At 56.0% G+C, this 49,734-nt stretch carries 57 protein-coding genes, 4 tRNA genes and 1 rRNA gene; 52 read left to right on the plus strand and 10 right to left on the minus strand.

Annotation, left to right across the window (positions count from 1 at the left end; genetic code table 11):
* The 50 genes from rrf to bfr form a co-directional block, all read left to right on the plus strand.
* Positions 1-111, plus strand: a 5S ribosomal RNA gene (gene rrf / locus KGB27_RS17820); the annotation flags it as partial.
* A gap of 134 nt (positions 112-245) precedes the next feature.
* Positions 246-1,205, plus strand: a complete 960-nt coding sequence (gene birA, locus KGB27_RS17825; RefSeq protein WP_223555560.1) for a bifunctional biotin--[acetyl-CoA-carboxylase] ligase/biotin operon repressor BirA — start codon at positions 246-248, stop codon at positions 1,203-1,205.
* Positions 1,195-1,944: a pantothenate kinase gene (locus KGB27_RS17830; RefSeq protein WP_223555562.1), complete on the plus strand. Its 750-nt coding sequence runs from the start codon at positions 1,195-1,197 to the stop codon at positions 1,942-1,944. Before birA ends, KGB27_RS17830 begins: the two co-directional genes overlap by 11 nt.
* A 7-nt stretch (positions 1,945-1,951) precedes the next feature.
* Entirely contained in the window at positions 1,952-2,392 is a 441-nt protein-coding gene (locus KGB27_RS17835) for a hypothetical protein (protein WP_008041291.1), read from the plus strand.
* A gap of 142 nt (positions 2,393-2,534) precedes the next feature.
* Positions 2,535-2,619: transfer RNA gene (locus KGB27_RS17840), tRNA-Tyr, on the plus strand.
* Between the two features lie 24 nt (positions 2,620-2,643).
* Positions 2,644-2,717 (plus strand) — tRNA-Gly (locus KGB27_RS17845).
* A gap of 26 nt (positions 2,718-2,743) precedes the next feature.
* A tRNA-Thr gene (locus KGB27_RS17850) sits at positions 2,744-2,819 on the plus strand.
* A gap of 174 nt (positions 2,820-2,993) precedes the next feature.
* Positions 2,994-3,069 (plus strand) — tRNA-Trp (locus KGB27_RS17855).
* Between the two features lie 45 nt (positions 3,070-3,114).
* Entirely contained in the window at positions 3,115-3,483 is a 369-nt protein-coding gene (secE, locus tag KGB27_RS17860) for a preprotein translocase subunit SecE (protein WP_007896620.1), read from the plus strand.
* 9 nt (positions 3,484-3,492) lie between these two features.
* Complete coding sequence (nusG, locus tag KGB27_RS17865) at positions 3,493-4,026, plus strand: transcription termination/antitermination protein NusG (protein ID WP_007896622.1); 534 nt, start codon at positions 3,493-3,495, stop codon at positions 4,024-4,026.
* 117 nt (positions 4,027-4,143) lie between these two features.
* Positions 4,144-4,575, plus strand: coding sequence for a 50S ribosomal protein L11 (gene rplK / locus KGB27_RS17870; RefSeq protein ID WP_008030880.1), 432 nt, complete (start codon positions 4,144-4,146; stop codon positions 4,573-4,575).
* The gene (rplA, locus tag KGB27_RS17875) at positions 4,575-5,270 is read left to right on the plus strand and encodes a 50S ribosomal protein L1 (RefSeq protein WP_008041297.1); all 696 of its coding nucleotides are present in this window, start codon (positions 4,575-4,577) and stop codon (positions 5,268-5,270) included. Before rplK ends, rplA begins: the two co-directional genes overlap by 1 nt.
* Before the next feature lie 198 nt (positions 5,271-5,468).
* On the plus strand, positions 5,469-5,969 hold the full coding sequence (gene rplJ / locus KGB27_RS17880) for a 50S ribosomal protein L10 (RefSeq protein WP_008030884.1): 501 nt from the start codon (positions 5,469-5,471) through the stop codon (positions 5,967-5,969).
* Between the two features lie 75 nt (positions 5,970-6,044).
* The gene (gene rplL, locus KGB27_RS17885) at positions 6,045-6,410 is read left to right on the plus strand and encodes a 50S ribosomal protein L7/L12 (RefSeq protein WP_008030886.1); all 366 of its coding nucleotides are present in this window, start codon (positions 6,045-6,047) and stop codon (positions 6,408-6,410) included.
* 220 nt (positions 6,411-6,630) lie between these two features.
* Positions 6,631-10,704, plus strand: coding sequence for a DNA-directed RNA polymerase subunit beta (gene rpoB, locus KGB27_RS17890; protein WP_008030889.1), 4,074 nt, complete (start codon positions 6,631-6,633; stop codon positions 10,702-10,704).
* 64 nt (positions 10,705-10,768) lie between these two features.
* Positions 10,769-14,968, plus strand: a complete 4,200-nt coding sequence (gene rpoC, locus KGB27_RS17895; RefSeq protein ID WP_008030891.1) for a DNA-directed RNA polymerase subunit beta' — start codon at positions 10,769-10,771, stop codon at positions 14,966-14,968.
* A gap of 215 nt (positions 14,969-15,183) precedes the next feature.
* On the plus strand, positions 15,184-15,555 hold the full coding sequence (rpsL, locus tag KGB27_RS17900) for a 30S ribosomal protein S12 (RefSeq protein WP_002555494.1): 372 nt from the start codon (positions 15,184-15,186) through the stop codon (positions 15,553-15,555).
* A 119-nt stretch (positions 15,556-15,674) separates the two neighbouring features.
* Positions 15,675-16,145 carry a 30S ribosomal protein S7 gene (rpsG, locus tag KGB27_RS17905; protein WP_002555493.1) on the plus strand — a complete coding sequence of 157 codons (471 nt, stop codon included), beginning with the start codon at positions 15,675-15,677 and terminating at the stop codon, positions 16,143-16,145.
* A 30-nt stretch (positions 16,146-16,175) separates the two neighbouring features.
* Positions 16,176-18,281, plus strand: a complete 2,106-nt coding sequence (gene fusA, locus KGB27_RS17910; RefSeq protein WP_008030893.1) for an elongation factor G — start codon at positions 16,176-16,178, stop codon at positions 18,279-18,281.
* A gap of 30 nt (positions 18,282-18,311) precedes the next feature.
* On the plus strand, positions 18,312-19,505 hold the full coding sequence (gene tuf, locus KGB27_RS17915; protein WP_008030895.1) for an elongation factor Tu: 1,194 nt from the start codon (positions 18,312-18,314) through the stop codon (positions 19,503-19,505).
* Positions 19,506-19,661: 156 nt separating this feature from the next.
* Positions 19,662-19,973: a 30S ribosomal protein S10 gene (rpsJ, locus tag KGB27_RS17920; RefSeq protein WP_003186070.1), complete on the plus strand. Its 312-nt coding sequence runs from the start codon at positions 19,662-19,664 to the stop codon at positions 19,971-19,973.
* Between the two features lie 80 nt (positions 19,974-20,053).
* Positions 20,054-20,689, plus strand: a complete 636-nt coding sequence (rplC, locus tag KGB27_RS17925) for a 50S ribosomal protein L3 (protein ID WP_003186059.1) — start codon at positions 20,054-20,056, stop codon at positions 20,687-20,689.
* 12 nt (positions 20,690-20,701) lie between these two features.
* Positions 20,702-21,304 (plus strand): 50S ribosomal protein L4, encoded by a 603-nt coding sequence (gene rplD / locus KGB27_RS17930; RefSeq protein ID WP_003228735.1) that lies wholly within the window; start codon positions 20,702-20,704, stop codon positions 21,302-21,304.
* Entirely contained in the window at positions 21,301-21,600 is a 300-nt protein-coding gene (gene rplW / locus KGB27_RS17935; protein ID WP_002555488.1) for a 50S ribosomal protein L23, read from the plus strand. Before rplD ends, rplW begins: the two co-directional genes overlap by 4 nt.
* Positions 21,601-21,614: 14 nt before the next feature.
* On the plus strand, positions 21,615-22,439 hold the full coding sequence (rplB, locus tag KGB27_RS17940) for a 50S ribosomal protein L2 (protein ID WP_008030897.1): 825 nt from the start codon (positions 21,615-21,617) through the stop codon (positions 22,437-22,439).
* Positions 22,440-22,455: 16 nt separating this feature from the next.
* Positions 22,456-22,731: a 30S ribosomal protein S19 gene (rpsS, locus tag KGB27_RS17945; protein ID WP_002555486.1), complete on the plus strand. Its 276-nt coding sequence runs from the start codon at positions 22,456-22,458 to the stop codon at positions 22,729-22,731.
* Positions 22,732-22,742: 11 nt separating this feature from the next.
* The gene (gene rplV / locus KGB27_RS17950; protein ID WP_003103908.1) at positions 22,743-23,075 is read left to right on the plus strand and encodes a 50S ribosomal protein L22; all 333 of its coding nucleotides are present in this window, start codon (positions 22,743-22,745) and stop codon (positions 23,073-23,075) included.
* A 13-nt stretch (positions 23,076-23,088) separates the two neighbouring features.
* Positions 23,089-23,775, plus strand: coding sequence for a 30S ribosomal protein S3 (gene rpsC, locus KGB27_RS17955; protein ID WP_003176422.1), 687 nt, complete (start codon positions 23,089-23,091; stop codon positions 23,773-23,775).
* Positions 23,776-23,787: 12 nt separating this feature from the next.
* Entirely contained in the window at positions 23,788-24,201 is a 414-nt protein-coding gene (rplP, locus tag KGB27_RS17960; protein WP_008030899.1) for a 50S ribosomal protein L16, read from the plus strand.
* Positions 24,201-24,392 (plus strand): 50S ribosomal protein L29, encoded by a 192-nt coding sequence (gene rpmC, locus KGB27_RS17965; protein WP_008030901.1) that lies wholly within the window; start codon positions 24,201-24,203, stop codon positions 24,390-24,392. Before rplP ends, rpmC begins: the two co-directional genes overlap by 1 nt.
* A gap of 2 nt (positions 24,393-24,394) precedes the next feature.
* The gene (rpsQ, locus tag KGB27_RS17970) at positions 24,395-24,661 is read left to right on the plus strand and encodes a 30S ribosomal protein S17 (RefSeq protein ID WP_003176419.1); all 267 of its coding nucleotides are present in this window, start codon (positions 24,395-24,397) and stop codon (positions 24,659-24,661) included.
* Positions 24,662-24,684: 23 nt separating this feature from the next.
* Positions 24,685-25,053, plus strand: a complete 369-nt coding sequence (gene rplN / locus KGB27_RS17975; RefSeq protein WP_002555479.1) for a 50S ribosomal protein L14 — start codon at positions 24,685-24,687, stop codon at positions 25,051-25,053.
* 11 nt (positions 25,054-25,064) lie between these two features.
* A complete protein-coding gene (rplX, locus tag KGB27_RS17980; protein WP_003176416.1) occupies positions 25,065-25,379 on the plus strand; it encodes a 50S ribosomal protein L24 in 315 nt (104 codons plus the stop codon).
* Positions 25,380-25,401: 22 nt separating this feature from the next.
* Positions 25,402-25,941, plus strand: coding sequence for a 50S ribosomal protein L5 (gene rplE / locus KGB27_RS17985; RefSeq protein ID WP_003176415.1), 540 nt, complete (start codon positions 25,402-25,404; stop codon positions 25,939-25,941).
* A gap of 13 nt (positions 25,942-25,954) precedes the next feature.
* Positions 25,955-26,260: a 30S ribosomal protein S14 gene (gene rpsN, locus KGB27_RS17990; protein WP_003176414.1), complete on the plus strand. Its 306-nt coding sequence runs from the start codon at positions 25,955-25,957 to the stop codon at positions 26,258-26,260.
* Positions 26,261-26,470: 210 nt separating this feature from the next.
* A complete protein-coding gene (gene rpsH, locus KGB27_RS17995; RefSeq protein WP_003186040.1) occupies positions 26,471-26,863 on the plus strand; it encodes a 30S ribosomal protein S8 in 393 nt (130 codons plus the stop codon).
* 12 nt (positions 26,864-26,875) lie between these two features.
* Positions 26,876-27,409, plus strand: coding sequence for a 50S ribosomal protein L6 (gene rplF / locus KGB27_RS18000; RefSeq protein WP_003176412.1), 534 nt, complete (start codon positions 26,876-26,878; stop codon positions 27,407-27,409).
* 10 nt (positions 27,410-27,419) lie between these two features.
* Positions 27,420-27,770: a 50S ribosomal protein L18 gene (gene rplR / locus KGB27_RS18005; protein WP_003186037.1), complete on the plus strand. Its 351-nt coding sequence runs from the start codon at positions 27,420-27,422 to the stop codon at positions 27,768-27,770.
* Between the two features lie 3 nt (positions 27,771-27,773).
* Entirely contained in the window at positions 27,774-28,274 is a 501-nt protein-coding gene (rpsE, locus tag KGB27_RS18010) for a 30S ribosomal protein S5 (RefSeq protein WP_007943782.1), read from the plus strand.
* 2 nt (positions 28,275-28,276) lie between these two features.
* Positions 28,277-28,453, plus strand: a complete 177-nt coding sequence (gene rpmD, locus KGB27_RS18015; protein ID WP_003186033.1) for a 50S ribosomal protein L30 — start codon at positions 28,277-28,279, stop codon at positions 28,451-28,453.
* Positions 28,454-28,456: 3 nt separating this feature from the next.
* Positions 28,457-28,894: a 50S ribosomal protein L15 gene (gene rplO, locus KGB27_RS18020; protein WP_007896782.1), complete on the plus strand. Its 438-nt coding sequence runs from the start codon at positions 28,457-28,459 to the stop codon at positions 28,892-28,894.
* On the plus strand, positions 28,895-30,223 hold the full coding sequence (secY, locus tag KGB27_RS18025; protein WP_003228718.1) for a preprotein translocase subunit SecY: 1,329 nt from the start codon (positions 28,895-28,897) through the stop codon (positions 30,221-30,223). It begins immediately after the preceding gene.
* Between the two features lie 27 nt (positions 30,224-30,250).
* The gene (gene rpmJ / locus KGB27_RS18030) at positions 30,251-30,367 is read left to right on the plus strand and encodes a 50S ribosomal protein L36 (RefSeq protein WP_002555468.1); all 117 of its coding nucleotides are present in this window, start codon (positions 30,251-30,253) and stop codon (positions 30,365-30,367) included.
* A 130-nt stretch (positions 30,368-30,497) separates the two neighbouring features.
* Positions 30,498-30,854: a 30S ribosomal protein S13 gene (gene rpsM, locus KGB27_RS18035; protein WP_003186020.1), complete on the plus strand. Its 357-nt coding sequence runs from the start codon at positions 30,498-30,500 to the stop codon at positions 30,852-30,854.
* Positions 30,855-30,884: 30 nt separating this feature from the next.
* Positions 30,885-31,274: a 30S ribosomal protein S11 gene (gene rpsK, locus KGB27_RS18040; protein WP_002555466.1), complete on the plus strand. Its 390-nt coding sequence runs from the start codon at positions 30,885-30,887 to the stop codon at positions 31,272-31,274.
* 18 nt (positions 31,275-31,292) lie between these two features.
* On the plus strand, positions 31,293-31,913 hold the full coding sequence (gene rpsD / locus KGB27_RS18045) for a 30S ribosomal protein S4 (RefSeq protein ID WP_003210056.1): 621 nt from the start codon (positions 31,293-31,295) through the stop codon (positions 31,911-31,913).
* 22 nt (positions 31,914-31,935) lie between these two features.
* Complete coding sequence (locus tag KGB27_RS18050; protein ID WP_003186012.1) at positions 31,936-32,937, plus strand: DNA-directed RNA polymerase subunit alpha; 1,002 nt, start codon at positions 31,936-31,938, stop codon at positions 32,935-32,937.
* Between the two features lie 42 nt (positions 32,938-32,979).
* Positions 32,980-33,366, plus strand: coding sequence for a 50S ribosomal protein L17 (gene rplQ / locus KGB27_RS18055; RefSeq protein ID WP_007943777.1), 387 nt, complete (start codon positions 32,980-32,982; stop codon positions 33,364-33,366).
* Between the two features lie 189 nt (positions 33,367-33,555).
* Positions 33,556-35,010, plus strand: a complete 1,455-nt coding sequence (locus KGB27_RS18060) for a catalase (protein ID WP_192420659.1) — start codon at positions 33,556-33,558, stop codon at positions 35,008-35,010.
* Positions 35,011-35,159: 149 nt separating this feature from the next.
* Entirely contained in the window at positions 35,160-35,624 is a 465-nt protein-coding gene (gene bfr / locus KGB27_RS18065) for a bacterioferritin (protein WP_008030905.1), read from the plus strand.
* Between the two features lie 136 nt (positions 35,625-35,760).
* Here the strand turns inward: bfr and uvrA are convergent, their stop codons facing one another.
* Complete coding sequence (uvrA, locus tag KGB27_RS18070; RefSeq protein WP_223481011.1) at positions 35,761-38,595, minus strand: excinuclease ABC subunit UvrA; 2,835 nt, start codon at positions 38,593-38,595, stop codon at positions 35,761-35,763.
* Between the two features lie 191 nt (positions 38,596-38,786).
* Between uvrA and KGB27_RS18075 the strand changes: the two genes are divergently transcribed.
* Both KGB27_RS18075 and KGB27_RS18080 read left to right on the plus strand, forming a co-directional pair.
* Positions 38,787-40,184: an MFS transporter gene (locus KGB27_RS18075; protein ID WP_008030907.1), complete on the plus strand. Its 1,398-nt coding sequence runs from the start codon at positions 38,787-38,789 to the stop codon at positions 40,182-40,184.
* A 9-nt stretch (positions 40,185-40,193) separates the two neighbouring features.
* Positions 40,194-40,718 (plus strand): single-stranded DNA-binding protein, encoded by a 525-nt coding sequence (locus tag KGB27_RS18080; RefSeq protein ID WP_008041307.1) that lies wholly within the window; start codon positions 40,194-40,196, stop codon positions 40,716-40,718.
* 184 nt (positions 40,719-40,902) lie between these two features.
* On the opposite strand, the gene KGB27_RS18085 is transcribed toward KGB27_RS18080, so the two are convergent.
* The 9 genes from KGB27_RS18085 to KGB27_RS18125 form a co-directional block, all read right to left on the minus strand.
* On the minus strand, positions 40,903-43,107 hold the full coding sequence (locus KGB27_RS18085; RefSeq protein ID WP_223555564.1) for an OsmC domain/YcaO domain-containing protein: 2,205 nt from the start codon (positions 43,105-43,107) through the stop codon (positions 40,903-40,905).
* A gap of 156 nt (positions 43,108-43,263) precedes the next feature.
* Entirely contained in the window at positions 43,264-44,421 is a 1,158-nt protein-coding gene (locus KGB27_RS18090; protein WP_223555567.1) for a glutathionylspermidine synthase family protein, read from the minus strand.
* Between the two features lie 12 nt (positions 44,422-44,433).
* Positions 44,434-45,147, minus strand: a complete 714-nt coding sequence (locus KGB27_RS18095; protein WP_008041314.1) for a DUF1190 domain-containing protein — start codon at positions 45,145-45,147, stop codon at positions 44,434-44,436.
* Between the two features lie 18 nt (positions 45,148-45,165).
* Positions 45,166-45,594, minus strand: coding sequence for a DUF350 domain-containing protein (locus tag KGB27_RS18100; RefSeq protein WP_008030949.1), 429 nt, complete (start codon positions 45,592-45,594; stop codon positions 45,166-45,168).
* 14 nt (positions 45,595-45,608) lie between these two features.
* Complete coding sequence (locus KGB27_RS18105; protein ID WP_223555569.1) at positions 45,609-46,283, minus strand: DUF2491 family protein; 675 nt, start codon at positions 46,281-46,283, stop codon at positions 45,609-45,611.
* Complete coding sequence (locus tag KGB27_RS18110; protein WP_008041318.1) at positions 46,270-47,304, minus strand: ion channel; 1,035 nt, start codon at positions 47,302-47,304, stop codon at positions 46,270-46,272. The genes KGB27_RS18105 and KGB27_RS18110 overlap by 14 nt, the downstream gene beginning before the upstream one ends.
* Before the next feature lie 71 nt (positions 47,305-47,375).
* Positions 47,376-47,939, minus strand: coding sequence for a rhomboid family intramembrane serine protease (locus KGB27_RS18115; protein ID WP_008041319.1), 564 nt, complete (start codon positions 47,937-47,939; stop codon positions 47,376-47,378).
* Between the two features lie 156 nt (positions 47,940-48,095).
* The gene (locus KGB27_RS18120; protein WP_223555571.1) at positions 48,096-48,794 is read right to left on the minus strand and encodes a PspA/IM30 family protein; all 699 of its coding nucleotides are present in this window, start codon (positions 48,792-48,794) and stop codon (positions 48,096-48,098) included.
* A gap of 25 nt (positions 48,795-48,819) precedes the next feature.
* Positions 48,820-49,401 carry a YjfI family protein gene (locus tag KGB27_RS18125; RefSeq protein WP_085988408.1) on the minus strand — a complete coding sequence of 194 codons (582 nt, stop codon included), beginning with the start codon at positions 49,399-49,401 and terminating at the stop codon, positions 48,820-48,822.
* Between the last annotated feature and the right edge of the window lie 333 nt (positions 49,402-49,734).

The following is a 49,734-nucleotide window of genomic DNA, read 5'->3' on the forward strand; positions in this document are numbered from 1 at the left end:
CGACCATAGAGCATTGGAACCACCTGATCCCATCCCGAACTCAGCAGTGAAACGATGCATCGCCGATGGTAGTGTGGGGTTTCCCCATGTGAGAGTAGGTCATCGTCAAGATTAAATTCCGAAACCCCAATTGCGAAAGCAGTTGGGGTTTTGTTTTGTCCGCAAGAAAATCTGCCCAGTACGGTTTCTATGCAACGGCTCAAGGCATGGCTATCATGCGGGCCTCATTGTGAGGCGGGACTTGCATGCTGACGTTGTTAAAGCTTCTTAAGGATGGCCGATTCCATTCAGGCCAGGCCCTGGGCACCGCTTTAGGTGTCAGTCGCAGTGCTGTGTGGAAGCAGCTTCAGCTGCTCGAGGCTGAGCTTGGCTTGTCCATTCACAAGGTGCGGGGGCGTGGTTATCAATTGGCCTCGCCGTTGACACTGCTCGACTCTGTCGCAATAGCAGAGCAGGCGCCTTCTTGTAATTGGCCCATTCTGGTTTTCGATTCAATTGACTCCACTAACGCCGAGGCGCTGCGTGCAATAGAGCGCGGTCAGGTAGCGCCATTTCTTGTGCTTGCCGAGCGGCAGACGTCTGGCCGTGGGCGCCGCGGGCGTAAGTGGGCGAGTCCTTTCGCGGAAAATATCTATTACAGTCTGGTGCTGCGTATTGAAGGTGGCATGCGCCAGTTGGAAGGCTTGAGTCTTGTTGTTGGGCTTGCTGTCTTGCAAACCTTGCGAGCGCTGGGCGTATCAGATGCAGGCTTGAAGTGGCCCAATGATGTTCTGGTTGGTCAAAAAAAGCTCGCGGGGATACTGCTTGAGTTGGTAGGCGATCCTGCTGATGTGTGTCATGTGGTTCTGGGTGTCGGGATCAATGTGAACATGCAGATGACCGAAGAGGTTGATCAGCAGTGGACTTCCTTGCGGCTCGAGTCGGGGCGGACATTCGATCGCAATCACTTGGTCGCGCAGTTGGGGCAGATGCTCCAGGTATATTTGAGTCGACATCAAGTCGACGGATTTTCCGCTATCCAGGCTGAGTGGGAGCAGAATCATCTGTGGCAGGGTCGGGCGGTGTCGTTGATCGCCGGAGTTAACCATATAGATGGCGAGGTACTGGGTATTGATAGTCAGGGTGCTCTGCGCTTGAAGGTGGGCGGTGTGGAAAAAGTCTTTAGTGGTGGTGAGCTCAGCTTGAGGTTGCGTGATGATTCTTGAGCTCGACTGCGGAAACAGTTTTATCAAGTGGCGAGTGCTTGAAGCTGATGCTCGCCAGACGGTTGGCGAGGGCGTCGTCGACTCCAATCTTGCATTGCTGGAGAGTTTGAGCGCGCTCAATGGGCTCGCCCTCAAGTTTTGCCGATTGGTCAGTGTCCGAACGGCAGAAGAGACCGGTGCATTGATTACTCTGCTGACCGACACTTTTGGAGTGTCAGTAGTTTGCGCTGCGCCCGCTCGCGAAATGTCGGGGGTTCGCAATGGCTATGAAGAGTTCGAGCGCCTGGGGCTCGACCGCTGGCTGGCGATGCTTGGGGGGTTCCAATTAGCGTCGGGTGCATGTCTGGTGCTTGATTTTGGTACTGCTGTCACTGCGGATTTCATCGCCGGTGATGGAGAGCATCTCGGGGGGTTTATTTGTCCGGGAATGCCATTGATGCGAAATCAATTGCGCACCCATACCCGTAAAATTCGTTATGGGGATCTGGCGGCTGAGCGCGCCATGGAGAGTCTCGTTCCAGGTCGCACAACCGTCGAAGCGGTTGAGCGGGGGTGCTCGTTGATGCTTAGAGGCTTTGTTCTGACCCAGCTGGAGCTTGCGCGTAGCTACTGGGGGGCGGATTTCTCCGTGTTTCTGACCGGTGGGGATGCCGCGTTGGTTTCTGAGATTGTGCCAGAGGCTAGAGTGGTTCCGGACCTGGTATTTGTGGGTTTGGCTATGGCATGTCCTTTGTCCTGAGGTTCTTATGCGTTGGTTGTTTCTGCTGCTGCTTGTTTTGAATGTGTTTTATTACATCTGGCACCAACAAGAGGCTCCTCTGCGCGCGAAGGATGTCACTCCTCTGAGTTTGTATAGGGGAGGGCAGCAGGATATTCGCTTGTTGAGCGAGGCGGCTGATCCGGTCCTTGATAAGGGGAAGGCCGCTCTGCCGGACAATAGCTGTTTGTACTTGGGTGGTTTTGTTCGTCAAGAAGCGGTTCAGGCAGTTGAGCGGCGCTTGAATGGTATGGAAATCAAGTATCAGCTCCTGCCAAAGGATCATCTTGAATTCGCGGGTTATTGGGTTCGGATCGCCCCTGAAAGCCGGCGTTGGCTGGGTGAGGTTCAGCTGCAAAACCTTTCTAGAGAATTCAATGAGTTAAAACATAAAATAATGCCGTGCGAGGGGGTTGCACCCGCTGAATAGTTTGAATAGAATGGCGCCCGCTTCGCAGTGAACGCCTTTAACGGCAAACACAACGAAGCGATGTCAACGCAGCTAACCTCAGGTTTTTAATGAGAAAATGCTTGACAGAAGGCTGGCATGATATAGAATGCCGGCTCGCTTAGGAGGGGTTCCCGAGCGGCCAAAGGGATCAGACTGTAAATCTGACGTCTACGACTTCGAAGGTTCGAATCCTTCCCCCTCCACCATTTTTAGCGAGAGCTGCAAGCCTCGCGGGTATAGTTTAGTGGTAGAACCTCAGCCTTCCAAGCTGATGATGCGGGTTCGATTCCCGCTACCCGCTCCAAGTTTGCAGGTCCTGCAAAGTGTTACGCTCTTGTAGCTCAGTTGGTAGAGCACACCCTTGGTAAGGGTGAGGTCAGCGGTTCAAATCCGCTCAAGAGCTCCATATAACAAGGCAGATATGAAAATATCTGCCTTTGTTTTAAGGGTTGCGATCAGGCCTTGTTGTTTTTTTGTTGGCTGGTTGCGCGGGTGGCTTTGGCCTTAGGGTCGAGGCTGTCGAGTAAGGTGTTGTAATGTCTTTTTCGGGTCGGCATAATGGTCGGCCTGATTTTGTTTTAGGTCAGTAGCTCAATTGGCAGAGCGACGGTCTCCAAAACCGTAGGTTGGGGGTTCGATTCCCTCCTGACCTGCCAGATTCACCTGGTGTGTCTGGCTTTCTTTTCACAGGATCTTCATAGATGACTCCTAAAGCTGAAGCTCAAGGCTCTCGCTTCGATCTGCTCAAGTGGCTAGTAGTAGTCGCTTTGGTGGTTGTTGGCGTTGTTGGTAATCAGTATTACTCTGCTTCGCCGATCCTGTACCGCGTACTTGCATTGCTTGTCATCGCCGCTGTGGCTGCCTTCGTAGGCCTGCAAACAGTCAAGGGCAAGTCTTTCTTCGTACTGGTTAAGGAAGCTCGCACCGAGATTCGTAAAGTCGTATGGCCAACTCGCCAAGAAACCACGCAGACCACGTTGATCGTTGTCGCTGTTGTGTTGGTTATGGCGTTGCTGTTGTGGGGTCTTGATTCCCTGCTCGGCTGGCTTGTTTCCTTGATTGTCGGCTAAGGGTGTCCCGTGGCTAAGCGTTGGTACGTTGTGCATGCTTACTCCGGTTACGAGAAGCATGTCATGCGCTCGTTAGTAGAGCGCGTAAAGCTGGCTGGCATGGAAGATGGCTTTGGCGAAATTCTGGTTCCCACTGAAGAAGTGGTTGAAATGCGTAATGGCCAGAAACGCAAAAGCGAGCGTAAGTTCTTCCCAGGTTATGTGCTGGTTCAGATGGACATGAATGAGGGTACTTGGCACTTGGTCAAGGATACTCCTCGGGTGATGGGTTTCATCGGCGGTACCGCTGATAAGCCAGCACCAATCACAGACAAAGAGGCAGAAGCGATTCTGCGTCGTGTCGCTGATGGTAGCGATAAGCCGAAGCCGAAGACGTTGTTCGAGCCTGGCGAGTCGGTGCGTGTCAATGACGGGCCGTTTGCCGACTTTACCGGCACGGTTGAAGAAGTTAACTACGAAAAGAGCCGGATCCAAGTGGCAGTGCTCATTTTCGGTCGCTCTACTCCGGTAGAGCTAGAGTTCAGCCAGGTCGAAAAAGTCTAGCTGGGCAAGCATCCCAACCCCGCAGCCCTAGGCTGTGGGGTTTTGTCGTCACTGGGATAAACGCGCAAGTAACCGGGGAGCCTTTCGAGGCGTTCGAACCCGTAATTGGAGTGCCTCATGGCCAAGAAGATTACCGCTTACATCAAGCTGCAAGTGAAGGCCGCTCAGGCTAACCCAAGCCCACCTGTTGGTCCTGCTCTGGGTCAGCACGGCGTGAACATCATGGAATTCTGCAAGGCTTTCAACGCCCGTACTCAGGGTATTGAGCCAGGTCTGCCGACTCCAGTGATCATCACTGTCTACAGCGACCGTAGCTTCACTTTCGAAACCAAATCCACCCCTGCTTCGGTTCTGCTGAAGAAGGCGGCTGGTCTGACTAGCGGTTCCGCTCGTCCGAACACCGTTAAGGTTGGCACTGTGACTCGTGCTCAGCTGGAAGAAATCGCGAAAGTTAAAAACGCGGATCTGACTGCAGCTGATATGGAAGCAGCCGTGCGTACCATCGCCGGTTCTGCTCGTAGCATGGGCCTTAACGTGGAGGGTGTGTAATGGCTAAGTTGACCAAGCGTCAAAAGGCTATCGCCGGCAAAATCGAAGCAGGCAAGTCCTACAACTTTGTAGACGCTGCTGCTCTGCTGGCTGAGCTGTCGACTGTCAAGTTCAGCGAGTCGTTCGACGTTGCTGTGAACCTGGGTGTTGACCCGCGTAAATCCGACCAGGTCGTTCGTAGCGCTACTGTGCTGCCGCACGGTACTGGCAAGACTGTTCGCGTTGCTGTGTTCACCCAGGGTCCAGCTGCTGAGGCCGCTCTGGCTGCCGGCGCTGACCGTGTAGGTATGGACGACCTGGCTGCCGAAATGAAAGGCGGCGACCTGAACTATGACGTAGTTATCGCATCCCCGGATGCAATGCGCGTTGTAGGCCAGTTGGGTCAGATCCTCGGTCCACGTGGCCTGATGCCTAACCCTAAAGTCGGCACCGTAACTCCAGACGTAGCTACCGCGGTTAAAAACGCCAAGGCTGGTCAGGTTCGTTATCGCACCGACAAAAACGGCATCATCCACACTTCCGTTGGCAAGATCGGCTTCGACGCCGTCAAGCTGAAGGAAAACGTTGAAGCCCTGATCGCTGATCTGAAGCGTATCAAGCCAGCTTCCTCGAAAGGCATTTACGTCAAGCGCGTTACCCTGAGCACCACTATGGGCCCAGGTCTGGTCATCGACCAAAGCTCGCTCGACGCGTAAGACAAAAGTTGGCGTAAGCGATTACGCCAATTGAAAGATTGGGGTCCCTGCCTGGCGGGGGCTATCCAAGACCGTAGGCGACGCAAGTCTTAAACCACAAGCCTACGCAGATGGTGCTCCCGGTTCCTTACCGAATCAGACACCAAAACGACATCCGGTTTCGACCAGATGAAACGGTAACAAGCAGGAGTTAAACCCGTGGCAATTAAACTCGAAGACAAGAAGGCCATCGTCGCTGAAGTCAACGAGGCTGCCAAAGTCGCTCTGTCCGCTGTCGTGGCTGATGCCCGTGGCGTAACAGTAGGCGCAATGACCGGACTCCGTAAAGAGGCTCGTGAAGCTGGCGTTTACGTACGTGTTGTACGTAACACCCTGCTCAAGCGCGCCGTTGCCGACACTGAATACAGTGTTCTCAACGACGTGTTCACCGGCCCTACCTTGATTGCATTCTCCAAAGAACATCCGGGCGCTGCTGCTCGTATCTTCAAAGAGTTCGCAAAAGGTCAGGATAAGTTCGAGATCAAGGCAGCTGCGTTCGAGGGCAAGTTCCTCGCAGCTAATCAGATCGACGTACTGGCAACCCTGCCGACCCGTAACGAAGCTATTTCTCAGCTGATGAGCGTGATTCAAGGCGCTACCAGCAAGTTGGCTCGTACTCTGGCGGCAGTTCGCGACCAAAAAGAAGCTGCCGCAGCCTAAGGCTCGTCTCCTTCTCGCGTTTTTTGTTTATTTCGATGGTCGCGTAGGCCGTCCCCAATATCAGGAATTAGATTCATGTCTATCTCTCAGAACGATATCCTTGAAGCAGTTGGCAACATGTCCGTAATGGAAGTTGTTGAGCTGATCAAAGCTTTCGAAGAAAAATTCGGCGTTACCGCTGCTGCTGCATCGGCTGGTCCAGCTGCTGCTGCCGCTGTTGTTGAAGAGCAAACTGAATTCAACGTCATGCTGACCGAAGCTGGCGAGAAGAAAGTTAACGTGATCAAGGCTGTACGTGAACTGACCGGTCTGGGCCTGAAAGAAGCCAAGGCTGTAGTTGACGGCGCTCCTGCCATGGTTCTGGAAGCTGTTGCCAAAGACGCAGCTGACAAAGCCAAAGCAGTACTGGAAGAAGCAGGCGCTAAAGTCGAGCTGAAGTAAGCATCGACTTTGCTCCTCCAGCCCGAGCGTTAAGCGAAAGGCTGATGGCTGGTGGCTCTTGCCACCGGCCTTTTTCCGTTATTGGCAGCCGACTGGGTCGGTGCTGATAACGAGTTGTAACCACCCGATGCGGTGGCGCAAACCATGGGGTTTGCACGATTTTCTGGCTGCTCCCGTCGGGAGGGGCCAAACAAGCAGGTGACCAAGCTGGGGAACGCTGATGGCTTACTCATATACTGAGAAAAAACGTATCCGCAAGGACTTTAGCAAGTTGCCGGACGTCATGGATGTGCCGTACCTCCTGGCCATCCAGCTGGATTCGTATCGTGAATTCTTGCAAGCGGGAGCGACTAAAGATCAGTTCCGCGACGTGGGCCTGCATGCGGCCTTCAAATCCGTTTTCCCGATCATCAGCTACTCCGGCAATGCTGCGCTGGAGTACGTCGGTTATCGCCTGGGCGAACCGGCATTTGATGTCAAAGAATGCGTATTGCGCGGTGTAACTTACGCCGTACCTTTGCGGGTAAAAGTGCGCCTGATCATTTTCGACAAAGAATCGTCGAACAAAGCGATCAAGGACATCAAAGAGCAAGAAGTCTACATGGGTGAAATCCCCCTGATGACTGAGAACGGTACCTTCGTAATCAACGGTACCGAGCGTGTAATCGTTTCCCAGCTGCACCGTTCCCCGGGCGTGTTCTTCGACCACGACCGTGGCAAGACGCACAGCTCCGGCAAACTGCTGTACTCCGCGCGCATCATTCCTTACCGCGGTTCGTGGTTGGACTTCGAGTTCGATCCGAAAGACTGCGTGTTCGTGCGTATCGACCGTCGTCGCAAGCTGCCTGCATCGGTACTGCTGCGTGCGCTCGGCTATACCACTGAAGAAGTGCTCGACGCGTTCTACACCACCAACGTCTTCCACGTGCAAGGTGAAAACCTCAGCCTGGAACTGGTGCCTCAGCGCCTGCGTGGTGAAATTGCTGTCCTGGATATCCTGGATGACAAAGGCAAGGTTATTGTCGAGCAAGGTCGTCGTATCACCGCTCGCCACATCAACCAGCTGGAAAAAGCCGGGATCAAAGAGCTGCAAGTGCCTCTGGACTACGTCCTGGGTCGCACTACCGCCAAGGTCATCGTGCATCCGGCAACCGGCGAAATCCTGGCAGAGTGCAACACCGAGCTGAACACCGAGATCCTGGCGAAAATCGCCAAGGCTCAGGTTGTCCGCATCGAAACTCTGTACACCAACGATATCGACTGCGGTCCGTTCGTCTCCGACACCCTGAAGATCGACTCCACCAGCAACCAATTGGAAGCGCTGGTCGAGATCTATCGCATGATGCGTCCAGGCGAGCCGCCAACCAAAGACGCTGCCGAGACTCTGTTCAACAACCTGTTCTTCAGCCCTGAGCGCTATGACCTGTCTGCGGTCGGCCGGATGAAGTTCAACCGTCGTATCGGTCGTACCGAGATCGAAGGTTCGGGCGTGTTGTGCAAAGAAGACATCGTCGCGGTTCTGAAGACTCTGGTCGACATCCGTAACGGTAAAGGCATCGTCGATGACATCGACCACCTGGGTAACCGTCGTGTTCGCTGCGTAGGCGAAATGGCCGAGAACCAGTTCCGCGTTGGCCTGGTACGTGTTGAGCGTGCGGTCAAAGAGCGTCTGTCGATGGCTGAAAGCGAAGGCCTGATGCCGCAAGACCTGATCAACGCCAAGCCAGTGGCTGCGGCGGTGAAAGAGTTCTTCGGTTCCAGCCAGCTGTCCCAGTTCATGGACCAGAACAACCCGCTGTCCGAGATCACCCACAAGCGTCGTGTTTCTGCACTCGGCCCTGGCGGTTTGACTCGTGAGCGTGCCGGCTTTGAAGTTCGTGACGTACACCCGACTCACTACGGTCGTGTATGCCCGATCGAAACGCCGGAAGGTCCGAACATCGGTCTGATCAACTCCCTGGCCGCCTATGCGCGCACCAACCAGTACGGCTTCCTCGAGAGCCCGTACCGTGTGGTGAAAGACGCTCTGGTCACCGACGAGATCGTGTTCCTGTCCGCCATCGAAGAAGCTGATCATGTGATCGCTCAGGCTTCGGCCACGATGAACGACAAGAAAGTCCTGATCGACGAGCTGGTAGCTGTTCGTCACTTGAACGAGTTCACCGTCAAGGCGCCGGAAGACGTCACCTTGATGGACGTATCGCCGAAGCAGGTAGTTTCGGTTGCAGCGTCGCTGATCCCGTTCCTCGAGCACGACGACGCCAACCGTGCGTTGATGGGTTCGAACATGCAGCGTCAAGCTGTACCAACCCTGCGCGCTGACAAGCCGCTGGTCGGTACCGGCATGGAGCGTAACGTAGCTCGTGACTCCGGCGTTTGCGTCGTGGCTCGTCGTGGCGGCGTTATCGATTCCGTGGACGCCAGCCGTATCGTGGTTCGTGTTGCTGATGACGAAGTTGAAACCGGCGAAGCTGGTGTCGACATCTACAACCTGACCAAATACACCCGCTCTAACCAGAACACCTGCATCAACCAGCGTCCGCTGGTGCGTAAAGGTGATCGGGTCCAGCGCAGCGACATCATGGCCGACGGTCCGTCCACCGACATGGGTGAGCTGGCTCTGGGTCAGAACATGCGCATCGCGTTCATGGCATGGAACGGCTTCAACTTCGAAGACTCCATCTGCCTGTCCGAGCGTGTTGTTCAGGAAGATCGCTTCACCACGATCCACATTCAGGAACTGACCTGTGTGGCACGTGACACCAAGCTTGGGCCTGAGGAAATCACTGCAGACATCCCTAACGTGGGTGAAGCTGCACTGAACAAACTGGACGAAGCCGGTATCGTTTACGTAGGTGCTGAAGTTGGCGCAGGCGACATTCTGGTCGGTAAGGTCACTCCGAAAGGCGAGACTCAACTGACTCCGGAAGAGAAGCTGCTGCGTGCCATCTTCGGTGAAAAAGCCAGCGACGTTAAAGACACCTCCCTGCGTGTACCTACCGGTACCAAGGGTACTGTCATCGACGTACAGGTCTTCACCCGCGACGGCGTTGAGCGTGATGCTCGTGCACTGTCGATCGAGAAGACTCAGCTCGACGAGATCCGCAAGGATCTGAACGAAGAGTTCCGTATCGTTGAAGGCGCCACTTTCGAACGTCTGCGTTCCGCTCTGGTCGGCCATAAAGCCGAAGGCGGCGCCGGTCTGAAGAAAGGTCAGGACATCACCGACGAAGTTCTCGACGGTCTTGAGCATGGTCAGTGGTTCAAACTGCGCATGGCTGAAGATGCTCTGAACGAGCAGCTCGAGAAGGCTCAGGCCTACATCGTTGATCGCCGCCGTCTGCTGGACGACAAGTTCGAAGACAAGAAGCGCAAACTGCAGCAGGGCGATGACCTGGCTCCAGGCGTGCTGAAAATCGTCAAGGTTTACCTGGCAATCCGTCGCCGCATCCAGCCGGGCGACAAGATGGCCGGTCGTCACGGTAACAAAGGTGTGGTCTCCGTGATCATGCCGGTTGAAGACATGCCGCACGATGCCAATGGCACCCCGGTCGACGTCGTCCTCAACCCGTTGGGCGTACCTTCGCGTATGAACGTTGGTCAGATCCTTGAAACCCACCTGGGCCTCGCGGCTAAAGGTCTGGGTGAGAAGATCAACCGGATGATCGAAGAGCAGCGCAAAGTCGCCGAGCTTCGCAAGTTCCTGCACGAGATCTACAACGAGATCGGCGGTCGTAACGAAGATCTGGATAGCTTCTCTGATCAGGAAATCCTGGATCTGGCGAAGAACCTGCGTGGCGGCGTTCCAATGGCCACTCCAGTGTTCGACGGCGCCAAGGAAAGCGAAATCAAGGCCATGCTGAAACTGGCAGACCTGCCAGAAAGCGGCCAGATGCAGCTGACCGACGGCCGTACCGGCAACAAGTTCGAGCGCCCGGTTACTGTTGGCTACATGTACATGCTGAAGCTGAACCACTTGGTAGACGACAAGATGCACGCTCGTTCTACCGGTTCGTACAGCCTGGTTACCCAGCAGCCGCTGGGTGGTAAGGCACAGTTCGGTGGTCAGCGTTTCGGGGAGATGGAGGTCTGGGCACTGGAAGCATACGGTGCCGCTTACACTCTGCAAGAAATGCTCACAGTGAAGTCGGACGATGTGAACGGCCGTACCAAGATGTACAAAAACATCGTGGATGGCGATCACCGTATGGAGCCGGGCATGCCCGAGTCCTTCAACGTGTTGATCAAGGAAATTCGTTCCCTCGGCATCGATATCGATCTGGAAACCGAATAACACGTGACGCGAATCGAGAGCGGGGCAGGATTGCCCGCTCTCTGCTCCGCCAGGAGGAAAGGCCTTGAAAGACCTACTGAATTTGCTGAAAAACCAGGGTCAAGTCGAAGAGTTCGACGCCATCCGTATTGGATTGGCATCGCCTGAGATGATCCGTTCGTGGTCGTTCGGTGAAGTTAAAAAGCCGGAAACCATCAACTACCGTACGTTCAAACCTGAGCGTGACGGCCTGTTCTGCGCCAAGATCTTTGGCCCGGTAAAGGATTACGAGTGCCTGTGCGGTAAGTACAAGCGCTTGAAGCACCGTGGTGTGATCTGCGAGAAGTGCGGCGTTGAAGTCGCGCTGGCTAAAGTTCGTCGTGAGCGCATGGCGCACATCGAACTGGCCTCGCCAGTTGCCCACATCTGGTTCCTGAAATCGCTGCCGTCGCGTATCGGCTTGCTGATGGACATGACCCTGCGTGATATCGAACGCGTTCTCTATTTTGAGAGCTATGTCGTTATCGATCCAGGCATGACCACCCTTGAAAAAGGTCAGCTGCTGAACGATGAGCAGTACTTCGAAGCGCTGGAAGAGTTCGGTGACGATTTCGATGCTCGCATGGGTGCCGAAGCTGTCCGCGAACTGCTGCACGCTATCGACTTGGAACACGAGATTGGCCGTCTGCGTGAAGAAATTCCGCAAACCAACTCCGAAACCAAAATCAAGAAGCTGTCCAAGCGTCTGAAGTTGATGGAAGCCTTCCAGGGTTCCGGCAACCTTCCAGAATGGATGGTGCTGACCGTTCTGCCGGTTCTGCCGCCAGATCTGCGTCCACTGGTCCCGCTGGATGGCGGTCGCTTCGCGACTTCCGACCTCAACGATCTGTATCGTCGAGTGATCAACCGTAACAACCGCTTGAAGCGTCTGCTCGATCTGTCCGCTCCGGACATCATCGTGCGTAACGAAAAGCGTATGTTGCAGGAAGCCGTCGATGCACTGCTCGACAACGGTCGTCGTGGCCGCGCTATCACCGGTTCCAACAAGCGTCCTCTGAAATCCCTGGCTGACATGATCAAGGGTAAGCAAGGTCGTTTCCGTCAGAACTTGCTCGGTAAGCGTGTTGACTACTCGGGTCGTTCGGTAATTACCGTAGGTCCGACCCTGCGTCTGCACCAGTGCGGTCTGCCGAAGAAAATGGCTCTCGAGCTGTTCAAGCCGTTCATTTTCGGCAAGCTGGAAATGCGTGGTCTTGCTACCACCATCAAAGCTGCGAAGAAGATGGTCGAGCGCGAGCTGCCGGAAGTTTGGGACGTTCTCGCTGAAGTTATCCGCGAACACCCAGTGCTTCTCAACCGTGCACCGACCCTTCACCGTCTGGGTATCCAGGCGTTTGAACCAGTACTGATCGAAGGTAAGGCTATCCAGCTGCACCCTCTGGTCTGTGCTGCGTACAACGCCGACTTCGACGGCGACCAAATGGCCGTGCACGTACCGCTGACACTGGAAGCCCAGTTGGAAGCGCGTGCGTTGATGATGTCGACCAACAACATTCTGTCGCCAGCCAACGGTGAGCCAATCATCGTTCCGTCGCAGGACGTTGTATTGGGTCTGTACTACATGACTCGTGAAGCGATCAACGCCAAGGGCGAAGGTCGTGTGTTCGCGGATCTGCAAGAAGTTGACCGTGTGTTCCGTGCCGGCGAAGCCGCACTGCACGCAAAAGTCAAAGTGCGGATCAACGAAACCGTCAACGACCGTGATGGCGGCAGCGTGACCAACACTCGTATCGTCGACACCACTGTCGGCCGTGCGCTGTTGTTCCAGGTTGTACCAAAAGGTCTGTCGTACGACGTCGTCAACCTGCCGATGAAGAAAAAGGCGATCTCCAAGCTGATCAACCAGTGCTACCGCGTGGTTGGTTTGAAAGAGACCGTGATCTTCGCTGACCAGTTGATGTACACCGGTTTTGCCTATTCGACTATTTCCGGCGTTTCCATCGGTGTTAACGACTTCGTTATCCCGGATGAAAAAGCCCGCATCATCGGTGCTGCTACCGACGAAGTGAAAGAGATCGAAAGTCAGTACGCCTCCGGCCTGGTAACCCAGGGCGAGAAGTACAACAAAGTGATCGACCTTTGGTCCAAGGCGAACGACGAAGTTTCCAAGGCGATGATGGCCAACCTCTCGAAAGAGAAAGTCATCGACCGTCATGGCGTCGAAGTCGACCAAGAGTCCTTCAACTCGATGTACATGATGGCCGACTCGGGCGCACGGGGTTCTGCTGCGCAGATCCGTCAGCTCGCCGGTATGCGTGGCCTGATGGCCAAGCCGGACGGTTCCATCATCGAAACGCCGATTACTGCGAACTTCCGTGAAGGTTTGAGCGTACTTCAGTACTTCATCTCGACTCACGGTGCTCGTAAAGGTTTGGCGGATACCGCGTTGAAAACTGCGAACTCCGGTTACCTGACTCGTCGTCTGGTAGACGTGGCGCAGGATCTGGTTGTGACCGAGATCGATTGCGGCACCGAACATGGCCTGGTAATGACTCCGCACATTGAAGGCGGTGACGTTGTTGAGCCGTTGGGTGAGCGCGTATTGGGTCGTGTCATTGCCCGTGACGTATTCAAGCCAGGTACCGAGGAAGTTATCGTTCCTGCCGGCACTCTGGTAGACGAGAAGTGGGTCGAGTTCATCGAGCTGAACAGCATCGACGAAGTGATCGTGCGTTCGCCGATCAGCTGCGAAACCCGCTATGGCATTTGCGCCAAGTGCTACGGCCGTGACTTGGCTCGTGGTCACCAGGTGAACATCGGTGAAGCAGTCGGCGTTATCGCTGCCCAGTCCATCGGTGAGCCGGGTACCCAGCTGACCATGCGTACGTTCCACATCGGTGGTGCGGCAAGCCGGACCTCCGCAGCTGACAGCGTTCAGGTGAAGAATGGCGGTACCGTCCGTCTGCACAACCTGAAGCACGTTGAGCGAGTGGATGGTTGCCTGGTTGCTGTGTCCCGTTCCGGTGAGCTGGCAATCGCTGATGACTTCGGTCGTGAGCGCGAGCGTTACAAGCTGCCGTACGGTGCTGTGATTTCGGTTAAAGAAGGTGACAAGGTCGACGCTGGCGCAATCGTGGCCAAGTGGGATCCGCACACTCACCCAATCGTTACCGAAATGAAAGGTACCGTGACCTACGTGGGCATGGAAGAAGGCATCACGATCAAGCGTCAGACTGACGAATTGACCGGTATGACCAACATTGAAGTTCTCGACGCCAAAGACCGTCCAGCTGCCGGTAAAGATATCCGTCCTGCTGTGAAGATGGTTGATGACAACGGCAAGGATCTGTTGCTGCCAGGCACTGACGTTATCGCTCAGTACTTCCTGCCAGCCAACGCCCTGGTCGGTGTTGCGGACGGTGCGAAAATCGCGATCGGTGATGTTATCGCTCGTATTCCGCAAGAGACTTCGAAGACCCGTGACATCACCGGTGGTCTGCCGCGTGTTGCCGACTTGTTCGAAGCCCGTCGTCCGAAAGAAGCCTCGATTCTGGCTGAAGTCAGCGGCACCATCGCGTTCGGTAAAGAGACCAAAGGCAAGCGCCGTCTGGTCATCACTCCGAACGACGGTAGCGATCCGTACGAAGAGCTGATTCCGAAGTGGCGTCACCTGAACGTCTTCGAAGGCGAACAGGTAAACCGCGGCGAAGTTATCTCCGACGGCCCGAGCGATCCACACGACATCCTGCGTCTGCTGGGTGTAAGTGCGCTGGCCAAGTACATCGTGAACGAGATCCAGGACGTTTACCGTCTGCAAGGCGTGAAGATCAACGACAAGCACATCGAGACCATCCTGCGTCAGATGCTGCGTAAAGTTGAAATCGCTGAATCCGGCGATTCCAGTTTCATCAAGGGCGACCAGATGGAATTGACTCACGTACTGGTAGAAAACGAGCGCCTGGCGAACGACGAGAAATTCGTTTCCAAGTTCACTCGCGTGCTGCTGGGTATCACCAAGGCGTCGTTGTCCACCGAATCGTTCATCTCGGCGGCTTCCTTCCAGGAAACCACTCGCGTACTGACCGAAGCGGCGGTAACCGGCAAGCGCGATTACTTGCGCGGCCTGAAAGAAAACGTGGTCGTGGGTCGTCTGATCCCGGCTGGTACCGGTCTGGCTTATCACAGCGAGCGTAAACGCCGTCGTGATGCTGACAAACCGTTGCGCGTAAGCGCCAGTGAAGTGGAAGCTGCACTGACCGAAGCGCTGAACTCGAGCGGTAACTGAGTTCTGCGATAAATGAGCCAAGGCCCTGATCGTTCCGTTCATCGAATCAAGACATTTTGTCGAGGTTGGATAAGCGGGAAGGTCGGGGCCTTGTCTTGACTGGGGGCAAGATCCTCTTTAGACTCTTGTACCCCTAAATTTGGCGGGAATTCGTTCCTGCCATTTTGCTTTTCTTGCAAGACAATAGCGTCGCAAGACAACAGTGGAGCTAGTAGATGGCAACTATCAACCAGCTGGTACGTCAGCCGCGTAAGCGTATCGTCGAGAAATCCGACGTGCCTGCGCTGCAGAACTGCCCGCAACGTCGTGGCGTATGCACCCGTGTGTATACCACCACGCCGAAAAAACCTAACTCGGCACTGCGTAAAGTATGCCGTGTGCGTCTGACCAACGGTTTCGAGGTTTCCTCGTACATCGGCGGTGAAGGCCACAACCTGCAAGAGCACAGCGTGGTACTGATCCGCGGCGGTCGTGTAAAAGACTTGCCAGGTGTTCGTTACCACACCGTTCGCGGCTCTTTGGATACTTCCGGCGTTAAAGGTCGTAACCAAGGTCGTTCGAAGTACGGTACCAAGAAGCCTAAGTAGTAGTGGCTTTTTGTAAAAACTGAATCATCTATTTTTCTGAGTCGATAAGAGTAAGGTCGGAGGCGTCCCGAAAGGGCACTGATTCCGAGCGAACCTGAAGACCGTTTGAGGGCTTATCCATGCCAAGAAGACGCGTAGCAGCCAAGCGCGAAGTGCTTGACGATCCAAAATACGGAAGCCAAATCCTGGCCAAGTTCATGAACCACGTGATGGAAAGCGGCAAGAAAGCCGTTGCCGAGCGTATCGTTTATGGCGCGCTGGAGAAGGTTAAAGAACGCAAGAACAGCGACCCCCTGGAAATCTTCGAGAAAGCTCTCGACGCCATCGCTCCGCTGGTCGAAGTAAAGTCGCGCCGTGTAGGCGGTGCTACTTACCAGGTTCCGGTCGAAGTTCGTCCGTCCCGTCGTAACGCTCTGGCAATGCGCTGGTTGGTAGACTTCGCCCGTAAGCGCGGCGAGAAGTCTATGGCTCTGCGTTTGGCTGGCGAACTGTTGGACGCTGCTGAAGGCAAAGGTGCTGCAGTTAAGAAGCGTGAAGACGTGCACCGTATGGCTGAAGCCAACAAGGCTTTCTCGCACTACCGCTTCTAATTTTAGCGTCACTAATTTTGCGAGGGCTTTATGGCTCGTACTACACCGATTAATCGCTACCGTAACATTGGTATCGTTGCTCACGTGGATGCTGGTAAAACCACCACCACCGAGCGCGTCCTTTTTTACACTGGCAAAAGTCACAAAATGGGCGAGGTGCATGACGGCGCCGCGACCACAGACTGGATGGTGCAGGAGCAGGAGCGTGGTATTACCATTACTTCTGCTGCTATTACCGCCTTCTGGCAGGGTTCCGAGAAGCAGCACAAAGATCAGTATCGCTTCAACGTCATCGACACCCCGGGCCACGTTGACTTCACTATTGAAGTTGAACGTTCCCTGCGTGTTCTCGACGGCGCGGTCGTTGTGTTCTGCGGTACCTCGGGTGTTGAGCCTCAGTCGGAAACCGTATGGCGTCAGGCCAACAAGTACGGCGTTCCACGTCTTGTTTACGTAAACAAGATGGACCGTGCTGGTGCAAACTTCCTGCGCGTGATCGGTCAGATCAAGCAGCGTCTGGGTCACACTCCGGTGCCAATCCAGTTGGCTATCGGTTCCGAAGACAACTTCCAGGGTCAGATCGATCTGATGTCCATGGAAGCTGTTTACTGGAATGACGCTGACAAAGGCATGACTCCACGTCGCGAGCCTATCCCTGCTGAATTGCAGGAATTGGCTGACGAGTGGCGCAGCAACATGATTGAAGCTGCGGCCGAAGCCAGCGAAGAGCTGATGAACAAGTACCTCGAAGGTGAAGAACTCACCAACGCGGAAATCAAGGCCGCTCTGCGTCAGCGTACTATTGCTGGCGAGATCGTTCTGGCTGTTTGCGGTTCTTCCTTCAAGAACAAGGGCGTTCCCCTGGTTCTCGACGCCGTTATCGACTACCTGCCTGCTCCTACCGACATTCCTGCCATCAAGGGTACTGACCCGGATGACGAGACCAAGGAAATGGAGCGTCACGCAGACGACAGCGAGCCGTTCTCGGCTCTGGCGTTCAAGATCGCTACCGACCCATTCGTGGGTACTTTGACCTTTGTTCGAGTTTACTCGGGCGTGTTGGCCTCCGGCGACGGCGTGATCAACTCGGTTAAAGGCAAGAAAGAGCGTGTGGGTCGTATGGTGCAAATGCACGCAAACGCCCGCGAAGAGATCAAGGAAGTTCGCGCTGGTGACATCGCGGCCTTGATCGGCATGAAGGACGTCACCACTGGTGAGACTTTGTGCAACGCTGACAAGCCAATCATCCTGGTTCGCATGGACTTCCCGGAGCCGGTTATTTCGGTTGCCGTAGAGCCTAAGACCAAGGATGACCAGGAAAAAATGGGTATCGCTCTGGGCAAACTTGCTCAGGAAGACCCGTCTTTCCGCGTCAAGACTGATGAAGAGACTGGTCAAACGATCATCTCCGGCATGGGCGAGTTGCACCTGGACATCCTGGTTGACCGGATGCGCCGTGAGTTCAACGTCGAAGCCAACATCGGTAAGCCTCAAGTTTCGTACCGTGAGCGCATCACGAAGAGCTGCGAAATCGAAGGCAAGTTCGTTCGTCAGTCCGGCGGTCGTGGCCAGTTCGGTCATTGCTGGATTCGCTTTGCTCCTGCTGACGAAGGTCAGGAAGGTCTGCAATTCCTGAACGAAGTAGTGGGTGGTGTGGTTCCTAAGGAATACATCCCGGCTATCCAGAAGGGTATCGAAGAGCAGATGAAGAACGGCGTTGTTGCCGGCTATCCGCTGATCGGCCTGAAGGCTACCGTGTTTGATGGTTCCTACCATGACGTCGACTCGAACGAGATGGCGTTTAAGGTGGCTGCTTCCATGGCGACCAAGCAACTGGCCCAGAAGGGCGGTGGTGAGTTGCTTGAGCCGATCATGGCTGTAGAGGTTGTTACACCTGAAGACTATATGGGTGACGTGATGGGCGACCTTAACCGTCGTCGCGGCATGATCCTGGGTATGGAAGATACGGTTTCCGGTAAAGTAATTCGTGCCGAGGTTCCGTTGGGCGAGATGTTCGGTTATGCGACCGACGTTCGTTCCATGTCCCAAGGTCGCGCAAGCTACTCTATGGAATTCAAAAAATACAATACAGCTCCGTCGCACATCGTCGAAACTGTAACCAAAAAACAAGGCTGATTCAGTCCTTTAGGCTAGGAGTTAATTGTCGTGGCTAAAGAAAAATTTGATCGTTCCCTTCCGCACGTCAACGTTGGCACCATCGGTCACGTTGACCACGGTAAAACCACTCTGACTGCTGCTCTGACTCGCGTCTGCTCCGAAGTTTTCGGTTCGGCTCGTGTTGACTTCGACAAGATCGACAGCGCACCAGAAGAGAAAGCTCGTGGTATCACCATCAACACCGCGCACGTTGAATACAACTCGCTGATCCGTCACTACGCTCACGTTGACTGCCCAGGTCACGCTGACTATGTGAAGAACATGATCACCGGTGCTGCTCAGATGGACGGCGCTATCCTGGTTTGCTCGGCCGCTGATGGTCCGATGCCACAAACCCGTGAGCACATCCTGCTGTCCCGTCAGGTAGGCGTTCCGTACATCGTGGTTTTCCTGAACAAGGCTGACCTGGTAGACGACGCAGAGCTGCTGGAACTGGTTGAGATGGAAGTTCGCGACCTGCTCAGCACTTACGACTTCCCAGGTGACGACACTCCGATCATCATCGGTTCTGCTCGTATGGCTCTGGAAGGCAACGACGAAAACGAAATGGGCACCACTGCCGTTCGTAAACTGGTTGAAACTCTGGACAGCTACATCCCAGAGCCAGTTCGTCTGACCGACAAGCCGTTCCTGATGCCAATCGAAGACGTATTCTCGATCTCGGGTCGTGGTACTGTTGTGACTGGCCGTATCGAGCGCGGTATCGTTCGCGTTCAGGATCCACTGGAAATCGTTGGTCTGCGTGACACCACCGTCACTACCTGCACCGGTGTTGAAATGTTCCGCAAGCTGCTCGACGAAGGTCGTGCTGGCGAGAACTGCGGCGTTCTGCTGCGTGGTACCAAGCGTGACGACGTTGAGCGTGGCCAGGTTCTGGTTAAGCCAGGTTCGGTTAAGCCGCACACCAAGTTCACCGCAGAAGTTTACGTTCTGAGCAAGGAAGAAGGCGGTCGTCATACTCCGTTCTTCAAAGGCTACCGTCCACAGTTCTACTTCCGTACTACTGACGTGACTGGTAACTGCGAGCTGCCAGAAGGCGTTGAAATGGTAATGCCAGGTGACAACATTCAGATGACTGTTACCCTGATCAAAACCATCGCAATGGAAGACGGTCTGCGTTTCGCTATCCGTGAAGGCGGTCGTACCGTCGGCGCTGGCGTCGTAGCCAAAATCATCGAGTAAGCTCTTTTTGAGTAAGCTTTGATGAGTTGAAAAAGCCCCCGCTTAGCGGGGGCTTTTTTATTGGGTTGACACCTATCTGGGGCGTCTATAGAATTGCGCCTCCTTTTAACGGGCGTATTGCGCCCGGTGGGAATAGCAGCCGGAGTCTGAAATCCAATGCAAAATCAGCAAATCCGTATCAGGTTGAAGGCTTTTGACCATCGCCTGATCGACCAATCCACCCAGGAAATCGTGGAAACCGCGAAACGTACTGGTGCTCAAGTGCGTGGTCCAATTCCACTGCCTACCCGTAAAGAGCGGTTCACCGTTCTGGTCTCCCCGCACGTCAACAAAGACGCGCGTGACCAGTACGAGATCCGTACTCATAAGCGCGTTCTGGACATCGTCCAGCCAACGGATAAAACCGTTGATGCTCTTATGAAGCTTGATCTTGCGGCCGGTGTGGAAGTGCAGATCAGCCTCGGCTAAGACTCGGTCTTAGTCGTGTAACGCTCTGAAATGGGCGGCCATAGCGGGTGAAAGCCCCGTACACTCATGAGGTTTACAACATGACTATTGGTGTAGTCGGTCGTAAATGCGGTATGACCCGTATTTTCACCGAAGAAGGTGTCTCCATTCCGGTCACGGTCATTGAGATCGAGCCGAATCGCGTCACCCAGTTCAAAACTGAAGAGACCGATGGCTATCGTGCAGTGCAAGTCACTGTAGGCGAGCGTCGTGCTTCGCGTGTTACAGCTGCTCAGGCTGGCCACTTCGCTAAAGCGAACGTTGCCGCTGGTCGTACCGTAATGGAATTCCGTCTTGAAGAAGGCGAGTACCAGGCCGGCGATCTGATCAACGCTGAAATCTTCGCCGCTGGTCAACTGGTTGATGTAACCGGTCAGTCCAAAGGTAAAGGCTTCCAGGGTACGATCAAGCGTTGGAACTTCCGCGGGCAAGATAATACCCACGGTAACTCCGTGTCCCACCGCGTTCCAGGCTCTATCGGCCAGTGCCAGACTCCTGGTCGTGTATTCAAGGGCAAAAAAATGTCCGGTCATATGGGCGCTGAGCGCGTGACCGTGCAGTCCCTCGAAGTAGTGCGCGTGGACGCTGAACGCAATCTGTTGTTGGTCAAGGGCGCTGTTCCTGGCGCTACTGGCGGCAACTTGGTTGTACGTCCAGCAGCCAAGGCTCGCGGTTAAGGGGAAGCTGACATGCAATTAAATGTAAATGACGCTCAAGCGATCGAAGTTTCCGAACTGACATTTGGCGGCGAATTCAACGAGACGCTGGTTCACCAGGCAGTCGTGGCCTACATGGCCGGCGGCCGTCAAGGTAGCAAGCAGCAAAAGACCCGTTCCGACGTTCGTGGTGGCGGTAAGCGCCCATGGCGTCAGAAAGGTACTGGCCGTGCTCGTGCCGGTACTATCCGTAGCCCAATCTGGCGTGGCGGCGGTACCACTTTCGCAGCTCGTCCTCAGGATCACTCCCAGAAGCTGAACAAGAAGATGTATCGCGCAGCAATGCGTTCCATCCTTGCTGAGCTGGTGCGTACTGATCGTCTGGTCGTGGTTCAGGATTTCGCAGTTGAAACTCCGAAAACCAAAGACCTGCTGGGCAAGCTGAACAACATGAGCCTGACCGACGTTCTGATCGTGTCGGACGCTGTTGATCAGAACCTGTACCTGGCTGCTCGCAACCTGCCGCACGTAGATGTACGTGATGTGCAAGGTTCCGATCCAGTTAGTCTGATCGCATACGACAAGGTGTTGATCACCGTGTCGGCCGTGAAGAAATTCGAGGAGCTGCTGGGATGAACCAGGAACGCGTATTTAAAGTTCTGCTTGGCCCGCACGTTTCCGAGAAGGCTACGGTTCTGGCAGACAAGAAAGGTCAGTTCGTTTTCAAGGTTGCTACTGATGCAACCAAGCTGGAAATCAAGAAGGCCGTCGAAAGCCTGTTCAGCGTGAAAGTAGAGCGTGTTACTACCCTGAATGTTCTGGGTAAGAGCAAGCGTACTGCTCGCGGTCTGGGCAAGCGTAATGACTGGAAGAAGGCAGTTATCTCCCTTCAGCCAGGCCAAGATCTCGATTTCAGCAGCAGTGCTGAGTAAGGAAGGGGTGCATCATGGCAATCGTTAAATGCAAACCGACTTCCCCTGGCCGCCGTCATGTGGTCAAGGTGGTCAACCAGGAGCTGCATAAAGGCGCTCCTCACGCACCGCTGCTCGAGAAGAAATCGAAGTCTGGTGGTCGTAACAACAATGGTCGTATTACCACTCGTCACATCGGTGGTGGCCATAAGCAGCATTATCGTCTGGTCGATTTCCGTCGCAACGACAAAGATGGCATTCCAGCCACTGTCGAGCGTATCGAATACGATCCAAACCGTACTGCTCACATTGCTCTTATGTTGTACGCAGACGGCGAACGCCGTTACATCATCGCCCCTAAAGGCGTGAACGCTGGTGACCAGCTGATTTCGGGTGCTTTGGCTCCGATCAAGCCGGGCAACCAGTTGCAACTGCGCAGCATTCCAGTTGGTAGTACCGTACACGGCATCGAATTGAAGCCAGGTAAAGGCGCGCAAATCGCTCGTTCCGCTGGTGCTTCGGCTCAGCTGATCGCTCGTGAAGGTGTCTATGTGACCCTGCGTCTGCGTTCTGGTGAGATGCGTAAAGTGCTGGCTGAATGCCGCGCGACCCTGGGCGAAGTCTCGAACTCCGAGCACAGCCTGCGTTCGCTGGGTAAAGCTGGTGCCAAACGCTGGCGTGGCGTTCGCCCAACCGTTCGTGGTGTTGCCATGAACCCGGTTGACCACCCACATGGTGGTGGTGAAGGTCGTACCTCTGGTGGTCGTCATCCGGTATCGCCATGGGGCTTCCCGACTAAGGGCGCGAAGACTCGTGGTAATAAGCGTACCGACAAAATGATCGTCCGTCGTCGCAAGTAAATAGAGGGATACGACAGTGCCACGTTCTCTGAAAAAAGGTCCTTTTATCGATCTTCACCTACTGAAGAAGATCGAAGTGGCGGCGGAAAAGAACGATCGCAAACCAGTTAAAACCTGGTCGCGCCGTTCGATGATCCTGCCACAAATGGTCGGTCTGACCATCGCAGTACACAACGGTCGTCAACATGTGCCAGTTCTCGTGAACGAAGACATGGTCGGCCACAAACTGGGCGAGTTCGCCGGTACCCGCACTTATCGTGGGCACGTGGCTGACAAGAAAGCCAAGCGTTAAGGGGTTAGGAAATGGAAGTAGCCGCTAAGTTGTCGGGCGCTCGAATCTCCGCCCAGAAAGCCCGCTTGGTCGCCGACCAGATCCGCGGGAAGAAGGTGGGCGAAGCGCTCAACTTGTTGGCTTTCAGCAGTAAGAAAGCCGCCGAGATCATGAAGAAAGTGCTGGAGTCGGCCGTAGCCAACGCCGAGCATAACGAAGGCGCAGACGTTGATGACCTTAAAGTCAGCACCGTTTTCGTCAACGAAGGGCGTTCGCTGAAGCGAATCATGCCACGTGCCAAAGGCCGTGCTGATCGCATCGTCAAGCGGTCTTGCCATATCACTGTCAAGGTTGCTGACAAGTAACGGAGTCGAAGAGATGGGTCAGAAAGTACATCCCATTGGCATTCGCCTGGGAATCGTCAAGGAGCACACCTCCGTCTGGTACGCAGACGGTCGGACTTATGCGGACTATTTGTTCGCTGATCTGAAGGTGCGTGAGTATCTCCAAGACAAACTAAAAAGCGCGTCCGTAAGCCGTATCGATATCCATCGTCCGGCCCAAACTGCACGTATCACCATCCACACCGCTCGTCCAGGTATCGTTATCGGGAAGAAAGGTGAAGATGTTGAGAAACTGCGTCAGGACCTGACCAAGCAAATGGGTGTGCCTGTGCACATCAATATCGAAGAAATCCGCAAGCCGGAACTCGACGGTATGTTGGTTGCGCAGAGCGTAGCTCAGCAGCTGGAGCGTCGCGTAATGTTCCGTCGCGCTATGAAGCGCGCTGTACAGAACGCCATGCGCATTGGTGCCAAAGGCATCAAAATCCAAGTGAGCGGTCGTCTCGGCGGTGCTGAAATCGCACGTACTGAATGGTATCGCGAAGGTCGTGTGCCACTGCACACCCTGCGTGCCGACATCGACTATGCCAACTACGAAGCTCACACCACTTACGGTGTGATCGGTGTAAAGGTTTGGATCTTCAAAGGCGAAGTAATTGGTGGTCGCCAAGAAGAACTGAAACCACAAGCACCAGCGCCTCGTAAAAAAGCTGCTAAGTAAGGGGTACGCCAAATGTTGCAACCAAAGCGTACGAAGTTCCGCAAGCAGATGACTGGTCACAACCGTGGCCTGGCATTGCGCGGTAGCAAAGTCAGCTTCGGCGAGTTCGCGCTGAAGTCTGTAGCTCGTGGTCGTCTCACCGCTCGTCAGATCGAGTCAGCGCGTCGTGCACTGACCCGTCACGTTAAACGTGGCGGCAAGATCTGGATCCGTGTATTCCCGGACAAGCCTATTTCCAAGAAGCCACTCGAAGTTCGGATGGGTAAAGGTAAAGGTAGCGTGGAATACTGGGTTGCCCAGATTCAGCCAGGCAAAGTCCTGTATGAAATCGAGGGTGTTTCTGAAGAGCTGGCGCGTGAGGCATTTGCCCTGGCTGCTGCAAAGCTGCCGCTCGCCACTGCCTTCGTTAAACGGACGGTGATGTGATGAAAGCGAACGAACTTCGTGAAAAAGACGCGCCGCAGCTTAACGAGCAACTGCTCGGCCTGCTGCGCGACCAGTTCAATCTGCGCATGCAGAAAGCAACTGGCCAGTTGGGGCAGTCTCACCTGCTCCGGCAAGTTAAGCGTGACATCGCTCGCGTGAAGACTGTGCTCAAACAGCAGGCAGGTAAGTAATCATGGCTGAAGCCGAAAAAACCGTCCGTACGCTGACTGGCCGTGTTGTCAGCGACAAAATGGACAAGACCATCACCGTTCTGATCGAGCGTCGCGTTAAGCACCCGATCTACGGTAAATACGTTAAGCGTTCGACTAAGCTGCACGCGCACGACGAAACCAATCAGTGCCACATCGGCGACAAAGTCACTATTCGTGAAACTCGTCCTTTGGCCAAGACCAAGTCTTGGGCGCTGGTTGATGTTCTCGAACGCGCTGTGGAAGTCTAAGGACTAGGGGTCGGAGAAATTATATGATTCAGACTCAATCCATGCTCGATGTGGCCGATAACAGCGGCGCTCGCCGCGTTATGTGCATCAAGGTGCTGGGTGGCTCCCATCGTCGTTACGCTGGTATCGGTGACATCATCAAAGTTACCGTGAAGGAAGCAATTCCTCGCGGTAAAGTGAAAAAAGGCCAAGTGATGACTGCTGTTGTAGTCCGCACTCGTCACGGCGTTCGTCGTGCTGATGGCTCCATTATCCGCTTTGATGGCAACGCTGCTGTTCTTCTGAACAACAAGCAAGAGCCGATCGGCACCCGTATCTTTGGGCCAGTGACCCGTGAACTTCGTACTGAGAAGTTCATGAAGATCGTCTCGCTCGCCCCAGAAGTGCTGTAAGGAGATCCGACATGCAAAAGATTCGTCGTGACGACGAGATCATCGTGATCGCCGGCAAAGACAAAGGTAAGCGCGGTAAGGTGCTTAAGGTTCTCGCTAATAACCGTCTGGTTATCGGTGGTCTGAACCTGGTCAAGCGTCATACCAAGCCTAACCCGATGTCGGGCGTACAAGGCGGTATCGTCGAGAAAGAAGCTCCACTGGACGCTTCTAACGTAGCCATTTTCAACGGCGAAACCAACAAGGCTGATCGCGTTGGTTTCAAAGTAGAAGACGGCAAGAAAATTCGTGTCTTCAAGTCGACCCAAAAAGCGGTTGATGCTTGAACACTGCTAGGTAGATGAGACCATGGCACGACTAAAAGAGATTTACTGGAAAGAAATCGCACCGAAGCTTAAGGAAGAACTTAAGCTTTCGAACGTGATGGAAGTTCCACGCGTTACCAAAATCACCCTGAACATGGGTCTGGGCGAAGCAGTCGGTGACAAAAAAGTCATCGAGCACGCTGTTGCTGACCTGGAAAAGATCACCGGCCAGAAAGTCGTTGTGACTTACGCTCGGAAATCCATCGCTGGCTTTAAAGTCCGTGAAGGTTGGCCGATCGGCGTCAAAGTGACCCTGCGCCGTGAGCGTATGTACGAGTTCCTGGATCGTCTGCTGTCGATCTCCCTGCCTCGGGTTCGCGACTTCCGCGGCCTGAATGCCAAGTCCTTCGATGGTCGTGGTAACTACAGCATGGGCGTTAAAGAGCAGATCATCTTCCCGGAAATCGACTACGACAAGATCGATGCTCTCCGCGGTCTGGACATTACCCTGACCACCACTGCCAAGAACGATGATGAAGGTCGCGCCCTGTTGCGTGCTTTCAAATTCCCGTTCCGCAACTGATTGGAGTAGGAAAATGGCCAAGATGAGCATGAAAAACCGCGAGCTGAAGCGTCAGCTCACGGTTGCCAAGTACGCCAAAAAGCGTGCAGCACTGAAAGCTATCATCGTTGATCTGAACGCAAGTCCAGAAGCGCGTTGGGAAGCTACAGTAGCTCTGCAAAAGCAGCCACGTGACGCAAGCGCTTCGCGCATGCGTAACCGCTGCCGCCTGACCGGTCGTCCACACGGCGTTTACCGCAAGTTCGGCCTCGGCCGTAACAAACTGCGTGAAGCTGCAATGCGTGGTGACGTACCTGGTCTGGTTAAAGCCAGCTGGTAAGCACTATCAAAGTCTCGGTGTTCGGGATCGCAAGATCCTGACCGCCGGTGACCTTGAACTTGAATCAAGCCCCTTTTGGGGCTTGATTCATTTGTGGGGTGTGTCTAGAATACCCGGCTCGCCTGAGCCCGTGCTTTTTTTGCATGGATGTCCTCGGCGACACGTAGTAGCCGCAAGGCTAATTTTTTGTGTATTAGGAGCGTCTAGCCCATGAGTATGCAGGACCCGTTAGCGGACATGCTAACTCGAATCCGTAATGCCCAGATGGCTGAAAAGTCCGTCGTAAGCATGCCATCTTCTACTTTGAAGGTAGCTGTTGCCAAAGTCCTGAAGGACGAAGGTTACATTGCGGGTTATCAGATCAGCAGCGAAATCAAGCCACTGCTGTCCATCGAGCTGAAGTACTTCGAAGGCCGTCCGGTCATCGAGGAAGTGAAGCGCGTTAGCCGTCCAGGCCTGCGTCAGTACAAGTCCGTCGATGATCTGCCAAAAGTTCGTGGCGGTCTCGGTGTGTCTATCGTCTCCACCAACAAAGGTGTGATGACGGATCGTGCTGCGCGCGCTGCCGGTGTCGGCGGCGAAGTTCTTTGCACTGTGTTCTAAGGGGGGATAAGCATGTCACGCGTCGCTAAGAACCCCGTTAAGCTGCCAGCCGGCGTCGAAGTCAAATTCGCAGGCCAACAGCTTTCGGTGAAGGGTGCCAAGGGCACTCTCGAACTGAACATCCATTCGTCCGTTGAGATCGTTGAAGAAGCTGGTGAGCTGCGTTTCGCTGCTCGCAATGGCGATCAACAAACTCGCGCAATGGCTGGTACCACTCGTGCGTTGGTAAACAACATGGTCCAAGGCGTAAGCCAAGGCTTCGAGCGTAAGCTCCAGCTGGTCGGTGTTGGTTACAAAGCGCAAGCAAAAGGCACAGTGCTGAACCTGGCTCTTGGCTTCTCGCACCCAGTGGATTATGAACTGCCGGAAGGCATCACCGCTGAGACTCCTAGCCAGACCGATATCCTGATCAAGGGCATCGATAAGCAGCTGGTAGGTCAAGTGGCCGCCGAGATCCGCGACTTCCGTCCACCAGAGCCGTACAAAGGCAAAGGTGTGCGCTACGCGGACGAAGTCGTCCGTCGTAAAGAAGCCAAGAAGAAGTAGGGCATAGCAAATGACCGACAAAAAAGTTACTCGACTGCGTCGCGCTCGCAAAGCACGCCTGAAAATGCACGAACTCGAAGTCGTGCGTCTCTGCGTGTTCCGCTCGTCGCAGCACATCTACGCCCAGGTCATTTCGGCCGACGGCAACAAAGTCCTGGCATCTGCCTCGACTTTGGATAAAGAACTGCGTGATGGCGCCACTGGCAACATCGACGCGGCCACTAAGGTTGGCCAGCTGGTCGCTACGCGTGCTAAAGCCGCTGGCGTCTCGCAGGTGGCTTTCGACCGCTCTGGCTTCAAGTACCACGGCCGCGTCAAGGCGCTGGCTGATGCTGCTCGTGAAGCTGGGCTGGAGTTCTAAGTTATGTCAAATAACGACCAAAAGCGCGACGAAGGCTACATCGAGAAGCTGGTTCAAGTTAACCGCGTAGCCAAAACCGTTAAAGGCGGCCGTATCTTCACTTTCACCGCGTTGACCGTGGTTGGTGATGGTAAAGGGCGTGTTGGCTTCGGCCGTGGCAAGTCACGTGAAGTGCCTGCTGCGATCCAGAAGGCAATGGAAGCTGCTCGCCGCAACATGATCCAAGTTGACCTGAACGGCACCACTCTGCAGTACGCAATGAAGTCCGGTCACGGCGCTTCGAAGGTGTACATGCAGCCTGCTTCTGAAGGTACCGGTATCATCGCTGGCGGCGCTATGCGTGCTGTCCTCGAAGTTGCTGGCGTTCAGAACGTTCTGGCCAAGTGCTACGGCTCGACTAACCCGGTAAACGTGGTTCACGCCACTTTCAAAGGTTTGAAAGCTATGCAGTCTCCTGAATCCATTGCCGCCAAGCGTGGCAAAAGCGTCAAGGAGATCTTCTGATCATGGCTACCGTTAAAGTTACGCTGATCAAAAGCATGACCGGCCGCATCCCTAACCACAAACTGTGCGTTAAGGGTCTGGGTCTGCGTCGCATCGGTCACACTGTAGAAGTACTTGATACTCCCGAGAATCGCGGGATGATCAACAAGGCTTACTACATGCTGCGTGTCGAGGGTTAATCGATGAAACTCAATGATCTGAGTCCAGCGCCGGGTTCCCGTCGCGAAAAGCATCGTCCGGGCCGTGGTATCGGTAGTGGTTTGGGTAAGACCGGTGGCCGTGGCCACAAAGGTCAGTCCTCCCGCTCCGGTGGCACCATTGCTCCAGGCTTTGAAGGCGGTCAACAGCCGCTGCATCGTCGCCTGCCGAAGTTCGGTTTCGTTTCCCTGAAAGCCATGGATCGCGCAGAAGTGCGTTTGTCCGAGCTGGCTAAAGTGGAAGGCGACATCGTCACCGTGCAGTCCTTGAAAGATGCCAACGTGATCAACGTCAACGTACAGCGTGTGAAAATCATGCTGTCCGGTGAAGTGACTCGCGCTGTTACCATCGGAAAGGGAATCGGCGCCACCAAAGGTGCGCGTGCGGCTATCGAAGCAGCTGGCGGCAAGTTCGAGGAATAAATGGCTAAGCAAGGTGCTCTCTCTGCGCTCGGCAAAGGCGGTATGTCTGAACTCTGGGCTCGTCTGCGTTTTCTGTTCCTGGCGATTATCGTCTACCGAATAGGCGCACACATCCCGGTTCCAGGTATCAACCCGGACCGACTCGCGGACCTGTTTCGACAGAATGAGGGGACCATTCTTAGCTTGTTCAACATGTTTTCCGGCGGCGCGCTGGAACGGATGAGCATCTTTGCATTGGGGATCATGCCGTACATTTCGGCATCGATCATCATGCAGCTGATGACCGCCGTCAGCCCGCAGCTGGAGCAGTTGAAGAAGGAAGGTGAAGCTGGCCGTCGCAAGATCAGCCAGTACACCCGCTACGGCACTGTCGTCCTCGCTCTTGTTCAGGCAATTGGCATGTCCATTGGTCTGGCAGGGCAGGGCGTTGCGTTCACTGGTGACTTTGGCTTCCATTTCGTCGCGGTATCCACATTTGTGGCTGGTGCGATGTTCATGATGTGGCTGGGTGAGCAGATTACTGAGCGTGGTGTTGGCAACGGTATCTCGATGTTGATTTTTTCGGGTATCGTCGCCGGTCTTCCGAGAGCGATCGGGCAGTCTTTCGAGTCTGCACGTCAGGGTGATATCAACATCTTCGCCCTGGTTGCCATCGGTTTGCTGGCAGTAGCGATTATCGGTTTCGTGGTGTTCATTGAGCGTGGTCAGCGTCGTATTGCTGTTCACTACGCCAAGCGTCAGCAGGGCCGTAAGGTCTTCGCTGCGCAGACTAGCCACTTGCCGCTGAAGGTGAACATGGCCGGTGTTATTCCGGCCATTTTCGCGAGCAGCATTTTGCTGTTCCCGGCTTCGTTGGGTGCCTGGTTCGGTCAGTCTGAAGGTATGGGCTGGTTGCAGGACATCTCGCAGTCGATCGCTCCTGGTCAGCCGTTGAATATTCTGCTGTTTAGTGCAGGGATTATTTTCTTCTGCTTCTTCTATACGGCGTTGATGTTCAATCCGAAAGACGTAGCGGAAAACCTGAAGAAGTCCGGTGCCTTTATTCCGGGCATCCGTCCAGGTGAGCAGTCTGCGCGCTACATTGATGGCGTTCTGACTCGCTTGACCATGTTCGGTGCTCTTTACATGACGGCCGTGTGTCTGCTTCCCCAGTTCCTGGTGGTTGCGGCAAACGTACCGTTCTACCTTGGCGGGACCTCGTTGCTGATCGTCGTCGTGGTTGTGATGGACTTCATGTCCCAAGTACAATCGCACCTCGTTTCGCACCAGTACGAATCCCTGATGAAGAAAGCCAACCTGAAGGGTTACGGCAGCGGCATGTTGCGCTGAGTACCCATAAGGTTCGAGGAGTTGGTGATGAAAGTTCGTGCATCGGTGAAAAAGCTGTGCCGTAACTGCAAGATTATTCGCCGCGAAGGTGTTGTTCGAGTAATTTGCAGCGCGGAACCGCGTCACAAACAGCGCCAAGGCTGAGTGTGATTGTGCTTCAAGCCCGGTAGCTAGTGCGCTACCGGGTTGATTATTTGTTATTACAGCGATATTATCTCGCGCCCTATTTCTTGGCTTCCGGGGCGTAGGTAGCTGTCAATTGGAGTCCCACTGAATGGCCCGTATTGCAGGCGTTAACATTCCAGATAACAAGCATACTGTTATCTCGCTGACCTACATCTATGGTGTTGGTCGCACTACTGCACAGAAGATCTGTGCAGTGACTGGGGTAAACCCAGCCGCAAAGATCAAGGATCTGAGCGACGAGCAGATTGAACAGCTGCGTGGCGAAGTGGCGAAGTTCACCACTGAAGGTGACCTGCGTCGCGAAATCAACATGAAAATCAAGCGTTTGATGGACCTCGGTTGCTATCGCGGTCTGCGTCATCGTCGTGGTCTTCCAGTACGCGGTCAGCGTACCAAGACTAACGCGCGTACCCGTAAAGGTCCGCGTAAGCCGATCCGCAAGTAATCGCCCCAGCGAATCGACAGGAAATTAATCATGGCTAAACCTGCTGCTCGTCCTCGTAAAAAAGTTAAAAAGACAGTGGTTGATGGCATCGCCCACATCCATGCTTCTTTTAACAACACAATCGTGACCATCACCGACCGTCAAGGCAACGCTCTTTCCTGGGCTACCTCCGGTGGTTCGGGTTTCCGCGGTTCCCGCAAGTCCACCCCGTTTGCTGCTCAAGTAGCTGCTGAACGTGCTGGCCAAGCTGCGCTGGAATACGGTCTGAAAAACCTCGACGTTAACGTCAAAGGTCCAGGCCCAGGTCGTGAATCTGCAGTCCGCGCTTTGAACGGCTGTGGCTACAAGATCGCCAGCATCACCGACGTGACGCCAATCCCGCACAACGGGTGCCGTCCGCCGAAGAAGCGCCGCGTGTAATCCAGGAGATTGTAAAGAATGGCTCGTTACATTGGTCCAAAATGCAAACTCGCTCGTCGCGAAGGCACCGATCTCTTTCTGAAGAGCGGCGTGCGCGCGATCGAATCGAAGTGCAACATTGAAGCAGCACCTGGTATCCACGGCCAACGCCGCGGTCGCCAGTCCGATTACGGCACCCAACTGCGTGAAAAGCAGAAGGTCCGTCGTATCTACGGCGTTCTCGAGCGTCAATTCAGCGGCTACTACAAAGAAGCTGCTGGCAAGAAAGGTGCAACCGGTGAAAACCTGCTGCAACTGCTCGAATGCCGTCTGGACAACGTTGTATACCGTATGGGTTTTGGCTCTACTCGTGCCGAATCCCGTCAGCTGGTATCGCACAAATCCGTCAGCGTTAACGGCCAGACCGTAAACGTACCGTCTTACCAGGTTCGTGCTGGTGACGTGGTCGCGATTCGCGAGAAAGCAAAGAACCAACTTCGCATTGTCCAAGCTCTCGATCTGTGTGCCCAACGTGGCCGCGTAGAATGGGTAGAAGTAGACACTGAGAAGAAGTCGGGCGTTTTCAAGAACGTTCCAGCTCGCAGTGATCTGTCCGCCGACATCAACGAAAGCCTGATTGTCGAGCTCTACTCCAAGTAAGGGCTAGAAAATAGGTGCATCCATGCAGATTTCGGTAAATGAGTTCCTGACACCCCGCCATATTGATGTGCAGGTTGTCAGTCCAACCCGCGCCAAGATCACTCTCGAGCCTCTCGAGCGTGGTTTCGGCCACACCCTGGGCAACGCGCTGCGCCGCATCCTGTTGTCCTCAATGCCCGGCTGTGCAGTAGTCGAGGCCGAGATTGACGGTGTACTCCATGAGTACAGCGCAATCGAAGGCGTACAGGAAGACGTAATTGAAATCCTGTTGAACCTTAAAGGTCTGGCTATCAAGCTGCACGGTCGTGACGAAGTTACGCTGACCTTGTCGAAGAAGGGTTCGGGGGTGGTTACCGCTGCCGATATTCAGCTGGATCATGATGTCGAGATCGTTAACCCCGATCACGTAATCGCTAACCTGGCGTCTAACGGCGCCCTGAACATGAAGCTCACCGTAGCTCGTGGTCGTGGTTATGAACCGGCAGACTCGCGTCAGAGCGATGAAGACGAAAGCCGCAGCATCGGTCGCTTGCAGCTTGACTCTTCGTTCAGCCCGGTTCGCCGTATCGCATACGTGGTGGAAAACGCCCGTGTCGAACAGCGTACTAACCTGGACAAGCTGGTTATTGATCTGGAAACCAACGGTACTCTGGATCCTGAAGAGGCTATCCGTCGCGCTGCAACCATTCTGCAACAGCAGTTGGCTGCGTTCGTCGACCTCAAAGGTGACAGTGAGCCAGTGGTTGTCGAGCAGGAAGACGAGATCGATCCGATCCTGCTTCGCCCGGTTGACGATCTGGAACTGACTGTACGTTCGGCTAACTGCCTTAAGGCGGAAAACATCTACTACATCGGTGACCTGATTCAGCGTACCGAAGTAGAGCTGTTGAAGACTCCGAACCTTGGCAAGAAATCCTTGACTGAAATCAAGGACGTTCTGGCCTCCCGCGGTCTGTCCCTCGGCATGCGCCTCGACAACTGGCCGCCTGCAAGTCTTAAGAAGGACGACAAGGCGACTGCCTGATCGTCGTAATCACCGAACGTCGTGTTTGGTAAGGAATGAACCATGCGTCATCGTAAAAGTGGTCGTCACCTGAGCCGCACTAGCTCGCACCGCAAGGCCATGTTTCAAAACATGGCAGTGTCGCTGTTCGAGCACGAGCTGATCAAAACTACACTGCCGAAAGCTAAAGAACTGCGTCGCGTTGCTGAGCCGCTGATCACTTTGGCCAAGACAGACAGCCTGGCTAACCGCCGTCTGGCTTTCGACCGTACTCGTTCGAAAGCTATCGTTGGTAAGCTCTTCAACGACCTGGGCAAGCGTTACGCTACCCGTGAGGGTGGCTACCTGCGCATCCTCAAGTGCGGCTTCCGCACTGGCGACAACGCGCCTATGGCGTACGTCGAGTTGGTTGATCGTGCTACCGGCGGTGAAGCTGTATCCGCTGAGTAAGACGTCAGTCTGAAACGAAGAGCCGGGCCTAGTGCCCGGTTTTTTGTGGGCGTCTGAAAAGTAGGATCTTCGTTAGTAATTTTCTATCGACACTTACAAGTTAATGAATTTGTAGGTGTAACGTTGGTGATCAATACTCCCTCTCAGCCGATTAGCCGGCAGTTCAAGACTGACAGAGGAAGAGATCGCATGAGCCAAAATAAAATACTTACCACCGCCAGTGGCGCTCCTGTCGCCGACAACCAGAATTCCCGCTCCGCCGGTCCTCGTGGCCCATTGCTACTCGACGACTTCCACCTGATCGAGAAGCTTGCCCACTTCAACCGTGAAAACATTCCTGAGCGCCGCGTACACGCCAAGGGCTCGGGTGCTTACGGTACGTTCACCGTGACGCGCGACATCACTGAATACACCAGCGCCAAGCTGTTCGAATCCGTCGGCAAGCAGACCCCAACCTTTCTGCGGTTTTCCACCGTGGGCGGTGAGCGCGGCTCGGCTGACACGGAACGCGACCCACGTGGCTTTGCCCTGAAGTTCTATACCGAAGAAGGCAACTGGGACATCGTTGGCAACAACACGCCAGTGTTCTTCATTCGCGATCCGCTCAAGTTTCCGGACTTTATCCACACCCAAAAACGCCTGCCGCAAAGCAACCTGAAAAGTGCGCAGATGATGTGGGACTTCTGGTCGCACTCGCCTGAGGCGCTGCACCAGGTCACCATCCTGTTTTCGGACCGTGGCATCCCTGACGGCTACCGTCACATGCACGGCTTCGGCAGCCACACTTACAGCCTGATCAGTGCCAGCGGCGAGCGTCACTGGGTGAAGTGGCATTACAAGACCCAGCAAGGGATCAAGAACCTGGCGCCGGCAGAAGCTGCTCGCCTGGCGGGCACCGATCCGGATTACGCACAGCGCGACTTGTTCGAAGCGATTGAGCGCGGTGACTTCCCCAAATGGCGTGTGTGCATTCAGATCATGACCGAGGCCCAGGCTGCGGCGCATTACGAGAACCCTTTCGATGTGACCAAGACCTGGTCGCAGAAAGAGTTTCCACTGATCGAAGTGGGTGAGCTCGAGCTCAACCGCAATCCGCAGAACTACTTCGCGGAAGTTGAACAAGCGGCGTTCGGTCCGAGCAACATGGTTCCAGGTGTTGGCCTGTCGCCAGACCGCATGCTGCAAGGGCGAGTGTTCGCTTACGCCGATGCGCACCGCTACCGTGTTGGTACCAACCATCAGCAACTGCCGGTGAATGCGCCGCGCAGCCCGGTCAACAGCTACCAGCGTGATGGCTCCATGGCGTTTGGCAGCAATGGTGGTGCAGCGCCGAACTACGAGCCGAACAGTTACGTAGAGTCGCCAAAACAGGCGCCTCGTTATGCTGAGCCTGCTTTGGCATTGAGCGGTGCGGCTGATCGTTACGATCATCGCGAAGACACGGACTACTACAGCCACGCAGGTGCGTTGTTCCGTTTGATGAGTGATGAGCAGAAAAACCTGCTGACCAACAATATTGCGGGCGCGATGGCAGGGGTCTCCGCTGATGTAGTGGATCGCCAGTTGCAGCATTTCTTCAAGGCCGACCCGGCTTATGGAGACGCAATCGCAAAGGCGCTCAACGTACAGATTAACGAAGTCTAAACGAGAAGCAGAACCGCCCTCATTAGGGCGGTTTTTGCGCTATTTAAACTACTTTTCTCAGAATATCTTCGCTTTTATCGCGCAAACCAAGTGACCAAACAGTCGCTGTGGTTCAAACTACAGACTTTCAAGCAGGGAGATGTAGGGCGATGCAAGGCCACCCAGACGTAATCGATTACCTCAACACGTTGCTGACCGGCGAACTGGCCGCGCGTGATCAATATTTCGTTCACTCGCGGATGTATGAGGACTGGGGATTCACCAAGCTCTACGAACGAATCAACCACGAGATGGAAGAGGAAGCGGGGCACGCCGATGCGCTGATGCGCCGAATTCTGATGCTCGAAGGCACGCCACGCATGCGTCCGGACGATCTTGATGTCGGCACCACGGTTCCTGACATGCTAGCTGCCGACCTGCGACTGGAATACAAAGTCCGCGCCGCACTCTGCAAGGGCATCGAACTCTGCGAGCAGCACAAAGACTACGTCAGCCGCGAGATGCTGCGCATTCAACTGAACGATACCGAAGAAGACCACACCTACTGGCTCGAGAAGCAGTTGGGTCTGATCAAGTTGATCGGTCTGGAGAATTACCTGCAATCTCACACCTGACACTGGACCGTAGGAGCACAGCTTGCTGGCGAAGGCTTCCTTGATATCGCCATCGCCAGCAAGCTGTGCTCCTACAGTGTCAACGAAAAAGCCCCTGTCACCGACAAAGTGACAGGGGCTTTTTCATGGGCTTGATTCAGTCCCTGTCGCGAGCCAGCAGCGGTTTGAGATAGAAACCGGTGTGAGACTGCTTCATCTCGGAGACTTCTTCCGGCGTACCGACGGCAATGATCTGCCCGCCTTTGGAACCACCTTCCGGCCCCAGATCCACCAACCAGTCAGCAGTCTTGATCACGTCCAGGTTGTGCTCGATCACCACCACGGTGTTGCCGTGGTCGCGCAGTCGATGCAGCACGTCGAGCAGTTGCTGAATATCCGCGAAGTGCAAACCAGTGGTTGGCTCATCGAGGATGTACAGCGTCTTGCCGGTATCGCGCTTGGACAGCTCGCGGGACAGCTTCACCCGCTGCGCTTCACCACCAGACAGGGTGGTCGCCGATTGCCCCAGCTTGATGTACGACAGGCCGACATCCATCAGCGTCTGAAGCTTGCGTGCCAGTGCCGGCACCGCGTCGAAGAACACCCGGGCTTCCTCGATGGTCATCTCGAGGGTTTCGTGGATGCTCTTGCCCTTGTACTTGATCTCCAGCGTTTCGCGGTTGTAGCGCTTGCTCTTGCAGACGTCGCACGGAACATAGATGTCCGGCAGGAAGTGCATTTCAACCTTGATCAGGCCGTCGCCCTGGCAGGCTTCGCAGCGTCCGCCCTTCACGTTGAAGGAGAAACGCCCCGGCCCGTAACCGCGGGAACGGGATTCCGGCACGCCGGCGAACAGTTCGCGAATCGGCGTGAACAGCCCGGTGTACGTCGCCGGGTTGGAGCGTGGCGTGCGGCCGATCGGGCTCTGGTCGATGTCGACGACCTTGTCCAGGTGCTCCAGCCCTTTGATGCTGTCGTGAGCCGCAGCCTCAAGCGTTGTCGCACCGTTGAGTGCCGTCGCACTCAAAGGAAACAGCGTGTTGTTGATCAACGTCGACTTGCCCGAACCGGAGACGCCGGTAACGCAGGTCAGCAGGCCAATCGGAATCTCCAGATCGACGTTGCGCAAGTTGTTGCCGCGAGCGCCCTTGAGGGACAGCGACAACTTCTTGTTACGCGGTGTGCGTTTGGCTGGAACGGCAATCTTCACCCGACCCGACAAGTACTTGCCGGTCAGCGAGTCAGGGTGAGCCATAACTTCCGCTGGCGTACCTTCGGCGACGATATGCCCCCCGTGCACGCCGGCACCCGGGCCGATATCCACGACATAGTCAGCCAGGCGAATGGCATCTTCATCGTGTTCGACCACGATCACCGTGTTGCCGATGTCGCGCAGGTGCTTGAGCGTGCCGAGCAAACGGTCGTTGTCGCGCTGGTGCAGACCAATCGACGGTTCATCGAGGATGTATAGAACGCCCACCAGACCGGCACCAATCTGACTGGCCAGACGAATCCGCTGCGCCTCGCCACCGGACAACGTGTCGGCACTGCGATCCAGCGACAGATAATCGAGGCCGACGTTGACCAGGAACTGCAGGCGCTCGCGGATTTCCTTGAGGATCTTGTCGGCAATTTCACCGCGACGCCCGGTCAGCTTCAGCACGCCGAAGTATTCGCATGCATCGCCAATCGGCAGATTGGTTACCGCCGGCAGCGTCTTCTCGCCGACCCAGACATGCCGCGCCTCGCGACGCAGGCGGGTGCCACGGCAATCCGGGCAATGCTGGGTGCTGAGGAACTTGGCCAGCTCTTCGCGCACCGATGCCGATTCGGTTTCGCGGTAGCGACGTTCCAGGTTTGGCACGATGCCTTCGAACGGGTGCGAACGTTTGACGATGTCGCCACGGTCATTCAGGTATTTGAAATCGACGTTCTGGGAGCCGCTGCCGTGCAGGATGAATTTCTGCTGCTCGGCCGGCAGTTCGTTGAACGGTACTTCGAGGCTGAACTTGTAGTGCGCCGCCAGCGACCCGAGCATCTGGAAGTAATAGACGTTACGCCTGTCCCAGCCGCGAATCGCACCTTCGGCCAGAGTCAGTTCGCCATTGACCAGTCGCTTGATGTCGAAGAATTGCTTCACGCCCAGACCATCGCACGTCGGGCAGGCGCCGGCCGGGTTGTTGAAGGAGAACAGCTTGGGTTCCAGCTCGCTGATCGCGTGACCGCAGATCGGGCAGGCGAAGCGCGCGGAGAAGATGATCTCTTCGCCGGGTTCGTCGTCCATCGGTGCGACCAGGGCAATGCCGTCCGCCAGTTTCAGCGCAGTCTCGAAGGATTCGGCCAGACGCTGTTGCAGATCGGCGCGGACCTTGAAGCGGTCGACGATGACGTCAATCGAATGCTTCTTCTGCTTGTCCAGCTTCGGCAGTTCGTCCAGTTCGCAGATCCTGCCGTTGACCCGGGCCCGGACAAAGCCCTGGGCGCGCAGTTCTTCGAAGACCGAAAGGTGTTCGCCTTTGCGCTCGCGAATCACCGGCGCCAGCAGCATCAGTTTGCTGCCCTCCGGTTGGGCGAGGACCAGGTCGACCATCTGGCTGACGGTCTGCGCTTCCAGCGGAATGTCGTGATCCGGGCAGCGCGGAATACCGACGCGAGCGTAGAGCAGGCGCAGATAGTCGTAGATTTCGGTGATGGTGCCGACCGTCGAACGCGGGTTGTGCGAGGTCGACTTCTGCTCAATGGAAATGGCTGGCGACAAACCTTCAATGGTGTCGACGTCAGGCTTTTCCATCATCGACAAAAACTGCCGGGCATAGGCCGACAGCGACTCGACATAGCGGCGCTGGCCTTCGGCGTACAGCGTGTCGAACGCCAGGGACGATTTGCCGGATCCGGACAAGCCGGTGATGACGATCAGTTTGTCCCGTGGCAGGGTCAGGTCGATGTTCTTCAGGTTGTGGGTTCGGGCCCCACGAATCAGGATCTTGTCCAAAGTGGCCTCGCTCGGCGGGCGTCGAAAACGTAGGAGTATACGGCCAAATACTGGATGGATGCACACTATCAAACGAGTGGTTTACTGTCGTACATGAAGAGTCTGTCAGCGGAACGCGTCAAAGCGTCGCGATATACCCTGTCAATCGATGGGACTGGTAGAATCGCCGCCGGTTCACATGAGGTTTTTCCATGCACGATCCCCACAGCGAACGCATGAGTGGCAGTGAGACCCGCGCAGCAAGCGGTCTGGCCCTCGTGTTCGCGTTCCGTATGCTTGGCATGTTCATGGTGTTGCCGGTACTGGCGACCTATGGGATGGATCTGGCAGGAGCGACCCCGGCCCTCATCGGGCTGGCGATTGGCGCTTACGGCCTGACCCAGGCGATATTTCAGATTCCGTTCGGCTTCATTTCCGACCGCATCGGGCGCCGCCCGGTGATTTACCTGGGGCTGATCGTGTTCGCCCTCGGCAGTGTGCTGGCGGCCAACGCTGATTCGATCTGGGGCGTTATCGCCGGACGAATCCTGCAAGGCGCCGGGGCGATTTCCGCAGCAGTGATGGCGTTGCTGTCAGACCTGACCCGCGAACAGCATCGGACCAAAGCCATGGCCATGATCGGCATGACGATTGGTCTGTCGTTCGCGGTCGCCATGGTGGTAGGACCGTTGCTGACTCGTGCCTTTGGGCTGTCCGGGTTGTTCCTCGCCACCGGTGGCATGGCGCTGGTGGGTATCGTGATCGTGATGTTCATGGTGCCGCGCTCCACCGGGCCGTTGCAGCACCGTGAATCCGGCGTCGCGCGCCAGGCACTGATGCCGACGCTCAAGCACCCGGACCTGCTGCGCCTGGACCTGGGTATTTTTGTGTTGCACGCGATGTTGATGTCGAGCTTCGTTGCATTGCCGCTGGCCCTGGTCGAAAAAGCCGGGCTGCCCAAAGAGCAGCACTGGTGGGTCTACCTGACCGCGCTGCTGATTTCCTTCTTCGCCATGATCCCGTTCATTATCTACGGCGAGAAGAAACGCAAAATGAAACGAGTTTTATTGGGCGCAGTGCTGACGCTGATGCTCACTGAGCTATTCTTCTGGCAGTTCGGCGATAGCTTGCGGGCCCTGGTGATCGGGACGGTGGTGTTCTTTACCGCGTTCAACTTGCTGGAAGCTTCGTTGCCATCGCTGATCAGCAAGGTTTCACCGGCGGGCGGCAAGGGCACGGCGATGGGGGTTTATTCCACCAGTCAGTTCCTCGGATCGGCACTGGGCGGGATCCTCGGCGGCTGGATGTTCCAGCATGGCGGTCTGTCGGTTGTCTTCCTCGGATGCGCCGGCCTGGCTGCCCTCTGGCTGGCCTTTGCTGTTACCATGCGCGAACCACCTTATGTCACGAGCCTGCGCTTGCCGTTGTCGCCCGAGGCGATCCGCGAAGCGGGTCTGGTTGAGCGCCTGAAGGCCGTCGTAGGGGTAACAGATGCGGTAATCGTTGCTGATGAAGCAGCGATTTACATCAAATTGGACACAGAACTATTGGATCGCACTACCCTCGAGCGTCTGGTGAACAACCCGCCCGAGGCAGCGTGCGTAGCCTAGGAGAACGTTATGGCCCGTGGGGTTAACAAAGTCATATTGGTCGGCACTTGCGGCCAGGATCCCGAAGTTCGCTACTTGCCTAACGGTAACGCCGTGACCAACCTGAGTCTGGCGACCAGCGAACAGTGGACCGACAAGCAGACCGGTCAGAAGGTCGAGAAGACCGAATGGCACCGTGTGTCGATGTTCGGCAAAGTGGCGGAAATCGCCGGCGAATACCTGCGTAAAGGTTCGCAGGTCTACATCGAAGGCAAGCTGCAGACCCGCGAGTGGGAAAAAGACGGTATCAAGCGTTACACCACTGAAATCGTGGTCGACATGCAAGGCACCATGCAACTGCTGGGCGGCCGTCCACAGCAGGGCGACCAACAAGGCGGGGGCAACAACTACCAGCAGTCCGCTCCGGCTCCACGCCAGCAGCAGGCGCCGCGTCCGCAGCAGTCGGCACCGCAACAGTCGCGTCCGGCTCCACAGCAGGCCGCTCCTCAGCCGGCTCCGGATTTCGACAGCTTTGATGACGATATCCCGTTCTAGGATATGGCTTAGGCCTTTGTAAGGTTTAGCCTCGAAACCCCCGATCGGTCCTCTGGACTGGTCGGGGGTTTTCTTTTGCACGCTATTTGTAGGAGCCGGCTTGCTGGCGATTCAAGCACCGCGGTTAGCCAGGTAAACCGCGTAATCGTTCATCGCCGGCAAGCCGGCTCCTACAGGTTTGCGCTCAACGGGGGGAAATGGTCACATTGGCCCGCGCCGTGTGCAGTTTTTTGTAGCTGTCGATCAGGCGCAGGTGCCTGTCGAGCCCCTCCAGTTTCATGCTGGTCGGCGTCAAGCCATGGAAGCGCACGGTCCCGTCCACCGAGCCGATTGCTGCGTCCGTCCGCTCGCTGCCAAACATCCGGCGGAAATTGGCCTCGTAGTCTTCCAGTTCCAGGTCTTCGTCCAGTTTCATCTCCAGCACCACATTGACGGCCTGGTAGAACAAGCCGCGCTCAACCGTGTTGTCGTTGTACTGCAGGAACATTTCCACTGCTTCTTTCGCCTCTTCAAATTGTTGCAGGGCGAGATAAATCAGCAGCTTCAACTCCAGGATCGTCAACTGACCCCAAGCGGTATTGTCGTCAAATTCGATGCCGATCAAGCTGGTGATGTCGGTGTAGTCGTCCAGCTCACTTTCCACCAGGCGCTCGACCAGCGCTCGCAGTTCGTCTTCGTCCAGGCGATGCAGGTTCAGGATGTCTTCGCGGAAGAACAGCGCTTTGTTGGTGTTATCCCAGATCAGATCGTCTACTGGATAAATTTCCGAATAGTCCGGCACCAGAATGCGGCAGGCCGTCGCGCCGATATGCTCGTAGACCGCCATGTACACTTCCTTGCCCATGCCTTCGAGAATGCCGAACAAGGTCGCGGCTTCCTCGGTATTCGAGTTTTCACCCTGGCCGGAGAAGTCCCACTCCACGAATTCGTAATCCGACTTCGAACTGAAGAAGCGCCACGACACAACGCCGCTCGAGTCGATGAAGTGCTCGACGAAGTTATTCGGCTCGGTCACCGCATGACCTTCAAACGTCGGCTGGGGCAGGTCGTTGAGGCCTTCGAAGCTGCGGCCTTGCAGCAATTCGGTGAGGCTGCGTTCCAGTGCCACTTCAAGGCTTGGGTGCGCGCCGAACGAGGCGAACACACCGCCGGTACGCGGGTTCATCAACGTGACGCACATCACCGGGAATTCACCGCCCAGAGACGCATCCTTCACCAACACCGGGAAACCCTGTTCTTCCAGCGCCTGAATGCCGGCGAGGATCCCTGGGTACTTCGCCAGCACGTGGGCCGGCACATCCGGCAGTGCAAATTCACCTTCGATGATTTCGCGTTTTACCGCGCGCTCGAAGATCTCCGACAGGCACTGCACCTGCGCTTCGGCCAGCGTGTTGCCGGCACTCATGCCGTTGCTCAGGTACAGGTTTTCAATCAGGTTGGACGGGAAATACACCACCTCGCCGTCCGACTGGCGCACGTACGGCAGCGAGCAGATACCGCGCTCTTCATTGCCCGAGTTGGTGTCGATCAGATGGGAACCGCGCAACTCGCCGTCGCGGTTGTAAATCTTCAGGCAGTACTCGTCGAGAATCTCGGTCGGCAGCGCGTCTTTACGGCCAGGCTTGAACCAGCGCTCGTCCGGATAATGCACAAATTCCGCGTTGGCGATGTCTTCGCCCCAGAACTGGTCGTTGTAGAAGAAGTTGCAGTTGAGCCGCTCGATAAACTCGCCCAACGCCGACGCCAGTGCGCCTTCCTTGGTCGCACCCTTGCCGTTGGTGAAGCACATCGGCGAGTGTGCATCGCGGATATGCAGCGACCACACATTGGGCACGATATTGCGCCACGAGGCGATTTCAATCTTCATGCCCAGGTCCGCCAGGATGGCCGACATGTTGGCGATGGTTTGTTCCAGCGGCAGATCCTTACCCGCAATGTAAGTGCTCGCCTCTGAGCTGGAAGCAGGCATCAACAGCGCCTGGGCATCGGCGTCGAGGTTTTCCACTTCTTCGATCACAAACTCAGGCCCGGCCTGCACCACTTTTTTCACGGTGCAACGGTCGATGGAACGCAGGATGCCCTGGCGGTCCTTGTCGGAGATGTCCGCGGGCAACTCGACCTGGATCTTGAAAATCTGGTTGTAGCGGTTTTCCGGGTCAACAATGTTGTTCTGCGACAGGCGGATGTTATCCGTGGGGATATTGCGTGTGCTGCAGTACAACTTCACGAAATACGCCGCACACAACGCCGACGAAGCCAGGAAGTAGTCGAACGGACCGGGTGCCGAGCCATCGCCCTTGTAGCGGATTGGTTGGTCGGCCACCACCGTGAAGTCGTCGAACTTGGCTTCAAGCCGAAGGTTGTCGAGAAAGTTGACCTTGATTTCCATGGGGGGGTACCAGAATAACGGGCTAGACGATTTGGCCGCCATTATCCGGCTTTTCAGCGGTAAGTCTTGTGGTTGTCGGGTCCCTGATCGGGTTTACACCTGTTTCACCCCGACGCCCGATGCATGGCAACGGGCTTTTTCACTGACGGTAATTGTTCAGTCGAGTATCAGGTGCGGCAAGAATCGGCTGGAATCCTTGGTAATCAGGCTGTTGTCCTCGCGCACACCGATGCCCGCCGCTTGATCGCCGATCACCCAGGAACCGATCAACGTGTAGCTATCGCCAAACTGCGGCAGCGGCGCGAACTCCTGAAGGATAAACGGCGCGTCCGTGTAGGGCCCATCCTCTTTCACGATCAGACCGTCCGCTGTTTGCAGCTCGATGTTGGCGCCTTCCCGCGAGAAGAATGGCTTGCGCACCCAACCCTTGGGCACCGCTTTGTTCGGGTCGGTATCCAGGTGGGCGGCGAGCAGGTTCGGATGGCCTTTGTTGAATTCCCACAGCAGCGGCAGGATGCCTTTGTTGGAAATGATGGATTTCCAGGCTGGTTCGAAAAACTGCGTATCACTCTGGGCAATCGCTGCACCAAAGGGCTCGTGGAAGATGAACTCCCAGGCGTGCAGTTTGAACAGGTGAGGAATCCAGCGATCTTCAAGATCGACGAAACGTCCGTCACTGGTGAGGCCAATGTCTTCGATGTCGATGTGGCGGGATTCGATGCCGACTTTTTCCGCAACCAGCCGCAGGTAATCGGTGGTGCCCTTGTCCTCGACCGAGTCTTTCATCGAGGCGAAATAGAAGGGCTGCGTGATCTGCAGTTGAGCAAAGGCCTGATGCAGCTTGGTGTCGATGCTGTTGAACTGGTCGGCGTTCTTGGGCAACAAACCACGCTCAATGCACTGCTCCAGCCAGCCCCACTGGAACGCCGCCGCTTCGTAGAGGCTGGTCGGCGTGTCGTAGTTGAGCTCCAGCAGCTTGGCCGGGCCGTTGCCGTTGTAGGAAAAGTCCATGCGCCCGTACAGATGCGGATGACCTTCGAGCCATGACGTACGAACCAGGTCGTAGAACGCTGCCGGAATGCTCAGGCGTTCCAGCAACTCCTCGCTCTGCACCACGCGAGCCACCAGGTCCATGCACATCTCATGGATCTCGGTGGTCGGGTCTTCGAGATCGTTCTCGATCTGCTTGAGCGTGAACTGGTAGTACGCGCTCTCGTCCCAATAGGGTTCGTCGTCGATGGTGTGGAACAGAAAGCCGAGGTTTTCGGCGGTCTGTTTCCAGTCATGACGCTCTGTGCAGAGGATTTTCTTCATGGCCCTGTTTCCTTAACTGCTCGACCCGCCGCCACCCCAGCCGCTGCGCGCACTGGCTTTGCTGCCGAAGCCGCCACGGGAAGTGGACGAGGCAACGGACACCGGTTTGCTGGCGGAACGAATCGAGTCGGCGTAGTTGCTGCTGCCGTATCGCGCCTGATTGGATTTGGTAAAGGTCGAACCTTTCGAAATCCGCTGGCCGAGTGTCGAAGACGAATAGCTGCCACGGTCATCGCGGTAGCGGTACACCGGCTCGGAATAGTAGCTGTTGCGGTTGTTGCTCAACATGTTGCCGATCAGCAGGCCGGTCAGCAGGCTGGTGCCGGAGAATCCCGAACCGCCACTGTTCGCTTCCGAGGCAGGCAGTTGCGCTTTGGCGGCGTCCACCTGGGATTGCGTCACCTCGCCATTGGCGGTCAGCTCGAAGCCGCCGAGTTTGGGGATGAACTTGCCGGCGGAGTCCTGCTGGCACCAGTCGGCGACGAAGTCGGCTTCGCAATCGGCCTGGTTGTCGTACACCGGTGCAATGCGTCGATGTTCGGCCATGGCGGTCATGAAGGCGTCCGAGCAGACGTCCACCGGAAGTTTTTCATCGGCGCATTGCTGCACGGACTGGAAGTTGTACTTTTTCTGCACCGAGTAGGTTTTTTCCGTCGGCCCGCAGCCCGAAATCGCCATCGCGACCGAGGCTGCCAGCGACAGCTGAACGTACTTGCTTCGTTTCATCGGGAGCTCCGTGCGCGATCAGTTCGAGGAAGGGGTCATGCAGGCGGCGTTCAACATGCCGACGCTGATGGCCACGGCTGCCACGTAGATACCGGCGGCGATTTCACCTTTCTTGATGCGCTCGGAGGTGCCCTTGAGCACCAGGCTGGTCATCAGGAACGCCAACAATTGCACGAACGCGGCGATGACTGCCCAGACCACGAAGTCGAGGAGGCTGACCGAGTAGGCGATCACGTTGCTGGCCGGAATCGCGAAACCGATGACCGCGCCGCCCAAGGCGATTGCAGCCGCGACGTTGCCCGAACGGATCAGCTCGAATTCCTTGTGCGGGGTGATGCGGGTGTAGATGAACTGGAACAGCGCGAACAGCACGGCGGCGCCGAGGATGTACGCAACAAACCCGAGCACGGCGGCTTTGTTCAGGGAGACGGAGAGCGCTTCTAGCATGGGTTTCTTCCTTTTTAAAAAGTGTTCAGGTCGGTGGTGTACAGCGAAATGCCCAGCGAAGTGCTCAAGCTGATCGTGCCTTCGGCGTCTTCTTCGACAGAAAACAGCAGGAATTCACGGCGGTCGGTCAGGCCGGTTTCGCGGGCGTACAGCATCGAACGGTGCTCGACGCTGTAGGACTCATCCGGGTTTTTCAGCTGTTCGCTCAACGCCACCAGTTCAGTCTGGCCATTCTCGGAGCCCCATTCACGGGTGTATTCGACGCCGTTGTGGGTGTAGGTCGGCAGCCCGATCAGGCTATTCGGGCCGGCCAGACGGCGCAGCTCCGCTTCGCTGCTGATGGTGATGTAACTGAGGTAGTTGAACAGGATCACCGACTCGACCTGGCCGGCGATGTCGCCGGTGGTGTGCACTTGCAGCCAGTAGTCTTCGTCGTTCATGTAGTAGCGCGACAGCCAGGTCGACTGCCCGAGGTCAATGGTGCCGTTGCTCCAGACCTGCTGCGAGCCGGGGATGGCCACGGCAGTTTTTTCGTCGAGTAACAATTGCAGCGTGCTGTCGAACATCACGCCTTTGCCCAGTGCCAGACCCAGCGGGCCGGCGGCCGGTTGGGTTTCGCTGGCGGTCCATTTCGATTCTGAATTCGCGTTCGGGGCCTCAAGCCCCAACAACTGTTTAAACCATCCCATTGGAGATTTCCTTGAGGCGAGTGGAGGCGATGTAGAAGAGCTCGCCGCCCTCGACGCGTGTGGCGCCAGGCGGGTTGATCGATGGTTGTCGGGCGCCCTTGGCGCGGTAGCCGATGAGGGTGGCGTTGTGACGTTCTTTCATCTGCGTGTACAGATCGCCGAAGGTCGCGTTAAACGTATCGGGCAGTTTCATCAGGTATTGGGTCGCGCCCTGGCCCACGCACAGCAATTCGTTGATGACCACGGACGAGCCGGGGTCCTGGGACGCGCGCACAAGCATCTCGATGGCCATGCTTGATGTGCATTCCAGGCTGGGGGCGTAGGCACTGGCGAGCGAGGCGATTTCACTGTCATTGAAGTGGGCGACCACATGCCCGACAGGCTTCAGTTGATTGACCGCCAGCACGGTGGCCAGGGTCAGGTCGTCTGAATGGGTTCGCACCAGAACGCGTTCGGCACCGGGAACGCCAGCGCGCAGTAGCAGCGCCACCGAGGACAGGCTTTCGCCCTTGATGAAGGACGCCTGGCCGGGCATGGGGTTTTCTTCAAGGGTGCAATCGCAAATGACGATCAGGTTGTCGTTGGAGGTTTCATCCTGAAGCAACAACTCAACGACCCGTTCGCTGGACGCACCTTCCCAGCCGATGAGCACCGTATGCCCGACATTGCCGGTGTAGTCACCTTTGCCCTTCATGCTTTTTCTCCATACATCGATAACGCTGCTGGTGGTTTTGCCGATGGCTGCCGTCAGCAGCGCAATGCCGCCGAGCATGACCCAGGTGGCCACGAAAATGCGCCCCGCCGATGTCTGTGGCGCGAGATCGCCATAGCCTACGGTAAGCGTGGTGGTGAGATAGAAGTAGGTAAACGTGGCGGGGGCGGTGAGGTGCTGTTCGCCCAGCAACACCAGGCCCAGATACGCCGTGGTCAGGTGCACGGCCAAGGCGATGACCAGCCCTGCCCAACCGAATCGGTGGAAGAGGGACGAGGCATACATGCGCAATAAAAGGAAAATCGACATTTCGTCCCTGACTCCGTGGGTATTCATTCCTGGCGACGTTATCGCCTCGGCGTCTGAATGCTCAAGTGCGGTTAACCGGCGGCATTAAACCTGCTGCGCGGCGCAGAGAAAAGTACCTTGGCTGCAATAAATCCGGCGAGCGCCCCAAAGAGATGTCCTTCGAAGGACACACCCTGACGCGGAAGGAAGCCAAAGACCAGGCCGCCATAGAGCAGCGCCACGACGCTGGCCGTGATCAGGTTGCCCCAACTGCGGTGAAACCAGGCGCGGGACAGGAGGTAGGCCCACAGTCCGAATACCCAGCCGCTGGCGCCAATGTGCACGCCGGAAAATCCGAACAGCCAGACCAGCGCGCCGCCCAGCAGAATGATGATCGCGCTGACGGCCAGGAAACGGTTGAGCCCGTCGACAATGACCAGGGTGCCCAGAATCAGGAAGGGAATCAGGTTGGCGCTGAGGTGCGCAAAGGACGCGTGCAAAAAAGGCGAGGTGATGATACCGACCAGTCCGTGGGCTGTTCTCGGCACCAGGCCGAATGCCACAAGGCTGTAGCCGGTCGCAACGTTGAGCAGTTGCAGCGCCACCATGAAAATGGCGAGGCTGGCGATTGTCTTGAAACCCTTCAGGGCATCCATCCTTGACCTCGATTCAACGAAAAACTGAAACGCATATCCAATGTGGGAGCGAGCCTGCTCGCGAAGAGGGAGTGTCAGTCAACATTAATGTCGCCTGACAAACCGTAATCGCTAGCAGGCTAGCTCCCACAGGTTATGCATCTGCGACTGAGTGGGTTACTCAGCCGATTTCTGCTTCAGGCGCTCCAGGATCGCGTTGGCGCTGCCCGCGTCCGGCGTGATGCCGGCTTCGCGCAGTTTGCGCTCCAGGTCAGTGCCAGTCGATGCATCGGCCAGTTGGTCCTGGGCTTCCAGTTCAGCGGCGCGTTGCTGCTGCTTGGCTTGCAAGCGGTTCAGCGTGCCGACTGCGGTTTCCAGTTTGCCATTGGCGCCGCCGCTGGCGATGGACGCGCTGACCTGGGCTTTCTGTACGCTTTCGCGGGCCTTGGCCATGTCCACTTGCTGGCGCAGGCTCTTGATGCGGTTTTCAGCCTTGGTGATGTCTTTGCGCATGTTGTCCGCATAACCGCCGAATTCGGTGGCCTGCTTCTGCTCGACATCCAGCTCGTTGGTCAGGGTCGAAATGGCTTCGGCCACTTCCAGTGCCAGGTCTTCGCGGTTGGCCTGAATGGCGGCCAGCGCCTTGGATTCCAGGTCCTTGATCTTGGCGTTGTACTCGCTGACGCGATCTGCGGACAGTTTGTGCTTGGCCATGATGGTGACCAGTTCACGCTTGGCGTTGGCCAGCGCGCTGTCGGCATCGCGGATTTCCTGGTCGAGGATGCGCAGGGCCTGTTGGTCGACGATCGATTCGCCGACTTCATTGGCACCGCCACGCAGTGCGGTGAACAATTTGCTCCAGATGGACTGAGTCATTGGATTTTCCCTGATTCCCGAATAATTAATTGAAAAAACGTTCGAAGGCTTCGCTGGCGCGCTGCACGTTGTCGACGAGGGTTTTGACCTCGGTCACGACGTTGGTCAGGCTCGAGTCGGAGCTGAGCGCGCCAAACATGTTGTAAACGACCTGCCCGTTGGGCATGGACTCGATGCCGATCGACGACAGCGGGAACATTTCCCGGCTGCGCAGCACGGCATCATTGAAGGCCGGCACGTCCTTGATCGACTCGACGTCGACCAGCACGGTATCGACGATGATCTGGTCGCCCACTACCGCGATGTAAATCGGCAAGCCACCGAAGTCGTTCATTTCCAGCTTGATGCTGGATTCGGAGCCTTGGACGAGGGAGAGGGTGATGTCGTTCGAGACCACTTCGTCCAGGGCTTGAAGGGCGCTGTAGAGGCGATCGATGTTCCAGTTGTTACCTGCGCTCATGTAATTCTCCGACATGAATGAGCCAGCCAGGATCGGTTGGCGTAGCTGTTTCTCCATCTGCTTGAGCAGGCTTCGGTTTTCGGGAAGCACCCAAGTCTCGTGTTTTACATAACCGGCGGCACCCAGGCCCGCGCGCATCTGCTTCATGTAGAAGCTCGACGGTTTTTTCGCGGACGGTTTCGAGCGCTCTCCCTTGCGGCTTGCTGAATCGTTCACAGACCCGGAAGGCGGATCTGATGGAGAGCTGCTGTTCATGGTGCTGACCTCGTTGTGAAAAACTCACGCGTGAGAAACACTACAGGCAATTTTCGCTGGGCTCAATAGCTCACGCGTGAGATTTTTTTGTGGGTGGTGGGGGCGGGGATTGGGGGTATATCCGTTTTTTGGGTGATGGCGGATATTGGTTTCGCCCTTACGGCGAGTCACTTGGAAAAGCCCCAAGTAACCAAGGGCTCTTGCCCCTTTCGTTCGGTGCCTCGC

This window comes from Pseudomonas sp. BF-R-01 (assembly GCF_019946615.1).
GTDB lineage: Bacteria > Pseudomonadota > Gammaproteobacteria > Pseudomonadales > Pseudomonadaceae > Aquipseudomonas > Aquipseudomonas migulae.

Coding starts and splice junctions, on each gene's coding strand:
- KGB27_RS18105 (WP_223555569.1), bottom strand. CDS start 46,283: ATGGGATGGTTTAAACAGTTGTTGGGGCTTGAGGCCCCGAACGCGAAT.
- KGB27_RS18115 (WP_008041319.1), bottom strand. CDS start 47,939: ATGGATGCCCTGAAGGGTTTCAAGACAATCGCCAGCCTCGCCATTTTC.
- KGB27_RS18075 (WP_008030907.1), top strand. CDS start 38,787: ATGCACGATCCCCACAGCGAACGCATGAGTGGCAGTGAGACCCGCGCA.
- bfr (WP_008030905.1), top strand. CDS start 35,160: ATGCAAGGCCACCCAGACGTAATCGATTACCTCAACACGTTGCTGACC.
- rpsH (WP_003186040.1), top strand. CDS start 26,471: ATGAGTATGCAGGACCCGTTAGCGGACATGCTAACTCGAATCCGTAAT.
- rplL (WP_008030886.1), top strand. CDS start 6,045: ATGTCTATCTCTCAGAACGATATCCTTGAAGCAGTTGGCAACATGTCC.
- KGB27_RS18125 (WP_085988408.1), bottom strand. CDS start 49,401: ATGAAGCAGATGCGCGCGGGCCTGGGTGCCGCCGGTTATGTAAAACAC.
- birA (WP_223555560.1), top strand. CDS start 246: ATGCTGACGTTGTTAAAGCTTCTTAAGGATGGCCGATTCCATTCAGGC.
- rpsN (WP_003176414.1), top strand. CDS start 25,955: ATGGCCAAGATGAGCATGAAAAACCGCGAGCTGAAGCGTCAGCTCACG.
- rplK (WP_008030880.1), top strand. CDS start 4,144: ATGGCCAAGAAGATTACCGCTTACATCAAGCTGCAAGTGAAGGCCGCT.
- rplO (WP_007896782.1), top strand. CDS start 28,457: ATGAAACTCAATGATCTGAGTCCAGCGCCGGGTTCCCGTCGCGAAAAG.
- KGB27_RS18120 (WP_223555571.1), bottom strand. CDS start 48,794: ATGACTCAGTCCATCTGGAGCAAATTGTTCACCGCACTGCGTGGCGGT.
- KGB27_RS18095 (WP_008041314.1), bottom strand. CDS start 45,147: ATGAAACGAAGCAAGTACGTTCAGCTGTCGCTGGCAGCCTCGGTCGCG.
- secY (WP_003228718.1), top strand. CDS start 28,895: ATGGCTAAGCAAGGTGCTCTCTCTGCGCTCGGCAAAGGCGGTATGTCT.
- rplC (WP_003186059.1), top strand. CDS start 20,054: ATGACTATTGGTGTAGTCGGTCGTAAATGCGGTATGACCCGTATTTTC.
- KGB27_RS18085 (WP_223555564.1), bottom strand. CDS start 43,107: ATGGAAATCAAGGTCAACTTTCTCGACAACCTTCGGCTTGAAGCCAAG.
- rplP (WP_008030899.1), top strand. CDS start 23,788: ATGTTGCAACCAAAGCGTACGAAGTTCCGCAAGCAGATGACTGGTCAC.
- rplN (WP_002555479.1), top strand. CDS start 24,685: ATGATTCAGACTCAATCCATGCTCGATGTGGCCGATAACAGCGGCGCT.
- rpsM (WP_003186020.1), top strand. CDS start 30,498: ATGGCCCGTATTGCAGGCGTTAACATTCCAGATAACAAGCATACTGTT.
- KGB27_RS18110 (WP_008041318.1), bottom strand. CDS start 47,304: ATGTCGATTTTCCTTTTATTGCGCATGTATGCCTCGTCCCTCTTCCAC.
- fusA (WP_008030893.1), top strand. CDS start 16,176: ATGGCTCGTACTACACCGATTAATCGCTACCGTAACATTGGTATCGTT.
- KGB27_RS18080 (WP_008041307.1), top strand. CDS start 40,194: ATGGCCCGTGGGGTTAACAAAGTCATATTGGTCGGCACTTGCGGCCAG.
- rplV (WP_003103908.1), top strand. CDS start 22,743: ATGGAAGTAGCCGCTAAGTTGTCGGGCGCTCGAATCTCCGCCCAGAAA.
- rpsQ (WP_003176419.1), top strand. CDS start 24,395: ATGGCTGAAGCCGAAAAAACCGTCCGTACGCTGACTGGCCGTGTTGTC.
- rpmJ (WP_002555468.1), top strand. CDS start 30,251: ATGAAAGTTCGTGCATCGGTGAAAAAGCTGTGCCGTAACTGCAAGATT.
- KGB27_RS17830 (WP_223555562.1), top strand. CDS start 1,195: ATGATTCTTGAGCTCGACTGCGGAAACAGTTTTATCAAGTGGCGAGTG.
- rpsK (WP_002555466.1), top strand. CDS start 30,885: ATGGCTAAACCTGCTGCTCGTCCTCGTAAAAAAGTTAAAAAGACAGTG.
- rplF (WP_003176412.1), top strand. CDS start 26,876: ATGTCACGCGTCGCTAAGAACCCCGTTAAGCTGCCAGCCGGCGTCGAA.
- rplB (WP_008030897.1), top strand. CDS start 21,615: ATGGCAATCGTTAAATGCAAACCGACTTCCCCTGGCCGCCGTCATGTG.
- rpsE (WP_007943782.1), top strand. CDS start 27,774: ATGTCAAATAACGACCAAAAGCGCGACGAAGGCTACATCGAGAAGCTG.
- KGB27_RS18050 (WP_003186012.1), top strand. CDS start 31,936: ATGCAGATTTCGGTAAATGAGTTCCTGACACCCCGCCATATTGATGTG.
- rpsL (WP_002555494.1), top strand. CDS start 15,184: ATGGCAACTATCAACCAGCTGGTACGTCAGCCGCGTAAGCGTATCGTC.
- rpsC (WP_003176422.1), top strand. CDS start 23,089: ATGGGTCAGAAAGTACATCCCATTGGCATTCGCCTGGGAATCGTCAAG.
- rpsJ (WP_003186070.1), top strand. CDS start 19,662: ATGCAAAATCAGCAAATCCGTATCAGGTTGAAGGCTTTTGACCATCGC.
- rpsG (WP_002555493.1), top strand. CDS start 15,675: ATGCCAAGAAGACGCGTAGCAGCCAAGCGCGAAGTGCTTGACGATCCA.
- KGB27_RS18100 (WP_008030949.1), bottom strand. CDS start 45,594: ATGCTAGAAGCGCTCTCCGTCTCCCTGAACAAAGCCGCCGTGCTCGGG.
- rpsD (WP_003210056.1), top strand. CDS start 31,293: ATGGCTCGTTACATTGGTCCAAAATGCAAACTCGCTCGTCGCGAAGGC.
- rplQ (WP_007943777.1), top strand. CDS start 32,980: ATGCGTCATCGTAAAAGTGGTCGTCACCTGAGCCGCACTAGCTCGCAC.
- rpoB (WP_008030889.1), top strand. CDS start 6,631: ATGGCTTACTCATATACTGAGAAAAAACGTATCCGCAAGGACTTTAGC.
- rplR (WP_003186037.1), top strand. CDS start 27,420: ATGACCGACAAAAAAGTTACTCGACTGCGTCGCGCTCGCAAAGCACGC.
- rpmC (WP_008030901.1), top strand. CDS start 24,201: ATGAAAGCGAACGAACTTCGTGAAAAAGACGCGCCGCAGCTTAACGAG.
- KGB27_RS17835 (WP_008041291.1), top strand. CDS start 1,952: ATGCGTTGGTTGTTTCTGCTGCTGCTTGTTTTGAATGTGTTTTATTAC.
- rplX (WP_003176416.1), top strand. CDS start 25,065: ATGCAAAAGATTCGTCGTGACGACGAGATCATCGTGATCGCCGGCAAA.
- rplD (WP_003228735.1), top strand. CDS start 20,702: ATGCAATTAAATGTAAATGACGCTCAAGCGATCGAAGTTTCCGAACTG.
- KGB27_RS18090 (WP_223555567.1), bottom strand. CDS start 44,421: ATGAAGAAAATCCTCTGCACAGAGCGTCATGACTGGAAACAGACCGCC.
- rplE (WP_003176415.1), top strand. CDS start 25,402: ATGGCACGACTAAAAGAGATTTACTGGAAAGAAATCGCACCGAAGCTT.
- KGB27_RS18060 (WP_192420659.1), top strand. CDS start 33,556: ATGAGCCAAAATAAAATACTTACCACCGCCAGTGGCGCTCCTGTCGCC.
- rplA (WP_008041297.1), top strand. CDS start 4,575: ATGGCTAAGTTGACCAAGCGTCAAAAGGCTATCGCCGGCAAAATCGAA.
- rpmD (WP_003186033.1), top strand. CDS start 28,277: ATGGCTACCGTTAAAGTTACGCTGATCAAAAGCATGACCGGCCGCATC.
- secE (WP_007896620.1), top strand. CDS start 3,115: ATGACTCCTAAAGCTGAAGCTCAAGGCTCTCGCTTCGATCTGCTCAAG.
- rplW (WP_002555488.1), top strand. CDS start 21,301: ATGAACCAGGAACGCGTATTTAAAGTTCTGCTTGGCCCGCACGTTTCC.